The following is a 56,934-nucleotide window of genomic DNA, read 5'->3' on the forward strand; positions in this document are numbered from 1 at the left end:
TTAACTTTTTGGGTATACCTCATTTGTCGTAACCTTTTTTACATACTATTTAACGCGAGCCAAGAAATACTTCTTTTTACCGCGACGAACAATCACAAATTTACCATCAAAGTGACTTGATGGATCAACTTCGGCATCAACGTCCGTTATCTTTTCACCATTAATTCGAATAGCTCCATTTTGTATATCCTCACGTGCTTGACGACGTGAAGCTTCAATCTTGGTTGTGTCAACCAACCAAAGGACGATATTTTCCTTTTTGTTTTCAACATCAACGCTTGGCATGTTCTTAAAGCCTTGTTCGATCTCACTGGCGGTTAAATCCTTCACCTCACCTGAAAATAATGCAGCTGAAATGTGTTGTGCTTCCTCAACCGCTTCTTTACCATGAATAAATGCGGTTACTTCCTCTGCCAAGCGGCGTTGTGCTTCGCGCTTTTCAGGTGCAGTCTTCACCGTTTCTGCAAGTCGGTCGATTTCTTCGTGGCTTAGGAACGTAAAGTACTTCAAGAATTTAACTACATCGCGGTCATCTTGATTTAACCAGAATTGATAAAATTCGTAAGGAGTTGTCTTTTCAGCATCAAGCCAAATGTTACCGCCTTCGGATTTACCAAATTTTGTTCCATCGGCTTTTAGTAACAATGGAATAGTTAGACCGTAAACTTTAGCCTCTTGACCCTCCATCCGATGAATCAAATCTGTTCCGGCGGTGATATTTCCCCATTGATCACCACCACCAACTTGAAGTTGAACATCTTCATTTTTATATAGATGAAGGAAATCAATTGATTGAAGAATTTGATACGTAAATTCGGTAAACGAAATTCCGACTTCAAGACGACTTGCGACAATATCTTTTGCCAGCATCGTGTTAACGTTAAATAATTTACCATAGTCACGTAAAAAGTCTAAAAGTGATAGCTGTGAAAGCCAATCATAGTTATTTGCAATCCGGAAATTTTCCGTTCCAAAAAATTTAACCATTTGTTTGGTAAGTGCGTCTTGATTATGACGAACCTGATCCATCGTTTGTAAAACACGCTCAGATTTCTTTCCAGAAGGATCACCAATTGATCCTGTTCCACCACCAATTAAAATGACCGGTTTATGCCCTGCTTCTTGGAATCTTTTCAACACCATAAATGGAATCAAGTGTCCAATATGCATACTATCTCCCGTTGGATCAATTCCAACATAAAGACCAATCGACTTTTCTTCAGTTAACTTTTTCAAACCTTCTTCGTCGGTTTGTTGATTAATTGCCCCACGCCATGATAGTTCATCAATAATGTTCATCGTCATTCCTCCAAATTTAATATAAACCATCTGAGAAATAAAAACGCCCCTGAATCTTATTAAAAAGATCAGGGACGAATAATTTCCGCGTTACCACCTTGAATTGAGTAATTAAACTCCGCTCAACCATCGATAACGAGATGATCCGTTCATTACTGAAAGCTCCATAGTGTAATTCAAACGACCGCTAAGTCTGGTTTGCATCCCCACCAGATTTCTGATTTCTTAAACACGGCATTCTACTATGCTACTTCAAAGCTTTGATATTGATGTTATTTTACGAATAATCGAATCGACTGTCAACCTTATTTGGCTAATTCATAGATTGCGTGCGCGTAAATTACAGCTGCATTAACAATATCATCGATTTCCATGTATTCATTTGCTTGATGCATCACATTTTCGCGTCCTGGGAATTGTGCTCCAAAAGCAACGCCTCTCTCCAAAATTCGGCCATACGTTCCGCCACCGATAACCTGTTCTTGACCCTTTTCGCCGGTATGTTCTTCATAAATAGATAGAAGAGTTTTCACCAACGGATCATCAGCGGGCACATAATGTGGTCCTTGCGCGTGTCCATGCATGATAACCTTTGCTTTAAAGCCTGCCAAGGATTCAGCCGTCTTACGAATGATCGTATCTGCATCAGTTGATTGAGGATAGCGAACATTGATAATAACGTAGCTTGGCTTACCCATCTCATACTTAAATAGATCTGGCGTAACCGTTAAATCGCCCATCTTAGCATCAACTGAATTAATCGTTAGTTTGTGACCCCTTGAATCCAAATGCATTTGGTCAGCAATCATCTTCAAATAATCGCTCTCAACTCGATCCTTCAAGAAAGTTGCAAGGAATGTGGCTGCATTCAATCCAGCCTTAGGTTCGAGCGCATGTGCTGACTTACCAATCAAAAAGAATTTAAGCTCATTGGCATTGACCGAAATTTCACCAGTTAAATTATTCTCAACTAAAAAGTCGTCATATGCCTTTTTGAGTGTAACAACATCGATATTATCATTAGCAATAACAACGGCTGTTGCATCACGAGGAATCATATTCTCCTTAATGCCACTAACAAAAGATTTAAGAATCAAGCTACCATCTTCGTCAGATTTTGGTAATTCAATTTTGAACGAAGCAATGCCCTTTTCGCCGTTAATTATTGGAAACTCAGCATCTGGTGAAAAGCCAAAATCAGGCGTCCGCTCAACTTCAAGATAGCGGTTCATGCCGTACCATTCACTCTCTTCATCCGTACCAAAAATTAAACGGATTTTCTTTGAAACTGGCAATCCTAACTCTTTTACAATTTGTAAACCAAGGTATGCTGCCATAGATGGCCCTTTATCGTCACTTGAACCACGAGCGTAAATCCGGTTATTCTTGATAACTGGTTCGAATGGATCCGTCTCCCAGCCTTCACCAGCAGGGACTTCATCCATGTGACCTAAAATACCTAAAATTTCATCGCCATCACCATATTCAATATGGCCGGCAACATTTTCTATATTTTTAGTTTCAAATCCGTCTTCCTTTGCAAAAGAAAGCATTTTTTCTAATGCCTTTTGGGGGCCAGGTCCCAACGGCGCCTCTTTTGTTGCATGTTCTGTATCACGTGAGCTATCAATTTTTAAAAGTTCTATCAAACGCTCAAGCATTACGTCTTTACGGCTATCAACTTCAGCTTTCCAATCAATTGTCATATGAGATACCACCTTTATTTTTGCGAAATCGCTTTATATAAAAGATATTATACAGGAAATTGCTTGTATGCGCTTGAGCCCTGTTTTTCATGATTGTTTAAGTAAACCAAAAAAGTTGTAGCCTAATTCATCTGCTACAACTTTTATTCTAAATCAATTTATTATCTATGTTTTTAATACCAGGCCGGCTTATCACCGTCCGTGCCAGGTTTATTGACTCCAATTGAACGCTTCAGTTCCGTATTATTTTGAATAAGTTCAACGACCACATGTGCAATGCTTTTTCTTGACACTTCGGTTCCTTTAAATGGTTCTTCTTTTTGGGTCACTTCAAAATCAATCTCATCTTTATTAGTTAACCAAGCTGGTCGAACTACAGTATAGTCTAGATCACTATCCTCAATTACATCAGCGGCCGAGCGGTAACGCGTTAAATAATTTCCAAGCGTTGTATTATTCCACTCACCAAACTTACCAGGTACCTCATCATAAATTCCGAGCGTTGAAATCCATACAAGGCGCTTAACTCCGACGCTGTCCATCGCTTTTACTACTGCTGATGCTTGTTCCTTTATATTATTACCCGCTAGATTTGCATAAACGGCGTCCACACCCTGTAACGCCTTCTCCAATTGATCAACATTCGCCGCATCACCATCAATTATTTCTTCACGGGTTGCATCTTCCGTACGAATTCGACTCGAATTACGTAAATATAATTTTAAATTAAAATCTGTTTTTGCCAAAAATTCTTTTTCAGCTAAGCGTGCAATTTGTCCATGCGCTCCTAAAATTAATACCTTTTTTGTCATAATTATCAACCTCCAAGTACGATTTTAAACGCTTACAAAAAATGAGCAATCATAAACACTTTTCGATTTATAGGGGTCACGTTAAAGGCCGTGTTAAATGAATATACATAAGTAATCACTCATTTTTTCAAAATATAAAAATCACGTCGGTCATACACGCACCCAAAAAACACGTTGAACCATGTCAAAAGTAAGCTTTGACATGGTTCATTATGTTTACTTAAGCTTCAAAAAGCAAGAGCTTCCGGTTAGCTACGCCAGCCCAATATCCCCAACCCGGATATTGGGCCCGCCTAGGCTAATCCTCACCTCTTAACCGCTTTTTTGCGCATCCTGTTTTTTTTAGTGAAACGCTACAAACACTTGCCATATTGTTGTGATGGTACAAATTGCAATCACTAAAACATCCCCGATGAATGTTTCCATTTCCATTACGGCAAAACGGGTGACGTCATCACTCACTTGATCAGTTCGACGGCGGGTTTTAATTGATATCCAGCATCCATATGCGGCCAATAAACAACAAAACGGAACTAAAAATAGTATATTTTTATTTACCACGCCTGCCGAAGCACCCAATGCCGATGGAATCTGATTTTGAAGCATTGGCGATGCTAAAAAGGCAATTACTAATGGAATAAAAGCAATCCATTGAATCCATTTAAACCGGCTCAATGCAATTCCCTGCATCCACTCTGGCAAATCTTTGACCATCAATGTGGGTTTTCTAGAAGTTGCAATCGCTTCTTTTGCTTGAACCGATTTTTCTGCCGGTGTTAACTTTTTTCTTTTTCGTTTGCTCATCTTAAAACCCTCCGTCTCACAATTAATCTAATTATAATTCAAATTTTCTTTAAAAAATATTTTTTATAAAAATATGGTCGTCAAGTTTTCACTCAAGCGGCCACATTTTTAAATATTTTAGTTTTTAGCCATTTCGGCACGTTTTGCAGCTTCTTGCTTAAGAGCTTCACGGTCAGCAATCTTAAAGAATGGGTAGTAAATTAAACCACCAATTGCAAGGTTGACCAGTTGAATTACCGCTCCTGAAAGCTTACCAGTTGCAAGATATCCAGAAATCAGTGGTGGCGTTGTCCAAGGAACAGCCACTCCAAGCGGTTTAGCTACTAATCCGAACTTCATCGCATAGTACGTTGTAATAACCGAAATCAACGGTACCAGAACGAACGGAATTGCGATAACCGGGTTCAAAACAATTGGGAATCCAAAGATAATCGGTTCGTTAATATTGAACAGTCCCGGAACTCCGGCCAATTTACCAATTGCAGATAGGTTTTCTGATTTTGCTAAGAACATCATCATCAAAGCAAGTGACAATGTTTCACCAGCACCACCAAAATGAACGAAGTTATCAAAGAATTGTTGTGTAACAATATTTGGAGCTGCCTTATGAGCCTTAACTGCATCGGCATTTTCAGTCATCTTACCTAACCAAATTGGTGCCATAATCCCACCAACAATGTTAGAACCATGAATACCAAACAACCAAAGGAATACAACGAAGAATTCAGCAACAAGGGCACCAAAGATTGATCCACCAACGGCATTCAACGGTTGAGCCACGATTACCGTGATAACATTTGGAATTGTCTTAAATGATGTAAATGCCACACCCAAACGGAGTAACCACATTCCTAAAATAATTATAAAACCAGGAATCAGAGATGAGAATGCGTGTCCAACGGCAGGTGGCACAGTATCTGGCATTTTAAACTGCCAGTCTTTGTGAATCATCCAAACGAATGCATCGGTTACAAATAGTCCGATTAACAATGCTTCGAAAAGACCTAGTGAACCAAGTTGTGATAGTGGAACCCAAGTTGCACCAGCCTTATCAACATTTAATGGAATTGTTAACATAAATGCTCCCAATGAAACCATACTTGCTGACAGAGCATCAATTCCTTCGTATGATTTAGCTAATTCATATGAAATACCAATTACGGCTACCATCCCAATAATACTAAACGTTGCATTAGTAGCCCAACCAACTGTGTTTTGCCAATCCGTACCAAACAGACTAGTCATGAAATTTAAGTAAGCCGGAATTGGGAATTGGCTAATAATCATGAACACAGATCCAATAATAATCAGTGGCATAACCAAAGCGAAACCATCACGTAAGGCAACCAGATGCCGAGACGATGCAACTTTTCCCGCAATCGGCATCAGCTTGTCTGCAAATGAGTTGGTCTTATTGTTGTCACTCATAACAAAAACCTCCCTAAAATTATAAATTTGATTAACGCCTTCAACTACAATCAGAACAACGAAATAATTGATATACCATCTCAAGCATTAACCTGAAGCGTTGTAATCGCTTTCATAGGTACATGTTAACATATGTACCTACAAATTTAAACCAATTGAAACCATAAGGTATTAATTTGGAATTTGTTTTTTTATCAGGATGCGCAAAAAAGCGGTTAAGAGGTGAGGATTAGCCTAGGCTGATTGATAACTTGCGCAGCAAAAATTACGTAAGACACGGTTAGCTGCTTCTTTCGATTCATCGCTAAAGGCCAACAAAAAAAGATTCACCGGAGTCTAATCTCTGGTGAATCCCTTTCACAACTGATTCATAGTATTATTTATTATTTTTCAATCATCTTAAAATCGCTCCAAGGTTGCAAGCTGTCTAAAATCATTTCATCTTCAGGGGCAATATGTCCAACAACATTAATTCGACCGTTATTATCTAAGTCTTGTAATGCAATTTGGGTTTCGGCTTTATATTGAGCGTAATCGTTATTCATTAACAAGACATCACCCTTTTTAATTGGCACAGTGTTATTAGCGGGAACGTCTTCATCGCGATACCAAACGCGCGTCATCGTACTTCGCAAAACGTAATCTGAATGGTCACCACGATAAGTGTGCTGACTTTTAAAAATAATTTTATGTTCCAAGTCGCTCATTGTTGTCGTTGGAATAACATGGAACGTTGGCATTGTCATATTAAACGCCTCTGAGGCAATCTTTAAATCTTCTTCAGATACACCAGCGTTGGAAATTAAAATGTCATCGATCAAGCCCAACATCTTCATGTGCATAATTTGAGTGAAAAGAGATTGTCCGCGATGTTCCTCGAGTGAAACCATTCCTTCTTGTAGTGGCCAAGGTCCAACACTTCCTGAAGGAGCGTTAACAAAGGCCGCTGTATTCAAATTATGATTTCGATATTGTTGAGAAGTCTTTTTAAAGTACTCTATCCCTAACCCCGTATAACGTTGAGGATAAAAATTATGTGATCCAATCAAATTCGAACGATCTGGTGAATAGTCCATGATTTGATCGATGTAGTGTGTACCGCGACTCATATTAACTTCAACTTTCAAACCATATGGGTTATGGGTCATTCGGGCTTCTTCCATTCCAGTAAATCCTTCATCCAAACGAATTGCCCAAGCACCTATGTCATGGAAAAATTTAAGGTTATCATATGAAACTCCGAGTTGATCAAATAGACGTGGATTCATATCTACCATTGTATCCATGCCTAAAGACTTACCGTATTCAATCAAATCTTTAAACCGATTTACGACCTGCTCTTGATCTCCTTTAATTTGCAATAGCGAGGTAAAGATTCGCTTAAATCCGTACTTGCTTGCTAATTTAATATATTCTTTCGTCTCATCAATTCCCATGCGATCGGGATAAATTGAAATTCCTAGTCTACCCATCAGTAACATCCTCCTCTTATTTTAATTGGCATACACCAATATTGTATCCGTTTTCAGTATAACATCTATCTGCATAAACTAAAACGTATTTTCTAATCATTCAAAGTTAGTTTGACGCGTAAACTTGCAACGTGATACCCTTTTCCTTAATAGATAGAAGGACAGTGACCACACGATGACAAAATTAATTAATTTTTTAAATGAGTATAAAAAAGAGATTGCCAATGAACCATTGGAGCAAGATCTTGCATTGTTCAGTCGACTAGTGGAACTTCCTTTTGAAAAAATATTATTAATTGATCCTTCAAGTACCCCGCTTCTAGTGGATGCATGCCGAATGTTAAATGTCTATCTACAGCAAAAATCCTACATTATTCTCCCTGCTGATCAACAGTTATTAAATCAGATTATTGATAGCAATCGCTACGCTAAAGTCAGCATCGCTAACATTGTCTCTGATCAAGAGCAATTCACGGCAATGACATTTTTACTGTCAAAATCATCTAAAATTATCGCTTTCCGAGGTTCAAACGGAACTTTATTAAGTTGGCAGAATGACCTTCATTTCTCATCAAATTCGGTCGATCTTCTTGCGCGACAAGCTCAAGATTATTTAAGAAATGAAATTCAAGCCGATCAGCGTGATATTTTTTGTACAGGATTTTCACGGGGTGCCGCAGTGGCGGCCCTAGCTTCGACAGACATCAAACCCATCAATCGACGGGTCATTAGAACGATCTTGTTTGATAGTCCAGGGCTCCCAAATGGTCAATACGATTTTAAAATTCCAATCATTGAACTGGTAACTCCCCTATCGATATTCGCATTAATCGGAGAACACCCCTTTCCCCAACTATCGATCAAAAATTCTACTCAGGGAATTTGGCAACATAATTTATATTCATGGGTGGGTGACTTGAACGGTAACTTTGAAAGAACCATTGGCATATCTGCAAACAGGGTTACTTATCATCAATTTCAGATGCTGCTGCCTCAAAAAATTACCGATGAAAATATAAAAAAATCGATTAACGTTATTTTTAGTATTTTTAGTAAACTAGAATATCAAACAAGCTCCGATCTAATTAAACATTGGAATCAATTTAGTACTTTAATCAAAGTGGAAACTAAAAATGAAAATATCGTGGTCAAAATGCTTATTAATCGTTTACAAAATTTAATTTTCAAAAATGCAGCAATTAATTTACAATCAATTCCTTTGAATTAATTCCATCTAAATGTGGTATCCTTTAATCATTAATTAACGAGGAGTGATTTTGATGTCAAACGAATTTCCACAAGCTCTAACAATTGCTGGTTCTGATTCGGATGGGAGTGCCGGAATGGAAGCTGATTTAAACACATTTCAACGCCGAAATGTTCACGGAATGTGTGTTATGACTGCTTGCGTAGCAGGAAACTCCTATGGAATCCAAGCAAGTCACGCATTACCAACCGATTTTGTTGATCAAGAATTCCAATCTTTAGCTGAAGATTTTAAGATCCGCGCAAGTAAAACTGGAATGCTTGCCGATTCTCCAATGATTGAAACCGTTGTTAAAAACTATAAAAAATTTGATTTTGGTCCACTAGTTTTGGATCCAGTTATTATTACTAAGCATGGAGCATTGCTTTTAGAAGAAGAAGCTTTTGAAACACTTAAAGCACAACTAATTCCATTAGCGACCGTCATCACTCCTAACTTCTACGAAGCGATTAAGCTGACTGGAATTGATATTAAGAACGACGATGATACGATTCGTGCGGCCCACATCCTTCAAGAAATGGGTGCTAAAAACGTGATGCTCAAGGGCTCACACAAGCCCGGTGAACAAACTGAGGTTCGCGACTTTATTTTGTTGGAAGACGGCTCAAGTTTCTGGCTTAGCGAACCTTACATCGAAACTGATCGCGTAAATGGGACCGGAGACGTTCTTTCATCTTGCATCACTGCCGAAATTGCAAAGGGCACCGATATTCCAACTGCAATCCGAATCGCTAAAAAATTTGTAACGGCAGCCATTGCTAACCCAATCGAAGTTGGCCATAAATTTGGTCCTGTTAACCATCTTGTTGAATTTGACGGTTAACCAATGGTTGTTACAGCTAATCGTTAATCTTTGAACTACTTAAAACTAATTGTCGGTAATCGCCTTCTTGGCGCTAATTCAAACGATAAATAAAAGGAACTTGAGAAAATTTTCTCAAGTTCCTTTTATTTTTAAATCGTACTGTTCTGACTCTGTTGACAGTCCTTTTTTCGTTTAATTATTACTTATGCATAAATTTTAGAAAGTAGTATTATTCCGCGATACTTTCATCAAGGGCATTGGCGCTAGTAGTTTGCCCAGCAGCATCATTATCAGTACTCGTTGAACTATTAGAACTAGTTGTGACTGATGATGAAGAAGAAGTATTTCCAGCACCACTAGTTGTTGAACCATGACTTCCAGCATAGTAATTGCCACCTGATGGCGCCACATAATTTGGAGTAGTGCTAGCACCTGAGTTGACGGGAACACTTTCCGATCCAGAACCAGTACTATCAGAAGTTACCTGCGAACTTGAGCTTTCTGTCACACTTTCTTGCTCATCGACGGACGATTCTACAGCAGATTGGTCGTCCTCAGTTGAGCTTTCAGTCTCTGCCTCCGCATCCTGCTGTTTTTGATAAGCATCCGACGCATTTATAATCGTCACTTTTGCGGTGCTACTGCTACCATGCCCAGTGGCAACTGCAGAAATTACTAAATCAAGTGACTTAGTCTTCTGATCCAGATGCACGTTATAAACTAGACGTCCTTCTGAGTCCGCCGTCAAAGTCGTTGATTTCTTAGTTTTGGCATTAACCACCTTAACTTCCGCTTTTGGATCAGTTTTAATATCAATCAGTGCATTACCCAGCTGGTTCGTTTTCTTATCTTTAACCTGCACAGTTAATTTAGTTGCAGTTTTTTCGATTTTTTCGTGTTGCGTTGTGCTAGTCTTAGTTGAACTTTTTCCGCACGCAACAAGCAAAAAAACGCTTAAAATTGAGATCGAATATGTAATAATTTTTTTCAAGAATATCCCTCCACTATTTCGGCTACTAAGAACATTATCACAGTGTATGTAAAATCGGTCAAACACATTTTACAAAAAATACTTGCAATGGGCTAAAAATTTTAATATACTAAAGTCACTAATTAAAAGTAAGTATACATTAAAGGAGAACTTTACTCATGTCAAACTCATTCTTAGACGCCATTAAAAATCGTCGTTCAATTTATGCACTTGGAAAAAACGTTTCACTTAGCGAAGATGAAATTACGAACTTAATCGAAGAAGCCGTTCGCCAATCACCAACAGCATTTAACAGTCAATCTGTTCGTGCCGTAATTCTTTTTGGAAAGGCTCATGATGAACTTTGGGATGGTATCCTTGATATTCTTCACGGCGAAGTTCCTAATGAAGAAGCATTCCAAGCATCAAAAGCTAAGGTTGAAGGTGCTTTCAAAGCTGGTGTCGGTACCGTATTATTCTACACGGATGAGAACGTCATTTCCGATTTGAAGACAAACTTCCCACTTTACAAAGATGCCTTTGATATGTTCGGTGAACATGGTATGGGAATTGCCAACATGGATGTTTGGTCAACATTAGCTGCTGAGGGAATTGGTGCTTCATTGCAACATTACAACCCAATTGCAGACAAGTTTATTGCAGATAAGTTCGATATTCCTGCTAACTGGACTCTTAAATCTCAAATGCCATTCGGTTCGATCGAACAAGAAGCTGGCGACAAAGAATTCATGGCCGATGACGAACGTTTCCGAGTAATCAAATAATTAATTAACAACTTAAATTAACTATATGAACCACTAGCAACTAAAAACACCTCAAGATGCCGGATCAACATCTTGAGGTGTTTTTTACGTTAGTTTTGAAAAATATTTCGCCACTGTTTATATATTTGTTCTGAAGAAAACTCCCGTGCTTTTTGATAAGCAGCCTTACTGAGTTTCGACCACAGTACATTATTATCTAAAATCTGTTGGAGCCGATGCGCCATTTGATCTTGATCGCCATTAGTAACGACATAGCCGTTAACATCATTTTCAACTAGTCCATTGATCGCATAGTTAGTATCGTATGCGACCACCGGAATTCCATGTCCCATTGCTTCAATCAGGTGCATTCCTTGCGCCTCACCGACCGAGGTATTGACGATAACTTGTGCTTTGTTATAGAACTCTTCCATTTCTGAATCCGTTAAATATTCACCAAAAATAACGCGCTCTTGCATATTATTTTGGTTCACCACTTGTTTCATATCATTAAGTAACTGCTGATCATTAGTGTATCCTCGAAATTCAAATGTCGCTTTTGGAACCAATTTTGCCACTTTTAAAAACGCTTGAAGCGCCTCCATTGGTCGCTTATCGGCTTCTAGACGGCCACTAAAAATAATTCGTCCCTCGATTCGATCTCTCAACCAAACTTCTTCTTCAGCCAAATGCTTCTCGCTAATCGCGATATCGGAACCTACTTTAACATTTAACTGATTAAAATCACGTAAAATAGCATCCTTTTGTTTAGTTGTTGGCACAATAATTCCGTCAAAATCATTTGCCCGGGTTTCTAACGCAACCGTAAACGCGGCAAATGGCATTCCGTGATTATCAGCATGCAATCCGTGAAATGCGACCCATTTCGATTGAACATTTTGAACATCTGCAACAACATAATCCGTATCCCGATGATCCGAAACAATCACGTTATCCTGAGTCGTTTTCATAACTTCATTTAAAAAGAATAGAAATAACTGATCTTCTGTATCAAAGCGGTAATCACGACCTTGATAGTTAATTAGTTTCCACATTGTTGGCTGAAGTTGTCCGTCGATATTCATGTATATATTTTCCAAAACAACGTCGCCATCCTGATTCAAAAATCGTCGTGAGCCAAGCGCGCCGTTCGGATGGAAATAATCTACCGAAGATTTGAATCCTCGCCAATCAAAATTATCACGACTAGTTAACGTATCAAAGCGGTCGTAATATTCAACATCACCAACGAGTCCAACCGTTCCCGGAAGAATGTTAATTCGCGCTAACTGACGCCCTGCGTGGTCAATCGTCGAATAATTCGGACCGTGGTCAACTAGCTGATATTCATTAAACGCAATTTGCGAAAACGCCCGAATTGGATTCTGAGTGACAGCGACCTCGGTGGTTCCTTGAAAATAGTCATACATATTTAGAACTTCGTTTGAACTAAGATTTACCCGTTCCGCATCCCGCACCCATAAACGATTGTAGTCACGCGTGATATAGCGTGCTGCGTCATTATGTTCATTAAACATTATCGTGCGGTTGGCCTGTGAATGCTCCGTACCAGAATTAAATGTATAAATACTTCGACTAACAAAATACTTCATTATTTATGCACCTCTCGATTTTCAGGCATTGCGGCTAATTTAGCTGGCCAACTAGCTTTTGCATCTCGCAATAACCTTTTCCAAGCTTTCCATACGTTGGCATCCGAATACCGCTCTGCGGAATCATAAGCTCCCGTCGAATATTTTTGTGCCAACTTTGGATCCTGCAACACTTTAATCATTGCTCCAGCTAATGCTTCATAATCCCCGTATGGGACGACGTTTCCGTTAACATCATTTTCAACAATTTCATTTGGTCCATAATTCACGTCGTATGAAAACGAAATAAGTCCATGGGCAATTCCTTCCATCACGGCCAAATTAAAGCCCTCCATTCTAGAAGTTAACCCAAACATCATCGCGTTATTTTCAACAGCATCAACGTCCGTGGTATACCCCTTAAATTTCACAACGTCTTCTAGATGCTCTTCTTTGATGACCTGTTCCACTAATCGTTTAGCTTCATAATTGTTAGAACCATCTGCATAACCATATAAATCCAAAGAAACTGCCGGCACCGTCTTATGAACAATCGCAACTGCTCGCACTAAATCGTCCAAATGCTTCTCCCAAGCAATTCTTGCAAACGCCACAATTTTACCGAATTGGCGATCCTCAACTGGAATTCTGGGCGCATTCAGTAATTGATCTGGCACAATTCCAACCGGGATTGTAAACATTTTAATTTGTGGTTTCAAACGCGCCTTGACGTCTTTGGTTTGCTTTTTAGTGGCACTAATAAACGCGTCATAACGATTCATCGAATTTAATGCGTACTCATAATGTTGGTTAAGCGTTGATTTCATTGGATTTTGAGCATCCGATGCATGTGAATTATGTAAATGAATCACCCGGTAAGCCGGTTTTTCCATATTCAACAATGCCCAATCGCCGAGATGATCCCGATCTAAAATGAAAATGTTAGGTTCTTCAACTGACCAAAATTCGTCATTTAAATCGTCAAAAAAATGCTTAGTCAGTTCTTCAATAGTGTCAAACTGATAAACTTGTCCCGTAGTCGTGGTTAATTTCCATCCCGATTGCTTCATTTCTCCCCGCATATTTTGTCTGCTAAAGGCCTCAATTGCGGTTCGACCTGACGGAGTTTTCCATTCCTCGGTCCCAATCTGGTTATCGGGCGTATACCACTGGCTTAGAGAAACAAATCCACGATAGTCGTACTGATCCACGCGATACAAATTTCCAAAACCATCAAACAATTCGGTTGACAACACTCGATCATCATTTAAATCAATATTAATTCGCGCCACTAATTGGCCCTCCGCCGTCTCAGCCAAATAACGTCGGTGGTCTAAATCGCTAACCAGTTTTAAATCTGGTACTCCAAAATCAAGATCAGCTGGCTTAATAATTTGACGTTTAACATGCATTGCCTCTTGGTAGTAATCAAACATGCTGATAAAATCGTCGTCCTCAATTCCAACTAGCTTCGTCAAACGATGCGTTTCCGAATTCCAATCGCGCAGGATGATTCGCGCATCTTGCTTCATTTTTTTGAAGAGATTAATTCGTTTAATTTGTGCATGTTCAATTCCGGATTTCTTTTCCGGCATCTGTGCATTAATGAAAAAAATCATTTTTTATCCCTCATATTTCACGTATATTACTTAGTATTATAGTACATTCGCTTTTATCATATCTAAAAAGAAGGTTAAGAAACCGAATTTCTCAACCTTCTTAATTAATATTAAAAATTTCAACTTCGGCGACTCATTCTCAACGCAATCTTTTCGCCAGTTAAAGTTACAACCGAGCCAATTAGAATGATGATAATGCCAACGATTGTATTGGAATGGATTGGATCTCCCAAAACCAATAATGATAAAACGGGTGCTAACGCTGGTTTAACAAAGAAAATTAGCGAGGCAATTGGCACCCCGGCTTCTTCCATCACGACAAAGTATAAACCAAACCCAACCCCAGTAACTAAAAAGCTAATGTAAGCAATTAACAAAATGTTCGACATTGTAATTCCTTGGAAAAATGGGATATCACTAAAGCCTTGTACCCCGCTAAATGCCCGACTCACCGCAGGAATATGCGTCATTGCCATAAAAATTGCTAATTCAATTGCCCCTGCAATAAACGAAAAGCAGGTCATTGTCATTCCGCCAAAGCCCAGTTTATTTGAACTTAAACGAGTCAAAATGCCATAGATTGCAAAAGTTACGGAACAAAGCAGCCCCAAAGTAATGCCAGCCGGGTTGGTTAAATTAAACGGATTTATAATCACTAAAAGTCCCGCCAACGTTAGAACAACGGCAATTGTGTTCGTTCGTGACATCTTTTCCTTTAATAAAACTAGGCCAATTAACATTCCAAACGCCGGATTAGCGCTGAGCACAATCGCAATCGTAGCTGGTAACGAGAGCTGAATTGCCAATTGATATAACGTCATGCTGACTACAACACACGAAAATCCGGTAAGCGCAAACGCCCTGATATCTCGCGAATTTAGTCGACGACCATCCTTCTTCAATTTATTTAACGTAAACGGTAATAGTAGCAATCCTCCCAATAAAAATCGGATAAAATTTAACTGCACAGGATTAAAAGTTCCTCCTGCAATTTTCAAAGCAATCTCCATCGAACTGAACAAAAATGTAGATATAATTACATAAAGCAGGGTTCTCAATTTCACTAAAAAAACTTCTTTCTCTCTTATATATGTAGATGTAAACGTAGATACATATACCATAGTACCACTTTACGTTTAGTTATTTGGAAGAGAGATTAATAAAAGTACCGTCTAGACAACAAAAAAACAGTCGAAAATAACCTCTTCTCGACTGTTTTTTAAAATTATTTTATTTTCCTAGACGCTTCGCCTGCTTAATTGCTTTCAAACCTCTTTTGCGAGTTTTGATGTTAGGGCTCTTTAACATGCGACGTGCTGTACTTAGATCTGTCTTTTCTGCCATGAGCGATTCTCCTTTTGGTTGCGTTTCGAATTAGTTACTAACTTCAACATGTCCAATGACTAGTTGAATTCCGAAAGATTGGTTCTGCGACTAGCACAACGCCTTACCTTACAAGTCATCGCGCCAGACTAGGCTATTTCTCAAACTCAGCCCATCTTTCTCCGTATTCTGATTTAGTCGAGTTCCAGAAATCAGAAGCCTCCGGTTATCTACGCCATCACCACCATCCACCCAAACCCGTAAATATTGGCTATGACCAGGATAATCTTCAACTTCTACCCGATTTCTTTCACGTCCTTTTTTACCAAGACGCCTTTTTCACCCCAGGAATTTGACCTTCATGAGCCAATCTTCTGAAGTTTAAACGCGACATATCAAACTTACGCATGTAAGCGTGTGGGCGACCGTCCAATGCATCACGATGATGAATTCTAGTTGGTGACGCATTCCGTGGAAGTTTACTCAAGCCTTCGTAATCTTTTGCAGCTTTGAGCTCTCGCCTAATTTCAGCGTACTTTGCAACGGTCCGTTCAATTTTCTGTTCTTTTGCTATTTTCGATTTTTTTGCCATATTTCTCACCCTTTTCTTACTTTTTATTAGTGAATATATTGTACACCGCTTCTTACTAAAAGTAAACAAAAACATTTCGATTAAATCCACTGTAATCGGTTACATTATGATAAAATCAAATGTAATAAGACATAGGAGGGATTATATTTTGAAAATTAACAAAGAAGAGTTCCAAAACGTAAATTGGTACACGCTTTCAAATGATAACAATGTTTCCGTAACAATTAGTACATTGGGTGCTACGGTCGTGGCCGTTAACACGCCTGATAAGAATGGTAATGTGGAAAACATTGTTCTTGGTTTTGATAATCCCGAAGATTATCCCAAACACCACGACTATTTCGGAGCAACCGTTGCCCGAGTTGCCGGTCGAATTAAGGATGGAAAATGGCGGGATTACCAACTCAATCAAAATGAGGGTTCCAACACCTTACATGGTGGATCAAAACCCGCTCTAAGTTACGTTAATTGGAAAAAAATCAGCAAGTTTATTCGAAAAGAAGAAGTCGGACTTGTACTTAAAAGATTTAGTATTGACGGAGAAAATGGGTTCCCCGGAGATTTAACCATTGACGCTATTTTTCGGCTAAATAATCAAAATGAATTTTCAATCACCTATATTGGTCACACTTCTAAACAAACTTTGTTTAATCCAACCAGTCATATGTATTTCAACCTTAGTGGCGACGCTAAGCGCACAGTTAACAATCATCTTCTTCAAATTGAAAGCGATACAATCGCTGAAGTCGACGATCAAAAGCTCCCAACCGGTAATCTATTAAATGTTGACGAGACACCCTATGATTTCCATCAAAAAACTACATTAGATGTTGCACTTAATCAGCTCGATAATGGGTTAGACACCGCCTTTAAGATCGATCCAAGTATTGAACATCCCCAACTAGTTCTTGAAGATCCAGAGTCTGGACGCCGCGTTCGTGTTCAAACTTCTGGCAATGCACTTGTTCTATTTTCCACAAATAAACCCACAGAAGAATTTAAAATCGCCGGTGGAAATACTATGAAAGAAAACCTTGGTTTAGCGATTGAAGCCCAAATGTTACCCGACGCTATCCACCATTCTGGATTTGGTAACATTATCATTTCACCATCCAAACCGATGATGTATCGTAACACCTACTATTTAAATTAAGCTTATCAACAAGCATCACTATAAAAGCCAAGTAATCTAATTTTTTTAGGTTACTTGGCTTTATTATTTGATAAATATGCAATCCGTTAGGCGTAACTTTAACGTAGCTACATTTTCCACAAACGCATTAAATTGCGGATTAGGCAGGTAATGTTTCCAAGCGCTGTTTTCGGATTCATTGCTTGTTTTCTTGAAATTGGCCCCCGTTGAATTGAAAAGAATGGCACGTCCATTTTTTCAAAGTGATGTAGGCTTGCATCAATTTGACCGCCAATCGCGAAAACGGGAATGTCCATTTCACGTGCGACCTCTGCCACTCGATAGGGAGCTTTCCCGTGGTGTGATTGAAAATCCAGTCGACCCTCACCGGTAATCACGAGGTCAGCACTTTCCATTCGCTGACGAAGATTGATTAGTCGCGCAATTACATCAAAACCTGAAACAACTCGTCCACCAATCACCGCCAGTGCTCCGCCAATTCCTCCCGCAGCACCAGCGCCGTCCACGACTGATAAATTAAAATCCAATTCATTGTCCACAATCTCTTGGAAATACTGCATTTTTTGGTCAAACTTTTTAATTTGCTCTGGTGTACCACCCTTTTGTGGCCTAAAGACTCCCTGTGCGCCATTAATACCCGCATAGTGGTTATCAACGTCCGTTGCGATCATTATGTCGATGTGGCTGAATTGACTAACCACATCCCCAAGGCTATCAATCCGTTGAAAATCAGTATTCAACAAATTTTGGTCGCGTCCTAGGATGTGATTATTTTGATCAAAAAAGTTAACTCCCAGAGCCTGAAGCATCCCAAGGCCACCATCGCTAACACCAGTTCCACCGGTCAACACAATTACGCGCTTGGCACCTTTTTTGATCGCGTCTCTGATTTGTGTTCCAACGCCAAAACTGGTCGCCTCTTCAAACGTTGTTGACGTTGGCTTATATATCAAATTGATTCCAACCGTGTTGGCGGTCTCAATAATCGCCATCGGTGCTTTTTTATATTTGGTCATCAAATAGACAGAATCTAGTGGCCAGCCCATTAAATCGGTCGTCTTAAATTTAATTTCCTCCGCATCTAATCCGGCGTGTCTGATCACGTCCATACTACCGTCACCGCCATCAGCAATTCCCGCAATATCCACGTCTACGTCAGGGTCAAACTGCAAAATTCCTTTTTTCACCGCCTGACCGACTTCAAAACTACTCATACTTCCTTTGAATGAATCTGATGCAACAACTACCTTCATTCTTTTCACCTCTATTTCACAAATCGTTTATCCCCTTAACCAAAAACCATTATATATTAAAATTGTTTCTTCTTCCTCTTTTGAGCCTATACTTTGACATTAAATATCTAAAATAGACCTTAAACTGTGATAAAATTTACCATAATAAATAACTATGGGGGGATTGTTTTTAAATGGGGATTTTTGCTTTTATTTTAATCATTATTTTCATTTCTGGGCTACTTTTATGGCGCGACCGCCGCAACTTCATCGCGGGCATCATTTTTGCCGCCAGTGTCATCAACTTGATTTTACTATCGGTTCTGATTGGGGCGTCAATGCTGGCTAATAGTTCAAACATTGGCAAATTAAGCTTTTTAGTCTTTATACTACTCGGAATGGTAGGAATACCAGCCTTTGCGGGATTTAGTTTAATCGTCAATACCTATATTATGCAAACTCGTGAAGGTAAAAGTTTAACCGCCAAATTATCCTTAATATTTGGACTTAATTTTTTATTCATGTTGTTATCCGGATTTGCGCTACTTTTCCTACGGGCTCAATTGGGTATTTTAACCGGTGTCCTACTGACAGTTTTAGGAATTGATGTTACTTTCACTTTTATTTTTGTTTGCTACTTATTCTATTCCTTTATCTACCAAATGATTCCAGTTAAGGGAAATATCGATTATATTATTACGTTAGGTGCCGGAGTTCGATCCGAAAAAGTTTCCCCTCTTCTAAAGGCCCGCTTAGATAAGGCACTAGAGTATTACCATAAGCAAAAAGAACTTGTTAAAATGGTGGTAAGTGGTGGTCAAGGGCCTGATGAACCGGTATCTGAAGCATTCGCCATGGCAAAATACCTCGGCACGCAAAAGGTCCCCAATCAAAAAATCATCAAAGAAGATCGATCTACCACAACATTTGAAAACATGCGCTTTTCAAAGCAAAAAATCGAACAAGATTGGAAAAAAGAAACTCCTCCACGGGTGATTTTTTCAACTAATAACTATCACGTCCTACGTGGTGCCATCTACGCTCGCAAAGCTGGATTAAATGCAAATGGAGTTGGTTCTCCGACTTCCTTTTACTTTCTTCCCAGTGCATTGATAAGGGAATTCATCGCGTTGTTAGTTATTTATAAATGGTTTACTGGATTAATTTTAGTTGGTTGGATCGGATTTGGTTCATTACTAATGTTCGTAAGTTAGGAGAAAGTTTATGAAAAAGGGAATTATTATAAGCGGAATTGTGACGGTTTTACTGCTAGTCACCTTTGGTGGTGCGTACTACTGGTACAATGCCAATTACGGGACGGAAAGCTACTACACTCAGATTGTCACCAATGGTACCAAGAATGTCGATACCGATGACAACGGCAATAAATATGTTCATTACAGCTATAATCAAGCAATTTACAATAAAGATGGGCAAAAAATTGTGACGGAATTTAACAGTGTTGAAGCGCGCCCCTTAAAACGTAACGCCTATTTAAAGATTGGCTATAATGCCCATCGAAAGCGAGTAATTTCATGGGAAAAAGTTGATAAACAAAACGTTCCAAAGAAAGCACTGGATAAATTAGATAAATAAGTTAACGCTTCCATTGCTTTTTTGATAGTATTCTATACAATAACAGATGAGGTGACTAAATTATGACAAGAAAACTTGGAATTATCGGAATGGGACACGTCGGGCAAGCCGTTGCACAACAAATTATCACTAATGGTTACGCCGATGATCTAGTATTAATTGATAAAAATAAATCAAAGGTTGGAGCTGACGCGCTCGATTTCGAAGACGCGATGCCCAATTTAACTAGCCACACAAATATCGTCGTTAATGATTATGCGGAGCTGAAAGATGCTGATATCATCATTTCGGCCTTGGGAAAAATCAAATTATCGGATAATCCTAACAACGATCGGTTCGCCGAACTTCCACATAACCGCACTGAAGTTAAAAAAGTTGCTCAAAAAATTAAAGAATCTGGTTTCAACGGGATCTTGATCGCCATTACCAATCCCGTTGACGTGATCACATCACTCTATCAACAAATTACGGGACTTCCTAAGGAACACGTCATTGGTACGGGAACCTTATTGGATTCTGCTCGAATGCAACGAGCGGTTGGTAAGGGTCTCAACATTGATCCACGTTCTGTTACTGGCTACAATTTGGGTGAACACGGTAACTCCCAGTTTACAGCATGGTCGACAGTTCGTGTCTTAGATCAACCAATTCAAGAATTGGCTCAGCAACGTGGACTAGATCTTGATCAAATTAACGAGGATGCTCGCATGGGCGGTCGCTACGTAATCGTTGGTAAACACTACACTAACTATGGAGTTGCAGCAGCCGGCGTTCGCTTAGCCAGCGTAATCCTAAATGACGCTCGCGAAGTGCTTCCCGTTTCTAATTTCCGTGAAGAATATGGTACTTACCTTTCCTACCCGGCAGTTGTTGGACGGGATGGAATTGTCGAACAGCTTCAGTTGAAACTCACTGATGAAGAACTTTACAAGCTCCGACAATCCGCACATTTTATTATGGAAAAAATTGAAGAAGCAGATTAAAACATTAAATAAGGGGCAACGATAAAACTCAGATTTTATCGTTGCCCCTTATTTTTAAAATTTTTACTGTGGTAAGTGTCCTACCATCCTGTATCCAAATGATGGAATTATTTTTGATCGTCTTTTTTCTCATGATCCTTCATAATTTCTCGATTGCGACGCTCGCCATCTTTAATTTTTTGTTGATATTTACGACGCCCTAAATAGGCTTTAATGATAAACGGAATTTGAACGATCGCATAGATAATTAGTACAATTATTAAAATTCTTAACATCGAATTCCTCCTAAAATACCCAACGCTTTGCGAATAATATACTACGCTCACCCTCAAATGTCTCTTACTTAGACTTCATGATATAAAATTCCAGAAATTTCAAGTTGCTTTTTTGCTCGTTTCAGCTCTGCTTGACTGTCGGCCGATAACGTATGGCTGTGAATTCCTCCAGTCAACTCCGATAACAGGTGGCCTTTACTCTCCCGCATATGCTGAATAAACTGCCGAACATCGTGACGATTGTTGATCCGCATTTGTCCAGATAACTGTCCATATAAGGGATGATCAATCGTTACATCTTTGATGCTAACCCCTTCTGCCACAATCAAATTCATTTCCTGTTCGGCTTGATCAGGAAAATGGCGACATACGACGATCTCTTCAAAGTCACGCACCTGTTCGTACTCGTAGCCCCGCGAAGTTGAAATGATTTGTTCACCTTGCGCCCGTAATAATGCGATATCACCAACAATGGTTTGTCGGCTTACATCAAACTGCTCGGCAAAATCAGATGCCTTGATTGGATCTTTAGCACCCATTAGTTGCTCTTTAATTAACATTTTTCGATTTTTTTTCGTCATGGCAATTTACCTCTTAATCATATTCTAACAGAAATTATCTTCCAATATATGTCAAGACATTAATTTAAAATATAGGTTGTTATATTAATATTTATGTTGTAATCTTATAAATGTTTTAATAGTGTCAAGACACTAAAACAGAAGGAGAAGGGTGAATTATGTTGAATGAGGTTACAAATCATCGAAAGTTACTAGTAGCTTCCGGTTTCGCATGGTTATTTGATGCGATGGATGTTGGAATGTTATCTTTTATTATTGCGGCTTTGGCAAAGGAGTGGCATCTCACTGAATCACAGGTGGGTTGGATTGGGAGCATTAGTTCTCTCGGAATGGCGGTTGGAGCGATTGTATTTGGTGCTTTAGCCGATCGCTTTAACCGGAAAAGTATTCTAATTATTAGTTTATTAATTTTTTCAATTTTTAACGGAATCTCTGCGTTAACTACAACCTATGCGGCTTTTGCACTTATTCGTTTTATCGTTGGTTGTGGACTTGGTGGCGAACTTCCAGTCGCTTCGACCCTGATTTCAGAAAACGCTCCCGCTAAAACTCGGGGTCGGGCCGTTGTGCTACTAGAAAGTTTTTGGGCCGGTGGATGGCTAATTTCCGCATTAATTTCTTATTTTGTAATTCCAGAACTTGGCTGGCGAATTGCAGTATTTATTACTTCCTTAACGGCCGTCTACGCCTTGGTACTACGATTTAGTATTCGAGAAGAAGACCACCAAATTCGAAGTTCAAAACCCAAGATTAGTTTTTCCAAACGCCTTCAAAGCATCTGGAATCAAAACTATTCTAAGGCTACTTTGATGTTATGGATTGTCTGGTTTATGGTTGTTTTTTCATACTATGGAATGTTTTTGTGGTTGCCAAGTGTAATGGTAATGAAGGGTTACAGCATCGTTCATAGTTTTGGCTACGTTTTAATTATGACAATCGCTCAGCTTCCTGGGTATTTTACCGCGGCTTGGTTAATTGAAAAATGGGGCCGGAAATTAACGTTAATGGTCTTTTTAACCGGAACCGCAGTCAGTGCTATCGCGTTTGGTTACGCTACTGGCCTAGCAATGTTGATGACAGCCGGAATTTTGCTATCGTTCTTTAATCTTGGCGCATGGGGCGCCTTATACGCCTACTCACCCGAACAGTATCCTGAAGAAATTCGTGGAACTGGTTCTGGGATGGCCGCTGGAATTGGACGAATCGGCGGAATCGTTGGACCATTGCTTGTCGGATATCTAACTGAACATGGCATCGCGCTTTCAGTCGTTTTTATCATTTTCTTTATTTCAATTATGATTGCTGTGATAGCAATCGGCGTCCTCGGAAAAGAAACGATGGAGAATTAACTCTCATAAACAACTTAATTGGTTTTACATCCCTTAATAGATATAATGAGCATGTTAAATAGATTAAGGGGTGAACATTATGAAGATTGGAATTATCGGTGGCGCTGGACGTGCCGGAACTTATATTTATAATGAAGCAGTTGAACGCGGGCACGATGTAACCGCAATCGTTCGCAACAAAGAGCGTGCCCAACACCGTCTTGGGACTGACGCAAAACTATTAGTCAAAGATACTTATGCATTAACCCGGGAAGATTTAGCACCTTTTGACGCAGTTGTCGATGCGCTATCCGTTCCTTGGGGATCTGGGCAAGGGTTTGAGCATCTTGATATGGCTGCTCACATTGTACATCTACTAAGAGGAACTAAAACGTTGGCTTTATTTATTGTCGGCAGTTCCAGTTTAAAAGTAAACGGTCAATTGATGTATGAAACTTTTGACGAAGAAACTGCTCAACAGCCTTGGTTTGACGGCGCGCAATATCAATATTTTGAATGCGTCTTTCTTCAGATGACGCCTGACGTAAACTGGATCGCAGTTTCACCATCCATGGCCTTCCCGACCGGACCGAAAACCGGCTATGTTCGTGGAAAAGATGACCTATTGGTTGATGAGTCAGGCAATTCAGAAATCAGCACGGGAAATATGGCTGCCGCCATCATTGACGAACTTGAAGGCCCCAAAAGTCTACATGCTCGCTTTACAGTGAGAGATCAAGCCTAACCTACGTAATTGTTTTTAAAAATTGGTACACAAAAAGGATGACGAATTCGTCATCCTTTTTTGTAGCTTTAATTTATTCAAAGACAAATTGATTATGATAAAGTTCGGCATAGAAACCATTTTCAGCAACTAGTTCATGATGAGTTCCTTCTTCAATAACTTGACCATCTTTAAGGACAACAATCTTATCCGCGTTAAGAATTGTCTTTAATCGATGGGCAATTACGAAAGAAGTTCTCCCAGCAATTGCTGCTTCCATCGCCCACTGAATTTGTTGTTCAGTAACCGTGTCAACATTAGAGGTTGCTTCATCCAGAATTAAAATTTTAGGGTTTGTTAAAATCGTTCTGGCAATTGAAATTTGCTGCTTTTGACCAACTGAAAATACTGAATTAGTATCATCGACATGAGTTTCGTATTTATCAGGCAAACTTTCGATGAATTCATGAATATGCGTCGTCTTGGCAACGGTGATTACTTCCTCCATTGAAGCATCAGGCTTACCAAATCGGATGTTATCAGCAATCGTTCCATCAAAGAGAACCGATTCCTGTAATACAATTCCGACGTTCGATCGTAAATTATCCAAATCAAATTCACGAATGTCGGTTCCGTCATACTTAATAACACCCTTATCAACATCATAGAACCGATTCATCAAATTCATTACCGTCGTTTTTCCCGAACCAGTCGGTCCAACCAACGCCACCATCTGGCCTTTTTCAACGTTAATATTAACATCTTTTAAAATTGGCGTGTCTGGTAAGTAACCAAAGTCGACATGTTCGATTTGAATTCCGTCATCAATTCGATCAAATTTCTTACCGTTTTCTGGACGAACTTCATCTGGCTCATCAAACATCACGTTTAAGCGAGTCGCACCAGTAACGGCTAACTGCAATTGTCCAAATGAAGAGGAAATTTGCATAATAGGGTTGTAATATTGTTGAGCATACTGGATAAAGGTTACGACCAATCCTAACGCCGCAGCAGTTCCTAATGATTTGTCATTTAAGGCAATCCTAGTTCCCAAGAAAATTACCAATGCGGTCGTGAGAAGTGAAAAGCCGTTCATCAACGGTAAAATCATTCCAGACCACACCTGTGCACCAAAGACGGATTTTTGAACTTTTTCATTTCGTTCTACGAAGCCGTCAATTGCGTCTTGCTGTTGACCTTCAACGATGATCGCTTTTTGTCCAGAAATTTTTTCATCCATATAAGCATTTAATTCACCAATCTCAGCTTGTTGGCGATCGGTATTGCGTTTTGCTTGAATGATAATAATAACTGCGCATAATACTGCTACCGGTGTTGTAGAAACCGTTACCCAGGCCATGTTTACGTTTTGACGGAAAATCATGATTAAAACCCCAATGAACAATGCCGCATTGGTGGTTACATTTACGGCTGCTTGGTTAAGAGTATTTTGAATATTATCCAAATCAGACGTGAATCGAGCCAAGATGTCGCCGTCTTCGTGACGATCAAAGTAAGCAATCGTCATGCGTTCCAGCTTACCAAACAGTCCCTTACGCATCCGGTTCGTTGAATGTGCAACAATTCTTGTGAATAAAATTTGGTAGATCAGCTGGGCAACACCAGTCATCACGTAAAACGCTAACAGTTTCCACATTGTTGAGAAAAAGTCAGCCTTGCTGGCTGGTGAAGACACAGCAACTTGGTGAAGACTATTAATTGTTGTTCCATCAGGAAGGGATGATAAAATACCTGCCGGAACGTTGCCGTTAGTCAAATTTTGCCAATTGCTAGGCATGTCGGCCATTTTTTGTAAACTATCGATTGTTGTTCCCTTTGGTAGGTTTGATAGAACTTGATGTGGCACGTTACTATTTGTTAGCGTTGTCCAATCAACTTTATGTCCCGCTGCCTGACTCATTTGAGTGGCAATGTTTTGTAATGTATCCTGAGCTTGTCCGCCACCTTCAGCAATTTTTTTAAGTGCCTTAATTGCGTCATCAGCGTGTTGATGTGTAAAAAAGTCTGAAACATAGGTTGTCAAGTGGGTAATCGCGTCCCCCAAAACAACCGGAGCCTTAACTTGAAGGTACGTTGCAGCAAAAATTAATATCGCAATCACTAAAAATTGAAGCTTATATTTTCTTAAATAGAGGTAAAAGAATTTTATTGCACGAGCTGTATCATTCATTCTTCACTAATCCTCCTTTGCTTTTTGTGTATCATAAATCTCACGGTAAACGTCTGAACTTTCAACAAGTTCGTTATGTGTTCCCGTTGCAACCAAACGGCCTTCATCAAGCACCAAAATCTTATCGGCATGAACAACTGATGAAATCTTTTGAGCAATCACAATCGTGGTCGTTCCTTGTAATTCATTATTGAAGGCATCTTGTACCAATTTTTCGGAACGAGCATCCAAGGCCGAAGTTGAATCATCTAAAATCAAAATTTTCGGGTTCTTAATTACTCCTCGGGTAATTGATAAACGTTGTTTTTGTCCACCTGAGAAGTTGTTTCCACGCTCTTCTACTTCCGCATTATAGCGTTCAGGGAGCTGGTCAATGAATTCTGCAGCTTGCGCAATCTTAGCAGCGCGATCCATGTCTTTTGAAGTTGCATCCCGTTTTCCCTGTTTCAAATTACCGGCAATCGTTCCCGAAAAGAGAATTGCTTTTTGAAGAACAATCGAAATTGTATTTCGTAACGTTCCTTGTGAAACGTGTCGGATGTCTTTTCCACCAACTTTAACGCTTCCTTCGGTTGGATCAAAAAGTCGCGGTATCAACTGCGCTAGCGTGGACTTACCTGCTCCCGTTGCTCCGACAATTCCGACCATTTGGCCTTGATTAATTTTAAAGTTAATGTCTTTGAGCATCATATTTTCATCATTAGGATACTTAAACGACACATGATCAAATTCAATTGAACCATCTAAGTTTTCATCAGTTGTTGTGTCAAATTCCATTGATGGCTTAGCATCTAGCACTTCACGAATTCTTCCCATTGATACAAATCCACGAGAAGCAAACATTGACATCATTCCACCCATAATAATTGCAAACATAATTTGCATCATGTATTGGATAAACGACATAATTCCACCCAATTGATCTTGAGCAACTGAAGGAGATTTAGTAACAAACGTCGAAATTAGCATTATAGCGGCAAAAATTGCAAGTTGTGAAACAATTGTGAATGCTGGAATCATCGTTGAAAATGTATATCCAACCGCTAAGTTATGTTTTAATAATTCATCTGATTCTTTATCAAATTTTTCGGTTTGATTTTTTTCTTGAACGAAGGATTTCACCACACGTGCACCACGTAAATTATCGCGTGCAATGGAGTTAATTTTATCCATCAAAGCCTGGAATGCACCGAAATGTGGGCCCATCGAACGCATTGATAGACCCGTGATGATTACGATCAACACAATCATAATGACAATAATCCACCAAAGCTGCGGCAAGGTAATTATTGATAATATAAATGCACCAACAAAAAGTAACGGTACTCGAATAAGGACTTGGAAAACCATCATCAATAACATTTGAATTTGGTTCATATCGTTGGTCATTCGAACAACGAGGTTGGCCGAATTAAACTTTTCCACATCTGCATATGAAAAAGTTTGAATCTTCCGAAAAGTTCGTTCACGTAGATCAGCGGTAACTACTTGGGAAATTTTAGCAGCCGTGATTGTATTTAAAATTGATCCAATCAAACCAACTACCGCAATTACAATGAGCGCTACCCCGTAATTACTAATTTTGTCGATCCGTCCTGCCGTGGTCAGCGAAGTATCCGCCATCACGCTTAGGATGTTTTTCATATAGCTGGGTTGCCATAAAGCCGCTCCAACTTGCAGGATCATCGTCAACATCGCTGCAAAGACGAGAGCTTTATACTTGGCAATTGCCTTAAGCATCATCTAAATCTTCCTCCATTCCATTCTTAAACTTATCAAAATAAGTTATAATTAATTGAACTCCAACACTGTTGGATAAAAAGCAAAAAAAAAGCGCTTTTGAAAAGCGTTTTTCATTATAGCAAATTCAAATTTAAAAAACAACAGCGTTTCATAAAAATATCCTTAATCTTGAACGGGGCGAATTAAAATGGCAAATCAAAAAATTAACCGTGAACAAATTATTATTCAAGCTTTAGAAACATTACAAAAAAGTAAGTCTTTCACCCAATTTTCACTACGTAAAGTTGCGACAGATTTAAACGTTGATGCCTCTACCCTCTATTGGCATTTCAAAAATAAACAAGAGATTCTCCAAGCTATGGCTGCGTACGTGGTTGGCCGCGTGAAAATTCCCGACACGAATCTGAAGTGGGACGATCAGTTAAAGCAACTCTTCAGCAATATGTTTGATGTTTACGAGCGCTACCCATTCTCGGCCATTCTCATGATTGAAACAATTCCTTCCGATCTAGTTCGGCTTAAATTAATTGATCATACAATTGGTATTATGGTCGACGCCGGAATTGACGAACAAACCGCCAATGTCGCTGCGACTTCTTTTGATTTTCTGTTAACAGGACTTAACATTGATCTTACCGTTGAAAATCGCTTTCGCCAACAAATTGTCCAAAATAAGAATGCTGAAATGGCCGATCACGTAAAGATAATTCATCAAAACATTAAAAATTATGATTTAAAACATATGCAATCATCCGTAAAAATACGGAATCAATTTTCTGCCAAGGAACAATTTGAAATGGGACTGGACTTAATTATTGATGGTTTGAAAAAGCGTTTGAATTAGTATTATAATCAGCCCAATTTTTTATACATCCAACAACAACCTGAGCTGCTAATGCCATTTCTTCGACGGTTATATATTCGTATGGGCCATGATAGTTTCCACCACCGTTAAATAGGTTGGGAGTTGGTATTCCTTTTTTGGTGATGAAATTACCATCCGTCCCACCTCGAAATGGAACGATATTTGGCTTTAGACCCATCTGCTGATAAACCTTTAAGGCAAGCTGGGTGATTTCTGGATGCTTTTTAATTTCCGTTCCAATGTTATGATACTGATCAATAATTCTTAAAGTGCTTCTTGAATAGTCCAACGTTGAGTTTAATTTTTCAATGATTTTTTTCAGTTCAATCTTTCGATTTTTAAATTGTTCGTCATCAAAATCACGGATAATTAAATCAATTTTAGCGTGGTCAACCGCGCCTTCAATTGCGTCTACTAAGAAAAAGCCCTGACGTCCTTGGCTTTTTTCTGGGACGTCGTCAACAGGTAATTGACTAAGAACCCTATTAGCAATAGTGATTGCATTTACTAAAGTTTTGTAGGCATTCCCAGGATGTACTGCAGTACCACTAATTTCAATTTCGGCTTTTGCTCCGTTGAAGGTTTCAACTTCTAAATCGCCTGGTCGCCCGTTATCCAGCGTATAAGCAAAGCGCGTTCCAAAGTCTTCTGCATCAAACCGTTTTGCTCCCCTACCGATTTCTTCATCGGGTCCAAAACCAATTTTTACATCTCCATGCGGAATTTCAGGATGATCTAACAGATACTTAATTGCGCCAATAATTTCGACAATTCCCGCCTTATCATCTGTTCCCAGTAAGGTCGTTCCATCACTTGTAATCACCGTCTGCCCCTTCAGTTGCTTCATCTCTGGAAATTGACTTACTTGAATTGTCGCGCCGGGAAGCACAATGTCACCTCCGTTATAGTTTGGATGTACAATTGGTTTTACGTTTTCAGCTATAAAATTAGCCGTATCTAAATGGGCAATAAATCCGATTGGGTCAACCTTTTTTGCGGTGTTGCCAGCTAACTTGGCCGTTACGTAACCATTTTCTGGATTAATCTTAACTTCACTTAATTGTAGTTTTTCTAAATCTTTTGCAATTAATCTAGCCAGTTTTGTTTGTCCCGCTGTGGTTGGAGTCGAGGTACTCTGTGAATCCGATCTTGAATTGATTTGAACATAGTTTAAAAATAAAGACTTAATATACTCTATATCCATATATTCCTCCTATATTATTTAGCAATGTACGTTGTTTTCCAATCATAGGGCACACCCGCTGGGTTATACACAACGTTTTTAACCTTGGGATTAAGCAATTGTGACTTGGCTGACTGGTAAAGTGGAATTGTTCCCTGATCCTCAATCAATACTTTCTCCGCTTCAACTAGCTTAGCCCAACGTTTTTCAGGACTGTTTGCATATTCATTTTCAGCCTCGTCGATTAACTTATCAAAATCCTTATTTTTCCATCCCTGTGAATTATATGATGAATTAGATTCATAAACGTCCAAGAAGTTAATCGGGTCAGCAAAAACCGATTGCCACGTTTGAATTGTTAAATCATATTGCTTAGCGGCCTGTTTCGTAAAGAGTTGTACCGCTGGTACGGTTCGTAAAGTAATTTTAACTCCTGGTAGTTTCTGAAGCTCATTTTGAATATATTCTGCTGTCTGTTTACTACTATCGGTGTCTGAAACTAATAACTCAGCCGTAATTGAACTATTTCCAGTCTCTTTGAAACCTTCGCTCAATAATTTTTTTGCTTTGGATAAGTTATATGAAATTCCTGATTTAACGTAGGCTTCATCTTGAAATTCTTCACCTGTTTTTGGATTCTGTCCCATTCCGTTTGGTACAAATCCTTTTGAGGCAATCGATCCATCTTTTAAGACATCTTTAGTTAGTTGTTCCCGATCAATAGCAAGCGAAAATGCTTGTCGGATTTTTAAATTTTTAAATGCCTTAATTTTTCCTTGGTTTAAATCTAAGCGTGAAGTTCCCGTTGGAAGCCGCTTGATGAATGCTTTATTACTGTCATTATTTGCAACTTGTTCACCGGACAGTAGTGTTTCATCTACCGTTCCCGCTTGGAAAAGATTGTAACTAGTTGTTGTACTTTCCGTCACGCGTTCATTAATTTTTTGAAGCTTAACTTTTTTCTTGTCCCAGTAAGTTTTACTACGTGCTAAGGTCCAAGTCTTATTGCTTCCTGTCCAATCTGCTAATTTATATGGACCATCAGAAACCGTGTATTTTGCTGCCGTGCCGTATTTTTTGCCATATTTATCAACAGCATTCTTATTAACTGGATAAAATAGAGGCCATGCTAGTAATTTCTTAAAATAAGATACTGGCTTGGTTAACTGAATGGTTAGCTTATACTTCCCGTCTGCTTTAATTCCAAGCGTGTTAATTGGCTTCTTACCTTCATTGATGGCTTGAGCATTTTTAACCTGGTAAAAATAAAAAGCATCCTGTGAAGCAGTTTTTGGATCAACCGTTCGACGCCATGAATAAACAAAATCTTGCGCAGTTACTTCATCACCATTTGTCCATTTAACCCCTTGCCTTAAATTAATAGTGTAAGTTTTTCCATCTTTGGAAATATCAGTTTTTGTTGCGAGCGCACCGGTCGGAGTTCCTTTTGAATTCAGTCGATACAATCCTTCTTGAGTGTTCATTAATACGTTAAAACTTAACGTGTCTGTTGCTTGCGCTAAGTCCACCGTAGAAATTTGTGACGATTCGGTCCAATTCAAAACCTGCTTTGATGCGGTTGTTTTATTATTTCCATTATTCGAGCATCCCGCCAATACTAATCCAGATAATACCATTACCGTTCCGATCCATTTTTTGTGTTTCATCGCTTTCTCCTCTCAAGCCAATAAAAAAGTCCCTAACATAACCAAATCAACGGTTATATTAGGGACGCCTTGCGTGTTACCACCCATTTTTATGAGTTTTTCACAAAACTCACCTTTCTAACTTCAATCAAAGTCGCGGAAATAACGCTCCGTCACGGTTTAACCAGCTTCCACCAGCTAACGGCGATAACAAGTTCATCTTCATCTATTTTTTTAAACGCACGCTCTCACCTACTCGCGCTCTCTGTGGAATATACTAAATAAATCACTCTTCCTTTTGCCTTTTTAATGTTTTTATCATCATAATTTAATCTAAAACATATGTCAAGGAAATCTCGATATTAATTAATTACATACTTCCTGTTATCAATAATTTGCCAGCCAACCAAAAAAAGCGCTAAAATAGCTCTTGTAAATTATTACGAAAGAAGGGATTCCGTTGGAAAAAGCTGCATTAATACTTGAAGGAGGCGCACTCCGATCGTTTTTTACGAGTGCGGTGCTGGACCAATTCATCGAAAATAAAATGGAATTCGAATACATCCACGGTGTTTCTGCTGGAACCATGTGTGCCATGAACTACATCGCTAAACAAGCACGACGTTCATATGATGTTAATCTACACTTTCTCCATGATAAACGTTATATCGGATTTAATAATCTCCTTCATAACGGAGGAATCTTCAACCTAGACTTCTTATTTTCACCCGAGTGTTTTGCGTATAGTCCCTTTGACTATGAGACCTATCAAAATAGCCAACAAGTTTTTGAAATCACTGCAACGAATGTCTTAACAGGTAAACCCGAAATTTTTCGAAAATCGGCCACTGATAACCAGGAAGAAGCCATTAAGGCATCTGCTAGCATGCCCTTAGTTTCTGACATTCGTGTTGTAAATCACCAACCTTACTTGGACGGAGGGATTGCGGATTCAATTCCATTCCGACGCGCACAAGAACTAGGATACGAGAAGATGGTAATTGTTTTAACTCGTGATATTAATTACCGTAAACCTGAAAATAGTCGTGCGATTAATGAGCTAGTCAAATTAAAGTACCACGATTTTCCACAATTTGTACAAACTTTTATTGATCGTCCGCGACAATATAATCGTGCCTTAGACAAAATTGAGCAGTTGGAACGCGAGGGTAAAGTTTTCGTCATTCGCCCTCAAGAACCAGTTACTGTTTCTCGTGTTGAACGCGATGATCGTAAGCTGATGGCACTTTATGATAAAGGTACAGCCGTAATTCAAGATCAACTTGAAGATTTAAAAAAGTATTTGAATAATTAAAAAGATGTTAAGCATGCGTTATCAACCTCTTGGCTGTTAACTGGGAGATTCTCATGCTCTAACATCTTTTTTGTTAGCTAACTCTATTTTTCAACAGTTACCGATTCCATTACAACGTCTTCCTTAGGCTTATCCGCACCATCGCGCGATACCTTACTGATCGCCTTAACGATATCCATTCCGTCAGCGACCTGACCGAATACCGTGTGCCGTCCATCAAGCCAAGGCGTGCCACCCTTGCGATATGCTTCCACAATTTCTTCGGGAAACTCTGCAGCTTTTAATTGGCGAATCATTCGTTTAGGAACGTTACTATTGGTGACGATGAAGAATTGACTTCCATTAGTATTAGGACCCGCATTGGCCATTGAAAGCGCACCATCTAGGTTAAAAAGCTCATTTGAAAATTCATCTTCAAATTCTTTTCCATAGATACTTTCGCCACCCATTCCCGTTCCGGTAGGATCCCCACCCTGAATCATAAAATCTGGGATTACGCGGTGGAAAATTACGCCATTGTAGTAGCCCTTTTCTGCCAATTCGATAAAATTTTTAACCGTCTTGGGAACTAGTTCATCAAACAGTTGAATTTTAATATCGCCCTTATTAGTTTTAATAGTTACCTTGGTTCCCGTTGCATTCTCTAAATCTAATTGTGGATATGTCATTTTTTCTCCTTTTATTTGTACATTATAGTGATAGGAAACATTTTATTACAAAGCTCGGAATAAGGGAATAGAGCATTATTATATTCGCACAAAAAAACCAATGACGAATGCCATTGGCTCTCTCTTCTTCACTTACGTTAATTAAGAGCTTTTACTAATTAAATGCCATTTTATCTCGATCAATTCGACCAGTATTCGGTTCAATTGCGATTCTCAATAAAGTTGCGTGGTCTTTTTTGTATCCATCAACATAAACTTCACGATGCCTGTTTAAATCCAAACGTTCCAAGCCCCGCTCTTTGATTTCTGCATCAATTTTTTGGAAAGTTTGATCGTCATTTTGGAGAGGTTGGCTGCTAAAACTTTGGATCTCAACACCCTCTGCCAAATTTTCAAATTGAACGTTTTGCGCTAAATCTCCCAATTGGAGGATGTCGATGGCCTGTTTTGCAAACTGTTTATGCACAAACAGTGGTTGTTTTATCCACAACTTAAATTCTTTTCGCTGATCAAATTCCGTTCCACCCGTCCAGACCGCCTGCAGTGGATACGGACGATAGCTTCGATATCCCTCAATTTCAATTCCTGCCCGTGGTCCTTCGCTAATTTTTTCCGAAATATTCATCAACATGTCAGCCAATTTTAAAAATTCTGGATCATCAGTTTTTTGTGGGGCCGTTCCAGTAATTGTTAAATAACTCCGCGTTGTCAAATTGACAAAACTTACATTTTCATCATGTGAGTACTCTTCTGCTTCAACATTTCGCCAATCAAATTGAACCATTTTGGTCATCTCCTCTATTTCTATACCCGAAGTATAACGCCATGACGACTTTGGAGAAAATGATATGATTTGTATTGTGATTTTAGGGTTAGGGGCGCCGATGGGATTAGGTTGGGCTGTGGAATTTCTATGCGGTATTTATTTGATTTCGCCATTTTGTGCCTTTAATAATATTTTCCTTAACTCTTCATCCACCGCATAAATGTATAATCCGTTAACACCGCGGGTTAAAAGTACGTTTAATTCATTAGGGAGCAATTTGTCAAAAATCTTAACTTTAGTTCCATCACTAATTGTCCTATTTTGAATCGCATTTTTATTTGAACTATATTTTGGATCATAAATTATCTTTCCGTTACGAAATTTAACAGACGGACCGATTATGACCCCGCTGTAGTTCAAATCGAACCCTTGTATTGTGTAAGTCGAACCCACTTCGTTAATCGAATCCCTTCGCTCTACCCATGATAACTTTTTACTATCTTTAGAAACTTGCAAGTTCCAAGGCAACTTAAAGTCATCTGTTTCAACTTCGTACAATTCTCCAGATTTTTGTTTTGTTGATGAATACTTCCAATCATAAGTTGCAAGTATTCTGGAAAGACCATCCTCTTCTTTTTTTAAATCTTTCTGCTCAATAGCTTTATATAATTCTTTTGCACTCTTAAAAATCTTCAAGTCATATTTACCATCATTTTTGGGTAAATTGCGGACTCTTTTCCCGTAAACTAGTTCTTTGACCCACTTTACTGTATCTTGATTAGCATTCATTCTCAATTGCTCTTTTAATTCGATCAAATTTCCTCTTTTTTTAGCTTCATTCTCTAATTCTTCAAATTTTGAATCCTCAATATATTGATCTGTTTTCAAAATTTGATGTCTATCTAAAACAGCAATTGTTACTTTAGACCTATCAACAATGTCCGTAATTTGACTTTCTCCAAAGTAAGATTGGTTTTTTCTCGTTAACAATAAATGTGCTTCATCGACTAAAGTTATATCTACAGGGTTATCCTTACTAATCTTATTAATAAATCTTGTCGAACGCATAACTCGCTCTTCATTTTTTCGCTCAATGCTCAGTTTTTGTGCAATACTTTTATACACTTTCACCTGTTCTTCGTGGTTAACAACCATATATGAGGATGCATTTTTAAATCCGTCATCTTGTCCCGAAAGAGCATAGAATAGAGAACTTAACAAAACTGTTTTTCCAGATCCGGCTTCGCCTTCTACCAAAATTAATTGATGGGTCTCTCCATTTTCTTGCACCACTTCTTGGACACGCATCAAAATCTGATTTTTAGCCTGCAACTGATCGTGCGTTAATTTATGAAAAGGAGACGCTTTAAAAAGAGCATTATCTTGGATGATTTTTTCAATGGGAAATAGTTTTTCTTCACTTTTCTTTAATTCCCTCCAAGTTTTCGAAAAAATGGCCTCCATTTCAGAAGAAGGAAAGTACTTATACTGTGGATTATCCCGTCGATTTGTTATATTCTTTACCGCATCCACACCCGTCATATATAACATCATTTTATTTTCAATATCTAGCGTTAACGACTTATTAAAGTGCTCATGACCAATAACAATCATCTCAGAGTTTTTACCATACTTATATAATTCCTTAAAGTGTTCTCTTGTTCGTTGATTGATATTATTTGTTTCACCAACATAAACTTGATAACTCTCTTCATTTTTAGAATAGATAATATAGACCGTTGGATACTCTAGAATATACTCCCTCCCCTGTGACAAATTCTCAGCTAAACTTTGTAGATCTTTTTCCGTAAATTGTATTTTGGTGATAATTGGATCACTTACTTCTTTCATTGCCTTTTCTGTCATTTTTCCACGTTCGACCTTCGTTAAATTTTACTTTTCGTTGAATTAAATCATAGGGATTAACGCCTAATTTTTCGCAAACATAAAATGCATAAATTAAAACATCTGCAATTTCTTCTTCCAAATGTTCTTCTTCCTCATTAGAAAGCTCATCCTGTTCATTCTTCCATTGAAAGATTTCCAAAGACTCACTTGCCTCTAGGTTCAATGATAGTATTAGATTTTTTAGATTATGATATTTTTTCCAATCGCGTTCATCTCTAAATTTTATTAACATTTTTTCGATTTCGTCGTATTCCATTTTTACAACCTCATAATCTTTTAATCATTTTATTTATGTACAAAAGTGACATTATAAAACATAGATAACATTAAATAATTCAAGTAAACCTACTATAATAACTTATAATTATTTTCAGTGTACCATAACGTAATATAGACTAGGATTTATTTTTCTATGTAAAAATACATTAATTCCGCCGATAATACTAATTTTTTTACGTCTAATCGGTTGAATTAAAATAGGGCCTAGTTTGACATTATAGAGAAGAGATCGAATAATACTATATCGATCTACTAAAAAAGCCATCACCCTTTGGTAACAGCTTTCCATCATTCTAAACATTCATCGTTGATAAAATCTCAATAAGTTCCTTTTCATCTTTCGTTAAGACATAACCCTTCCGAATGACAACGGAAACGTTAAAACGTTCTGGCAGTGGGTCCTCAATTGCTAAACAAACAACGCCATCATCCGAATTCACCGCATCTTTAACCAAAAATCCAATTCCTAAATTTGCACGAACGATACTTTTTAACCATGAAATATCGGGCGTGCTATAAATAATATTTGGCTTAACGTCAGCATGCCGGCAAAACGCTTCAAATGCTTGCGGATGAACAAAATTACCGTTCATTCCGATAAAATTAACATCATTTAATTCGGTAAAACTAATTGATTGTCGCTTTGCTAACGGATTTTCGGGACTCACAATAATATTAAATGGTCGCTCACCCAAATGGATCGCTTCTAAATCATCGTAACTGATAGGACGCGGCGAACCAATCAATGCCACGTCAATATTTCCATCGGTTAACTCTGAAAGTAACTTAGCAGAGCCGGCTTCGGTAATTTTTAGCTGACTAAGATACCCTTTTTTTAACAATTCAGCTGCTGCCTGTGGAAAATAGAATGTGCCAATAATCGGCGGTAATCCAAAACGAATTTTTTTCTTACTCGATTGTTCAATTTCCCGATGAGCTAATGCGATGTTAGCCTGAATCATCTGCGCATTTTTATAAAGCAATTTCCCAGCCCTAGTGATCGTTGTTTGATGATGCGCCCGATCCTGTTCAATTAACCTAGCGCCAAACTCTCGCTCTAAACGCTGAATTGCTTGCGTAATTGCCGGTTGTGAAACTAAAAATTGTTTTGCCACGTAAGTATAGTTTTTATATTTAACCATTGCCAAGAAATATTCCAAGTCCTTAGTATTCATATTAGGCACCCATTGTTAATTATTGACCAAAAACAAAATTTTTACCACAAACCAATCACTTTCATCCAAACTGATCCTGCGCCAATCCAAATGACTAAGTAGACAACTCCCAGTAGTGCGTTCATTTTCCACCAGTCATTTTGCTTTACATATCCTGAGCCAAAAAGAATTGGGGCCGGACCGTTACCATAATGGGTTGTAGATCCCATTAAGTCACCAAAAAATCCAAGCATTAAAGCAGCTAGCAATGGTGGAACTCCACCAGACACGGCGACCGCTAAGAACGCCCCGTACATGGCACTTACATGGGCGGTTGCACTAGCAAATAAATAATGGCTATAGAAGTATGCCACAATCAAAATAATTAAGACAAAAATCCAGTTCATTCCGTGTAGTGAAGAACCAATCGACTTGCTCAACCACGGAATAAATCCGAGCTCATTTAATTGACCGGCCATCATTACTAAAACTGAGAACCAGGTTAAAGTGTTCCAAGCACCAGTCTCTTTTGTGACGTCAGTCCATGAAAGAACTCCGGTAATTAATAGTAGGGAAAGCGCGATAAAGGCCGTTAAAGTTGCATCAATTCCCAAAAATGACCCTAAAACCCAGAGTACCAACGCAACTAGGAAAGTCATAATCATAAACTTTTCAGCTACACTAACTTTGCCCATTTCATCAAGCTGTTTTTTCGACCATTCTTTAGCATCGGGTGTTTCTTTAATTTCTGGTGGATAAATTTTGTTAATAATTAGTGGAACTAAAATTAGTGAAATAATTCCTGGTACAACCCCAGCAATAAACCAGTTCATCCACGTAATATGTATTCCCAAAGGTTTTGCCAGTGATTGGGTTAACGGATTTCCAGCCATCGCCGTTAGAAACATCGCTGAAGTAATAATATTTCCTTGAAATTCAGAAAAAAGTAAAAATGAACCAATCTTCCTTTGTGTATTATTTTCTGGTGTTGACCCAAACGCACTCGCTAGCGAACGAATAATTGGATACATAATTCCGCCGGCTCGCGCCGTATTACTGGGTGTCGCTGGCGCTAGAATTAAATCTACGCCAATCAGCGAGTAGGCGAGTCCCAGCGTTTTTTTACCAAACATGCTAACAAAATGGAATGCCATTCGTCGTCCTAGTCCGGTTTTGATGAAGCCACGGGAAATGAAAAACGCCATCACAATCAACCAAATACTGTCATTTCCAAAGCCCGCAATTGCCTTGTTCATCGGCACTTCACCCGTCAAGACGGTTATGCTGAATCCAATGATTGCCACCCCACCAATCGGAAGGGGTTGCGTAATACAACCAATAATCGTCGCAACAAAAATTGCAAACATATGCCATGCAGCAACCGAAACGCCCACAGGCTTTATCGGTGAAAGAAACCACAAAATTAAACCAACAACAATCGGGGCGATAAACTTTTTATAATTTACGTTTTCAAGAGTCATTATTTTGCTCCTTCGTAATTAATCCGTTTGTTTCAAATATTTAAAAGCCTGCTGTCCCGCTTGACGTCCAAAGACAACAATTTCAGCGATTGAATTACCGCCAATTCGGTTATTACCATGTAAGCCACCAACCACTTCGCCGGCCGCGAACAGTCCTTTAATAGTTGTTCCATCATCCTTCAAAACCTGTGTTTCCTTATTGACTCCGACGCCACCCATTGTGTAATGAACGGCAGGTGCAATATGAATTGAGAAAAAAGGTCCCTTCACGATATTGCGATCCATCCCCGTTGCTCGTCCAAACTCTGAATCATTATGCTTTTCAACAAATCCATTCCATTTTTCAACCGTTTGCTTTAAGTTATCGGCATTCAGTCCTGTTGATTCTGCCAACGCTGCTACACTTGCACCCGTTTTAACCAAGCCAATATGGTCATAAAACTCAACAGCTTTAACTCGGTCTCGAATTCCTTGATCAAAAATCAGCCATGCTCCAGTTCCATCTAAATCGTCGATTGCTCCTGAAACTTTTTTGCGAGTATCGAGTTCATTAACAAACCGTTTTCCATCCCGATTGACTAAAATTGCGCCTTCACCACGAACGGCCTCTCCGATTAGATATGCATGATCTGTATCTTGTTGAACGGTTGGATGAATCTGAACTTGGTCCATATCGACAAGCTTCGCGCCAATTTTTTCAGCCAACGCAATCCCGTCACCAGTCGCTCCCGGCTGATTAGTCGTTTTATACTTTGCCAAATCTGGGCGGTATTTCTTCAATAACTCGGCGCTCGCTCCAAAGCCACCACTTGCCAAGATTACCGCCGAGGTTTTGATATTAATTTCATGTTGATTGGCAACCGCTTGAATTCCAGTAATTTGATCGTCGTCCGCTTCCAACTTTATCACTTTAACGCCCGTAAACACTGGAATATTTAGTCGATCCGCCTGCTTTAAAAGTTCTGAAACCAAAAAACCACCAATTGGTGCCAAGGAACTCGGCCGATGAGTTCGCATCACTTTCATCCCGCCGGTAATAGTCAAATCATCCAGTTTTATACCATGCTGCGCCAACCAATCAATCGCTAAGGCACCATGTTCTGTAAAGTATTTTAATAATTCAACGTTATTAAGTTTTCCACCGCCATTATAGGTTTCTTGATAGAAATCTTGAAAACTATCCACAATTTGATGATCCAATTGGACTGTCGTTTCGGCTGCGTTCATTCCGGATGAAGCCCTAGTAGTATTCCCACCAATTTTATCCATTTTTTCTAAAATCACCGGATGTAATCCCAATTCACGTGCTTGAATTGCGCTGGTCAATCCCGCTCCGCCTGATCCAATAACAACCAAATCATAATTATCCTTTAAAGTAGCAAGATCACTTGGTTTAAAAATAAACTTTTCTGGCATTTGTTAGTTTCCTCCTATTGTATGTTGCGTTGTTTTGAAGTTTGTTCGACAACCGCAAAAATCCAAACCCGGGATTTTCCCGTTTGTCATGTTAATTCTCAAAACCAACCCGGTTTCATCCGCACTCAGTTTAATCGGCTCCTGAAACCTGTTTTCTCCGGTTAACCCAACAACCGCAAAAATCCAAACTCGGATTTTCCCGTTTGTCACGTTAATCCTCGAAGTCAACCCGGTTTCATCCGCACTCTATTTTTTATAATTCGTCATTTCAATTGGTACGACCCATTGATCAAACTCTTCTTCAGTTAATTTTCCCGATTTAAGTGCAGCCTCTTTTAACGTTGTCCCCTCTTTTTCAGCCTGCTGAGCAATTTTGGCGCTATCATGATATCCGATATGAGGAGAAAGCGCCGTAACGGTCATCAAAGAGTTGTTAACTAATTCTTCCATGCGCTTTGAATTAACTTTCATGCCAGCAATCATTCGGTCGGCAAAACCATAAATTGTACCGGTCAAAAGTTCAGCGGACTCTAAGAACGAGCTAATCAAAACTGGTTTATAAACGTTCATTTCAAAGTTTCCTTGACTGGCTGCTAAATCAACCGCTACATCGTTGGCCATAACCCGTACTGCCGCCATCGTGATCGATTCCGCCTGTGTTGGATTAACCTTTCCCGGCATAATTGAAGAACCCGGTTCATTAGCAGGTAAAGTCAGTTCGCCATATCCGGCGCGCGGACCGCTACCCAGGAAGCGGACATCATTAGCAATTTTCATTAAATCACTTGCCAACGTTTTGATGGCTCCGTGAACAACATTTAATCCAGAATGATGCGCCAATCCATAAAATTTATTTGAATCGGCGGTAAATTCGAATCCATACACATCACTCATTTCTTTAGCAATGATTGCTGAAAAATGAGGTGCCGCGTTCAATCCAGTTCCAACTGCCGTTCCACCCATTGCAAGCTCACTTAGGGTTGGGTTTAAGTCCTGTAAATATTTTAAATCATGCTCAAGGGCGCTCTTCCATCCGCTAATTTCTTGTCCGAAAGTCAGTGGGGTTGCATCTTGGAGATGAGTTCTTCCGATCTTAACAACATCCCAATATTGCTTTTGTTTTTCATCTAAGTTATCGATTAAATGCTGAACCGCTTTTTCAAGTTTTACAACCGCAACTGCCGCCGTAATGTTCATTGCCGTTGGAAAAATATCATTTGAGCTTTGCCCGTGATTCACATCATCATTAGGCAAAATTTCAATGTCCATGTTAATCTTTTGAGCCATGTGGGCCACAACCTCGTTAACATTCATGTTGGTCTGAGTTCCAGAACCCGTTTGATAAATTACCAAGGGAAAGTCTTTTCGGAGCTCATCATCACTGAGCGCCAATAGCCGATCGATTGCTTCCACGATCAAATCAGCTTTTGCCGAATCAATTGCTTCTTCTTTTTTATTCGCAATCGCAGCAGCCTTTTTAATTTGTAATAATGCTTTAATTATTTCGAGCGGCATTTTTGCTCCCGTTGGGAAATTATTGCGGCTTCTTTCAGTTTGTGCTCCCCACAATGCATCAGCTGGAATCTGAACTGGACCTAACGTATCTTCTTCTGTACGGTAATCTGACATTTTCATAACCTCCGTATAATTTTACATGTGAAATTTCAATCAATGAATCTACAAAGCTTTTAACATCTTGATGATATTCCGTCAAACAACTTATAGTCAAAGCTTTACCAGGTCATAAATAATACTTATAACGATTTTGTAAGCGCTGTCTGCATAACGGTTTTGACTACATTTATGTATTATTGATTTACAATTCACAAATAATTTAAATAATAAAAGCAACATCCTTTAGTATACGGAATGTTGCTTAGAGTTAACAATATTAATTTCATTAATTCGTTTTTAGTCTTCTCATCGCCCGTGTTCGACTATCTGATGACAATTCCAAATCCCAAAAAGTTGATTGATTTAACGCGATTTCTCGATAATTATCAAGGATTTGTTTTCCGACTGGAGAGATATGGCATCCATGTCCATCTTGTTGAACCCAACCTAGGAGTAAAATTTGCGTAATCCATCGGCAATGCGACCGCGGGAAGAAAGTCACTGTATTATTTTTAAAGTTAGCGATTTTAACACTCTGTTTTTTTGAACTAAAGTGAACTTGATAATGTGGCCGATGATTTTCACCCAGTTGAATAATCTTCAACCAAACAAACATTAACCAACGTAGTTTTATTTTATCAAGACTTGTTATATCAATACTAGCGGCCTCTTGACCAGCGATTTTTCCTGAATTGGCTGCAATCACCTCATTATTTTGGGCATAGGCATATTTAACTGTTGTTCGTTCTTTTTGCCGGCTCCCAAAGCGGATTGTATAGATATAAGCGTCACCTACAATTTGTAAATAAACGACCCGCCTTCTAGATAGCAACAATTGCGAAACAATTTTATGCTTGTAAGGCAAGTGGCTTGCAACTTCATCTAACACTAATTGACGCCATTTTTTAGGTGTATCCTTTTGCGGTTCCGTATCTTCTTTTGGCGGACTGTTTCGTTCAGTCAAATTGAACAACGCACTTAATTTCTGCAATGCCGGTTGTTCACTTAGGGAGACAATATTATTCGATGTACTACGCTTTTCCGCGCTAGTATTACTAATGTACTCTTCTTTATAATTCAGCACCGCGTTATTTTTTAACATTTGAACAATTGTTTCCCAACTATAGCTGGAGAGATACTTTGGCCAAGCATTACTTCTTAGTTCACCGTACTTTCTCAAAAAATCCAGCCCATTATGAGTTATTGACAGATGCCCATTTTTATAAACATTTAATAATCGTGATTTGCTGAGAGACATTAGACTAGAATACAATGGCTTACCTTCCAAAAAAACAGCTCCAACATACTCTCCCTCGATCAAAAGTGAGTGATCGTTTTGCATAAATACACTGATTCGATTATTTTTTCCATATGTAGAACTTACCAGACGTAATATCAAAAATTCAGTCAGTCCAAACGGTCGTGCTCGAATAAGTCCCTTTGCAAACACGCGACGAATTCGTTCAATCACCTCATTTGCAGTAGTATCCTTATCCCAGTAAATTTGCGTATAGCGTGCTACCCCTCTTTCGGCCTGTGTATGATCAGCTAGTCTAAGTTGAAAAATATGTTCTTTTCGATAAAGATAAATATAAACGCTTGATGATTGTTTACTAACACTGATTGAAACGGTATGCCATTTTTTAAATGGTACTGCATACCACAGCATCTTCTTAATACTAGAATTCCATGCTAATTTTTTTGAAAAGTCGTCCATCTCGACTGTATCCCCCTTACAATCTACAATTCTAACTAGAATCCCCTACGATTCTGGATCAATTGATCGATCCGATGCTATTTTATATGCTGCTCTTGCGTCTTCCGCCACACGATCAATTTTAAAGTTTGATTGATCTATATTTTCTCGTCTTCTCAACTCACGAATGGCGGTACTGCGGAGCCACGTGGCTAAATTCATTCCATAATAATAATCAACAAGCTTTTCCAATTCTATTTTTTCTTCTTTTGAAAACGAAACCTGAACTTTTGAGCTACGGTTTGGTATGTTTTGCATTTTTAACTTCCTCCACTTTTAAAACGATATTTACACTACTAATATACGACAATCATGCTATATCATCAACATAATCAATTAAAACCATTAAGATAATAAAAAACCGACCTAATCTTTAAATAGATTAGATCAGTCAAATGTAAAGCAGCTTTTATATTAAGTTTAGGAGGTAAGCTTGACGCCCATCATATTCATACTCTTCATTCCGAAATTTTTCCGATTATTTACTGTTTATCATGATAGATTTTGAACATGAAACGCCCCAAAATATCAAATGAGTAATTGTTAACAATGATTGAAAAATCTTTCTGCGTTAATAATGTACATATTAGGTGTAAAAATGTTACAATAAAACCGCCAAAAGGAGATGAGCAGTAATTATGGATACAAAACCCAAAGTAAGAATTAATGTAAATGTCGATAAAGAAGATAAGGAAAAGGCCTCAGAGTTATTTAAGAGCATGGGACTTAATCTGAATACAGCGGTAAATATGTTCATCAAACAGAGTATTAAAGAGCAGGGGCTGCCATTTCAACCGAAACGAAGTAGTTCAGACAGTGTAGAGGCACGCAGGGAAGTCGAACACGATCATCTCAAGAGCTTTGATACCGTACATGATTTGATGGCGGACTTACAAGATGAAGATTAAACGAACGTCAATATTCAAACGAGACTTCAAAAAATTAGTGAAGAAACATTACGATGTCACTAAATTTGAAAAGGTTGCCCAAGACCTTTTTGATTATGATATAGACGCGTTAAGCAGAAAATATCGAGACCATGCACTAAAGGGAGAGTGGCACGGGTATCGCAAATTACACATTCAAGCCGATTGGTTACTAATATATCAATTAAATAATGATGAACTAACTTTAACGTTAACTAGAACGGGATCTCATGATGATTTATTTTGAAAACACTCCAAATAATATTCGCGATGTTTTCTTAGTATCTCCGTGAAATATCAAATAATTCCCATCTTCGGTATGAATATATAACTTTCCTTAAGTATCAGAATACTTCTAAACTAACAATATGAAGACTATCGTTAAATTTTTTCACTTTCAAAAAATACTGTAGCTTGCAAGATGTTGATGTCTAATTAACTTCCAAAAAGCAAACTCATAAAATAAATCCAGACAAAAGGTACCAATCAAAAGAATTTTTAAATCTTTTCGATTGGTACCTTTTGATTTACAGAACCAATGTTTAAACATCCGGTCATTTCAGTCTTATGACTACTCTTGTCACCGCACGTTTAATATTCATGGCGGACATACAAAACCATATCTATATTAAAAACTCTAAACTCCATCCACCAAAGTCCAATCAACCAGGCCTTTATAATTACCAGATCGTACACGGTTATTCGCCAGCATTACCAGTCCAGAATCTTTCCCATAATCGGCGGTATAGACTCCTCCATCAGATTTCATTTCACTACCAGTTAAAATCGTTTGCGCATTTTGACTTAATCGAACTGCTGTTGAAGTATCTTCGGATGCACTATGTTTAAACCACATTGAAAATAATTGACGTTGCCTTTCTTGCTTGGAAACATAAGCTGCCGTAATTTTAAAACTCGGATTCACACTTCTAGTATCAAAAACTTGAAAACGAAGCGGAGCGTCAGTAGTACGACTCAAAAATTGATTGGCATCCGGCAATTGGTCTAATCCATAATTCCAATAATATTTTCCCTCCCCCATTGCTACCGATAATAGGGTTGGGAAAACCAATAGCCCGGAATCAGTAGACTGGTCCATTTTACTTGAGCTAATCGTTTGTCCACCAACAAAGGGATTCACATCGTTAGCGTCTAAGCGGTCATAGTCATCAACTCCAGTTGGAATTGAAGTGATTTTATTGTGGCTATAACCTTGTATCACGCTTCCACCAATGAAGGTAACTGGAATATCATGGTCTGGAGTATCAGTAAGTCCACCTTTTGCCGAATCACCAGAATATGTTAAAAGCTTAGCGGACGACGCGATGGATATATTACTCGGATTACTCCACGGACCATTATTGCTAAATGGTGATTTATCCTTTGAAATAATGCTGGTTTTAGATCCGGCCGTTAGCTTTAACTTCATCCACGCATTTGAATTCATTTTAGTTGCATCAAAAGTAGCACCCAGTGCTGATAAATTAGTAATCGATCCCGAATTAGTCGTCAGGTTTCCTCCACCCACTAGTGGTCCAAATATTGGTGCAGATTCAATGTTCGAATTGATTTTTAACATCCCACTGTTACTAATATCTACTGAATTGGATTCACCTGTAAAGGAAATAACGCCATCCGCCTTGTTATTATTATCAATTTCTAACGATGCACCTTTCGCCACATCAATTAAAAATCTTTTATTATTGCGTTCATTCCAGTATGGAACCAGCATTCCACCAGATGTTGAAGAATCTCCCTTACTTCCCGAAATTAAAGTTGTCGCTCCAGAACTAACTTTGATGTTGGACACTTCCCCCCAACGCTCTACCGCTAACTCCGTTTTCGATATGATTATTTCCGATAAAGTTGATTGGAATATAGTAGCTGCTTAAAGGTTGATTAACTCTGTAATCTCTAGGAACAATATATGTCACATTATTATAAGTAATTTGTGCATTACTACTAATTACTGATTTTGTTTCAGAAGAATCTGATGAAAAAAGCAATCCCATACGGGTGGCTACATAGGCTCCAAAGTTCCCACGATTTGAAGACGGAGGCGCACTAAAATACCAGTTAGTACCATAAGTGTATATAGTATTCAAATTAGATATCATAACTTGTACCGTACTAGTTGGTGGAATTATGATAGCTGACCCATTTTGATTATCAACAAAGAATTCGTGTCCTTGAAAATTAACATTCACATTTTTTATTTTCGGATATATATTTGGCTGTGTACGGGGCAAGGTAATATCTTTAGTGACATTAATGGTAATGTTTTCAGGAGTATTTCCTTGTCGATTCCAATACCCATTAGAATTTGAAAGTAAATCAAATAAATCTGATCCCGTGTCCACCGCATAGTTACCCAAACCAATACGATTAATCGCTGCTTTCGCCCGGTATTGCGAAAAATATGCCATCACTGTGAGCCCAAATATAAAGACCAGAAAACGAATAACTTCCCTACCCAAATCAAATTCCTCCCGATAATATTTTAACTAAAGTTTAGGAACACTGAGTTTAAACCCATCCTATACCAATTATATTAAGCTTAACATGGTTAATAATTTATAAAATTCCCCAAAAATCGTATTTTTTTCATATTTAAGAACTCATTAATAGTTTTTACCCAAATCTAAACTTTATTCCACAAGAAAAAGGACGCAAAAATCAAAAATGATTTTTGCGTCCTTTATTTTTTCACAATTTACTTCAACACATCCGCCTTAATCTCATCAAATACCTTGCTAACACCAATCCCCGTCAACAAAGGTACTCCGTTGATCACTTTATCTTTAATATCACTCGGAACCATGGTCGTTGACACAACAATATCGTAATCACCATTTTGGATAGCACTAACTTCATCCGCAATTTTAGATTGAAGGAACGTCACATTACCATCGAGCCCTTCCTGCTTCAAATAATCTTTGATTTTACCAGTTGCAACGGTTGATGTTGCAATCCCTGTACCACAAACTACCATTAATCTTTTAGCCATAATAATTTCTCCTTTTTAATCTAAACTTTTTGCCTTTTTATCATGAAACTTGTTAAGCCATGTCATCAATCCTAGAGCTATTAGTCCCAAGCCAATGATCCCCGGCCAAGTCATAATCTTACCCAAACCAACAATCATTAGAGTCGTCCAAGTACCACCATCAGAGAGAATTGAAATTGATGAAGCACCATTCATTGCGAAATGCGCCGATTTGGCAGTAATCGTGAGTAGCGGTGCGGCCCAGGATGCAATTAGCAGTGAGATCGAAATATCAATAATTCCACCAATTACAATCCGAAAGACGTTCCCACCAAAAACAGCTGCCATGACGGCCATCATAAATGGAATTGTCGCTAAATCACCAAAAGGTAACACGGTATTTCCTGGTAAAATGACCGCGATCAACAATGAGACTGGCACTAGAATCAGTGAAGCAGATAGCACCGCCTCTTGCCCAACGGCTAAGGCTGAATCCATTCCAATGTACAAATTACGACCAGGAAATTTCTTTTGAACCAGTGCGTTAGCCGCTTCGGAAATTGGTTGTAAACCTTCCATTAAGAGTGCGACCATCCGAGGCATTAAGATTAAAACCGCCGCGGTCGAAATTCCTAGGTTCAATGTTTTGGTGAAATCATAACGCGCTAACAACCCAATTACAAGTCCAATGATTAACCCCATAACTGATGAATCTCCGAAAATTCCGAGCTTCTTTTGAATCGTTTCTGGTGTCCAATGAATATTTTTCACACCAGGGATTCGATCTAGTAACCAATTGATTGGTAAAGCCAAAACGAATCCGGGCGCTGAAGCTCCTTGGGGAAATGAAATTCCTTCTAATCCATAATGTTTTTGAATCGTTGGTGCCGCCAAGTCTGCCAAGAAATAGATCCACATTGCGTGAACAACCATCGTAACCATTCCTAAGGCAAAGTTATTTGTCGCGGCGTAGACCAAAGAACCGGTAAAAGCAATGTGCCAATAGTTCCATAAATCGACATCTAGTGTTTTGGTTAGTCCAATTATTAACAAAACAACGTTCAATAATACACCGATCGGAATTGCTAAACTTCCAAGCGTTGTTCCATAAGAAATTGCTGAAGCAGCTGGCCACCCAACATCAATCGTTGTCAAACTAAGATGAAAGTTTTTTACCATCGCTTGTGCTGCCGGTCCTAGGTTATCCGTCAACAAATTAATTACCAAATTCAATCCAATAAAACCAATTCCGACCGTTAAAGCCGTCTTGAAGGCTCTTCCCGGTTTAATTCTTAAAACAAGTGCAAATACAAACAATAACATTGGTAAAAATACAGTTGGTCCTGCATTCAGTAGCCATTTAATGATTGCCATAATATTTCTCCTCCAAGTTTAAAGACCATAATCAATTAATTTTTGAGTAATTTGATGCGGATCATCCAAATTTAGTAAGCTCTTAACAGCCTCTTCGTCTTGAATCAACGCAACCAACTTTTGGAGCACCTCTAGTTGTGCATGGGCCTCCTTTAAAGCCAGCATGAAGATCAACTTTGCTGATACATCTTCTCCATCACCCATTTGCAAAAAGTGGACGGGATCCTTCAACCTCGCAACCGCAATTTGTGATTTATTAACATGTTCAGCATCTGTATGGGGAATCGCTACCCCGATAATTGGCGTTTGAAGTCCCGTCGGATAATCTTTTTCACGATTGACAACTGCATTTTTGTAAGAATCCTTAACGATCCCTTTTTCATACAGAGCATCAGCAATTTTTTCCAAAGCATCCGTTTGATTCTCAGCCTTAAGGTCTAGTAGTACAATTTCTTCATCCAACATTTTTAATCCCCCTCTTGGATCAACCTTCGAAATTCTTCATTACTGTTGCAATGCTTCATTTTATTTATATTCTTTGAATTCAGTAGGATTCCCATTATCTCTTCTAATTTTTTATCCGGATTACGACTATTTACCACCATTACTAAAGCCGTCTGCTTCGTGTTATTCAAATCGTAATAGTGTATCAAAAGAATCCCCTGCTCCTGTGCGTTAGTTTCAACATGTGGCAAATAAAAGTCTTTTTCGATCTTGGTCGTTCCGGATAAATTGCGTTTTTCAATCGAAGCCAGTGCCTCTTTAGCGTTAATACCAAAGAATATTTCGACCTGACGACTAATCTCTTCATTGACGACGTCAGATTTAATTTGTTGCTTAAGCTCAACATATTCAACTTTAATCATCTAAAAATGCCTTGACCCTTCTTAAATCCAGTTCATTTAATAGTGGACTAACCAATACGATGGGGATGGGGCTTTCATTTGGAATAGCCACGGTACTAACGATTAAATCCGCGTTTTCGTTATACTTCTTCATATTTTTTAAATAACTGTAAGAAGAAATTACGTCCGTGACGTTCAAATTTGGAATTGCATTTAACAACTTTGTTTTGATCAATTGTGCCGTCCCAATGCCACTTGAGCACATCACCAGCACTCGGCTACTTTGATAGCTTTCCTCAATCGCCTTAACGATATAAAGCGTGATAAATGCAATCTCATCTTCAGAAATTCTCAGTTGATATTTATCCAGGGTGTATTTATCAATAATTGCCTTTAAATTTTCAAACTCTGTCTTATAGGTATTCTTAATATCCTTCACAAGGGGATTAACAACTGCTAGATTAGACTCGATTCGATTTAACATTGGTTGAAGATGTCCACAGAGATCCATCAATAACCGTTTTTTATTAACTTTTTTATCGAATTGGTAGTTTTCAACAATGTTTTCGGCAAAATCTAACACCGTCTTATTGAACTTCATCCCGACGTTATTAATATCATCTAAATCGTCTAAATCATTATTAATATATCGCAGAGATTTAAGATATTGCGTCAGATATAAGATTTCATCCGAGTCAATCGGCTGTCCAATGTGCATGGAAATATTTTCAATAATTATTCTCGATGTTTCGTAGAAGTCTTCGTTTTCGACCGCACTCACATCAAAAATTGGCTTTTCTTCGGACTTCGGCATTGAACTAATTCGCTCCATCATGATGTATAAATGAGAAAAGACATTCAATGTATACGGATCAACCAGAGTTACATTTAGTTCTTCTTGAATTAGAGTAATCTGCGAAATCAGAAATTCTTTATCTTGTTTTGCAATTGATGGAAATATTTCTGCAACAGAGTCAAATCCTTTGGAAACATCCCCTTTTCGAATCAACAAAAAGTTCAACGCTTGCCGAATCTTTAGTTCCGTTCCCTCAACATTGATAAACCCATTTTTTCGGAAAACTTGTAAATCAAATTTAGTCAGAATTCCTTCCATTTTTCTTAACTCATTCGTCATTGCCGATTCTGAGATATAAAATTTATCCGCAATATCTAAAAATCGTAATTTTTTAGGCTGAGAGAAAAGTACGTGAATGGCAATTGAATAGGTTCGAGCAGTCAATCGATTAACATTTTCGGCCGTCCCCTCATCAAAGTTTTGATCATCAATCAGATATCCCAACCCCCGTTGAGATTTAATAATTTCCTTATCCTGATTAATTTTCTTGATCGTCCGATAAATTGTTTTTGAGGATACTCCTAACTTTTCTGCTAAAGTGTGTGCTTCAATATACTCATCTTTTTGAGATAAAAAAGTAACGATTCGTGTCGCTAAATCAGTCATAATATCCCCCCTTCAATTTCAAAGTATATCATCAAATAATCAATATCCATTTTTTAAATTGTCCCTTACTACGGACACTAATTGTGGAACGAACCACCTGGTAAATTAGGTGATTTTTGCAGAACTTTGGTTGGAAAATTGTGACCAATGGATGTTCTTCGAGTACCTTGTTGGCAAACTAAAAAGTAAATTATTCTTCATATTTTATTGAAATCGCTTTCTTTAAATGCTATTATTTTTCTTTTAATAGGCATAATAAAATACTTTTTGGAGGTAAAACTGAATGCTTAATAAAATAACGAGAATATTCTATATAATTGGCATTACGATAATTACATATGGTTTAGTCAATGCTCATATTGCTAAAGCACAAAGTATTAATGATTATAAGAACGTTCTTAACATAAACGGCAATCCCACAGCTAATTTTTATTCCAAGAACAAGAAAGTTTCAACGAACAAATATTCATCATTTTCTGATATGCGTACAAAAGCAGCTTTATACCACGAACTAATTGCTTCCACCATGAAAACTCCAAATCTTGAAGAAGCAAAAAAATTAATGGAAATGCATATAACATCTATGATAAATCCAATAAAAAATTTAAATTAATCATTATAAACTCATGTGGCTACTCGTAGCAAAAAATTTAGTACTTTGGGCAAATGATTTTATCTTAGCATTTATATTAATCGTTTTTTCTTTCTAATCATACAAGGAACTATTTTTAATTATATTAATACAGTTATTTTTAGTTATCCATCGTAACGCAAACAGGCAAGATTATCGAGGTACTCTCAACTATATTTTAGCGCTAAAAAGTGAGCTTCACACCCTGAAGGAGCGAAGCTCATTTTAATTGGCCAAAATTTGGTCTAACCTCGGACACTATTAACTTTTTCAACAAAAATACTAAAAACATAATCATTTAATAATCTCATGAATTAAACTGACTGGCTCTGCCTTTTCACTAATTTTGATATTTTCATAAAGTAGTTCTTTAATATTTTCAACATCTTCCTTATTACTAAAAATTGCTAACGAGCTTGCGCCGGCCACTATCAAGTAACATCTCTATAGCTCCGATTTCATCAGCGGTAATTTCCGACATTTATCCTTGGACATAAGGTCAAAATTTTCAATAACTTGAGAATTTCTTCTTTATGCAATTACCATTTTTTTAGAAAAATTCTATCGCTGATCCTTATGAAATAATATCTTCGAACAACTCCAATGTAGCAGCCCGCTTGACTAAAATCACTATTTGACTTCCTAATTATAAAAACTTATCACTAGAACTTTTACGCTTCAAACTGTCTATTATTAGGTGCCCACTTATCCTTATCACCTAAATAGCCCATTCTTTTTTAATTGAATCAAAAAAGCCCGCTCCGTCAAACGGAACGAGCCTCAAAAACTATAAATTATCAAAAAGTGAAACTAAACTATTTTAATGCAGTCCATTTCCAGTCGGTAAATTCTTCAATATCGCGACCTTGGTTACGGGTAACATCGAAATGCTTAGCTAAAATATCATCCATTTTCTTATCAAATGCTTGTGCATCTGTATCCGAAATAACACCTTTAGCGCGTAACGTATCAACAGCGTCTTTAGCTTGATGGAAACGATCCAACTCAGAATAAACACGCATGTCGTAAGCGGTTGTAATGTCACCATCTTCGCGATAACCATGAACGTGTAGTCCATCATGTCCACGTTGATAGAACATCGATTCAACTAAGTCTTCATAACCATGGAATCCGAATAATACAGGTGTTCCTGATTGGCCAAAGAATTTGCTAAAGTCAGCGTCACTCAACGAACGTTCTGCGTTTAACTTGCCATTCTTCTTTTGAAGACGGTTGATTTCAACAACGTTAACATAACGCATCTTAACTGATGGGAATGCGTCATTAACCAAGTGAAGAGCAGCTAGTGACTCAATTGTAGGTTCCACACCTGATGAAGCAAAGATAATGTCGGCATCTTCACCTTCAGCAACTGTTGAAGCCCAGTCAATCGTTTTCAAACCTTCATTAGCAAGTTCTTCTGCTTCATCGACTGAGAACCATTGTTGACGTGGTTGTTTTGAAGCAACAATATGATTCAACTTATGACGTTCAGTAAATGCACGATCAAATACAGCAAGTAATGTGTTTGCGTCTGCTGGTAGATATTGACGAACATAATCTGATTTCTTTTCAGCCAAGTGTGTCAAAATACCTGGATCTTGGTGAGTATATCCATTGTGATCTTGTTGGAATACAGTCGAAGTTGAAATCAAATTCAATGATGGATAGTCATTCCGCCATGGTTGTTCAGCGGCTTGACGAATCCACTTAAAGTGTTGAGTAATCATTGAATCAACTACGCGAAGGAATGATTCATATGATGCAAAAACACCAGTACGTCCAGTTAAAGTATAACCTTCGAGCCATCCTTCGGCTTGATGTTCAGATAATTGAGCGTCCAAAATACGACCCTCTGGAGCTTCATATTGATCATTTGGTTCCTTAATTTCTTCCATCCATTGACGGTTTGAAACTTTGAACATGTCCCAGAGACGGTTTGACATCGTTTCATCAGGACCAAAGATCCGGAATGTGTGTGGATTATTTGTAGCAACTTTAGCAAAGAATCCTGAAAGAACATTCATATCCATGTTGCGGTTACCATCTGGCAACTCAGTTCCACGATTTGATGCGTTAATATCATTCGTGAAGTCTTTCCAACTTGGTAAATTAAGTACTTCTGCCTTATCTCCGAAACGACGTCCACCATTGGCAACTGGGTTCATTGCCATTCGCTTATCACCCTTTGGTGCAAACTCTGCAACTTCTGCCTTCAAAGAACCATCTGCATTGAACAATTCTTCTGGCTTATATGAATTCATCCATTTTTCAAATTCAGGAAGTTCTTTTAAGTTCTTTTGAGACAAACCAAGTGGTACTTGGTGAGCACGGAATGAACTTTCAATTGGTTCGCCGGCTGGATTATGTGTTGGGCCACCCCAACCCTTTGGTAGTCGAGCAATTACAACAGGCCAGGCAGCAACTTCGCCATCTTGATAACGACCATTTTCACGAGCGTCTCGTTGAATATCTTTAATATCAGTGATAGCTTGGTCAAACAACTTCGCTGCCTTTTCATGATATGTCATATAATCATGAATATCATCATTTTCAAGGAAACGTGGTGAGTAGCCCAAACCTTCAAAGAACTTAGTAATTTCTTCATCGCTCATGCGAGAGAAAATCGTTGGATTTGAAATTTTGAACCCGTTTAAATCCAAAATTGGCAAGACTGCACCATCGTTCTTAGGATTAATAAATTTAATTGAGTGCCAAGCAGTCATTGCAGGTCCAGTCTCAACTTCACCATCTCCGATAACAGTAAATGCAACTTGCTCTGGATTATCTAAGATAGCTCCGGCCGCATGAGATAGTGAGTATCCTAATTCTCCACCTTCATGCAATGAACCTGGAGTTTGAGCGGTCATATGTGAACCAATTCCTCCTGGGAAAGAGAAACGTTTGTATAAACGTGACATACCTTCAACGTCTTGGGTAATTTCGGGATAGTCTTCGGTGTATGAACCATCTAAATAAGCATTTGTAACCATAACTTGACCACCGTGACCTGGGCCACCGATGTAGAACATGTTCAAATCAAACTTGTTAATCAAACGGTTAGCATGCGCATATAAAAAGTTCTGTCCTGCAACTGTACCCCAGTGTCCGATTGGCTTAACCTTAATATCATCTGCTTGGATAGGTGTATTAGTGACTGAAAATAATGGGTTGCTCTTTAAGAACATCATCCCCCCTGAAAGATAGGTGCTAGCACGCCACCAGGCATCAACTTTTGATAAATATTCTTTGGAATTGTAATCCACCGTCATAAAATTAACTCTCCTTCGATAAATTAATAATTACTTACCACACTAGCTCGTTCATAAACGAGATTTAGATTACTTAACTAATCTCTTTACGGTACTATCATACCCAATTTTCAAAAAAAGTCAACCTTTTTAAAAAATGATACGGTCCAATTTATTTTTTTGCTAAAATATATTAATATCAGTTGATGAATGCCTTTACATAAAACCATGCCTTATTGCGCAACATTAGGTGATAACATCGTATGATTATTCACATAAATACGGAAACTAAATATTGTCACAAGGAGTTAAATCATGACGAATTTGGCACACAAAAATATCTCGCATAATTTAAAATTACGGATCTTAGACGGCGATTTTACTAATAATAAATTACCTAACGAACAAAAATTAGCCCAAAGCTATAAAGTTAGTCGTAGTACAATAAAAAACATTCTAAATGTGCTTGCTCAACAGGGAATCATATTCAAGAAACGTGGCGCAGGTTCGTTCGTCAATCCTTTATATATTAGAAATCAATCTTTATTTCAGTCTAAGGAAAACAATCTTGACATAACGGATAATCTAAATATCTCTGGACAAAAAATGTCTTCAAGATTGATTACGTATAATATCATTGTCGCAACGGCTGAGTTACAACAAAATTTATTTTTAGCAAAAAACGAACATGTGTATGAAATTAAGCGTGTTCGTTTGCTGGACGAAAAAGCCATTGCCATCGAAACTGTATATATCCCGGTGAAGACTATCCCTGAACTAAGTCCAGCCATTGCGAAAGGCTCAATTTTTAAGTTTCTTGAAGATACCCTGGATACGAGCGTTAGTAAAGCGTTTTTATCAATTATGGCCGATTCCTCAACTTTCGAAGACCAAAAATTACTAGGACTGAGTAATGTTGAACCTGTTGGAATTATGGAAGGAATCTCTTTTCTAGATGATGGAACTCCGTTTGAATTTTTTAATACGCGTACCAGCTACAAATATCTAAGGTATAGCACATCCATCAGTATAGATAATACTTAGAATCTTCGTATATTAATTTTTTTGCACTATAAATGTAGCAAAGGTGGTTTTTTAATGAGAACGATTGATGCAAATATTGGTGTAAGCACCCAATAACAGACCGTA

At 38.4% G+C, this 56,934-nt stretch carries 53 protein-coding genes and 1 other annotated feature; of the genes, 15 read left to right on the forward strand and 38 right to left on the reverse strand.

Going from position 1 to position 56,934, the window contains the following annotated elements; translation table 11 throughout:
- Positions 1 to 45: 45 nt before the first annotated feature.
- The 6 genes from tyrS to IV81_RS06815 form a co-directional block, all read right to left on the reverse strand.
- Positions 46 to 1,299: a tyrosine--tRNA ligase gene (gene tyrS, locus IV81_RS06790; protein WP_057803592.1), complete on the reverse strand. Its 1,254-nt coding sequence runs from the start codon at positions 1,297 to 1,299 to the stop codon at positions 46 to 48.
- Positions 1,300 to 1,366: 67 nt separating this feature from the next.
- Positions 1,367 to 1,564, reverse strand: a binding site (T-box leader).
- Positions 1,565 to 1,604: 40 nt separating this feature from the next.
- The gene (gene pepV, locus IV81_RS06795; RefSeq protein ID WP_057803593.1) at positions 1,605 to 3,005 is read right to left on the reverse strand and encodes a dipeptidase PepV; all 1,401 of its coding nucleotides are present in this window, start codon (positions 3,003 to 3,005) and stop codon (positions 1,605 to 1,607) included.
- A 173-nt stretch (positions 3,006 to 3,178) separates the two neighbouring features.
- Positions 3,179 to 3,817, reverse strand: a complete 639-nt coding sequence (locus IV81_RS06800; protein WP_057803595.1) for an SDR family oxidoreductase — start codon at positions 3,815 to 3,817, stop codon at positions 3,179 to 3,181.
- A gap of 342 nt (positions 3,818 to 4,159) precedes the next feature.
- Complete coding sequence (locus IV81_RS06805; protein ID WP_057803597.1) at positions 4,160 to 4,621, reverse strand: hypothetical protein; 462 nt, start codon at positions 4,619 to 4,621, stop codon at positions 4,160 to 4,162.
- A gap of 117 nt (positions 4,622 to 4,738) precedes the next feature.
- Positions 4,739 to 6,049, reverse strand: coding sequence for a PTS cellobiose transporter subunit IIC (gene celB / locus IV81_RS06810; RefSeq protein WP_057803599.1), 1,311 nt, complete (start codon positions 6,047 to 6,049; stop codon positions 4,739 to 4,741).
- Positions 6,050 to 6,432: 383 nt separating this feature from the next.
- Positions 6,433 to 7,521, reverse strand: coding sequence for a DUF871 domain-containing protein (locus IV81_RS06815; RefSeq protein WP_057803601.1), 1,089 nt, complete (start codon positions 7,519 to 7,521; stop codon positions 6,433 to 6,435).
- Positions 7,522 to 7,696: 175 nt separating this feature from the next.
- Between IV81_RS06815 and IV81_RS06820 the strand changes: the two genes are divergently transcribed.
- Complete coding sequence (locus IV81_RS06820) at positions 7,697 to 8,749, forward strand: Mbeg1-like protein (RefSeq protein WP_057803603.1); 1,053 nt, start codon at positions 7,697 to 7,699, stop codon at positions 8,747 to 8,749.
- A 52-nt stretch (positions 8,750 to 8,801) separates the two neighbouring features.
- A complete protein-coding gene (gene thiD / locus IV81_RS06825; protein WP_057803605.1) occupies positions 8,802 to 9,611 on the forward strand; it encodes a bifunctional hydroxymethylpyrimidine kinase/phosphomethylpyrimidine kinase in 810 nt (269 codons plus the stop codon).
- Between the two features lie 211 nt (positions 9,612 to 9,822).
- Here the strand turns inward: thiD and IV81_RS06830 are convergent, their stop codons facing one another.
- A complete protein-coding gene (locus tag IV81_RS06830; RefSeq protein WP_057803606.1) occupies positions 9,823 to 10,584 on the reverse strand; it encodes a hypothetical protein in 762 nt (253 codons plus the stop codon).
- A 158-nt stretch (positions 10,585 to 10,742) separates the two neighbouring features.
- On the opposite strand from IV81_RS06830, the gene IV81_RS06835 reads away from it, so the two are divergent.
- Complete coding sequence (locus tag IV81_RS06835) at positions 10,743 to 11,348, forward strand: nitroreductase family protein (protein ID WP_057803608.1); 606 nt, start codon at positions 10,743 to 10,745, stop codon at positions 11,346 to 11,348.
- Between the two features lie 89 nt (positions 11,349 to 11,437).
- Here the strand turns inward: IV81_RS06835 and IV81_RS06840 are convergent, their stop codons facing one another.
- From IV81_RS06840 to rpsN, 5 genes are all read right to left on the reverse strand, one after another.
- Positions 11,438 to 12,940, reverse strand: coding sequence for a glycosyltransferase (locus IV81_RS06840; protein WP_057803610.1), 1,503 nt, complete (start codon positions 12,938 to 12,940; stop codon positions 11,438 to 11,440).
- Positions 12,940 to 14,538 (reverse strand): glycosyltransferase family 4 protein, encoded by a 1,599-nt coding sequence (locus IV81_RS06845; RefSeq protein WP_057803612.1) that lies wholly within the window; start codon positions 14,536 to 14,538, stop codon positions 12,940 to 12,942. The genes IV81_RS06840 and IV81_RS06845 overlap by 1 nt, the downstream gene beginning before the upstream one ends.
- 119 nt (positions 14,539 to 14,657) lie before the next feature.
- Positions 14,658 to 15,659 carry a DMT family transporter gene (locus IV81_RS06850; protein WP_057803614.1) on the reverse strand — a complete coding sequence of 334 codons (1,002 nt, stop codon included), beginning with the start codon at positions 15,657 to 15,659 and terminating at the stop codon, positions 14,658 to 14,660.
- A 109-nt stretch (positions 15,660 to 15,768) separates the two neighbouring features.
- Complete coding sequence (locus IV81_RS09300; RefSeq protein ID WP_138474701.1) at positions 15,769 to 15,882, reverse strand: putative metal homeostasis protein; 114 nt, start codon at positions 15,880 to 15,882, stop codon at positions 15,769 to 15,771.
- A 301-nt stretch (positions 15,883 to 16,183) separates the two neighbouring features.
- A complete protein-coding gene (gene rpsN, locus IV81_RS06855) occupies positions 16,184 to 16,453 on the reverse strand; it encodes a 30S ribosomal protein S14 (RefSeq protein ID WP_057803616.1) in 270 nt (89 codons plus the stop codon).
- Between the two features lie 148 nt (positions 16,454 to 16,601).
- Here rpsN and IV81_RS06860 point away from each other — a divergent pair, with 148 nt between their 5' ends.
- Positions 16,602 to 17,606, forward strand: coding sequence for an aldose epimerase family protein (locus IV81_RS06860; protein ID WP_057803618.1), 1,005 nt, complete (start codon positions 16,602 to 16,604; stop codon positions 17,604 to 17,606).
- A 107-nt stretch (positions 17,607 to 17,713) separates the two neighbouring features.
- Here the strand turns inward: IV81_RS06860 and IV81_RS06865 are convergent, their stop codons facing one another.
- Positions 17,714 to 18,859, reverse strand: coding sequence for a glycerate kinase family protein (locus tag IV81_RS06865; protein ID WP_057803620.1), 1,146 nt, complete (start codon positions 18,857 to 18,859; stop codon positions 17,714 to 17,716).
- Positions 18,860 to 19,032: 173 nt separating this feature from the next.
- Here IV81_RS06865 and IV81_RS06870 point away from each other — a divergent pair, with 173 nt between their 5' ends.
- From IV81_RS06870 to IV81_RS06880, 3 genes are all read left to right on the forward strand, one after another.
- The gene (locus tag IV81_RS06870) at positions 19,033 to 20,052 is read left to right on the forward strand and encodes a YdcF family protein (RefSeq protein ID WP_057803622.1); all 1,020 of its coding nucleotides are present in this window, start codon (positions 19,033 to 19,035) and stop codon (positions 20,050 to 20,052) included.
- 10 nt (positions 20,053 to 20,062) lie between these two features.
- On the forward strand, positions 20,063 to 20,434 hold the full coding sequence (locus IV81_RS06875) for a YxeA family protein (protein ID WP_057803624.1): 372 nt from the start codon (positions 20,063 to 20,065) through the stop codon (positions 20,432 to 20,434).
- Positions 20,435 to 20,496: 62 nt separating this feature from the next.
- The gene (locus tag IV81_RS06880; RefSeq protein WP_057803626.1) at positions 20,497 to 21,417 is read left to right on the forward strand and encodes an L-lactate dehydrogenase; all 921 of its coding nucleotides are present in this window, start codon (positions 20,497 to 20,499) and stop codon (positions 21,415 to 21,417) included.
- A gap of 107 nt (positions 21,418 to 21,524) precedes the next feature.
- Here the strand turns inward: IV81_RS06880 and IV81_RS09395 are convergent, their stop codons facing one another.
- Together IV81_RS09395 and IV81_RS06885 are read right to left on the reverse strand one after the other, a co-directional pair.
- Entirely contained in the window at positions 21,525 to 21,692 is a 168-nt protein-coding gene (locus IV81_RS09395; protein WP_164488203.1) for a hypothetical protein, read from the reverse strand.
- A 68-nt stretch (positions 21,693 to 21,760) separates the two neighbouring features.
- Positions 21,761 to 22,273, reverse strand: coding sequence for a transcription repressor NadR (locus IV81_RS06885; protein ID WP_057803628.1), 513 nt, complete (start codon positions 22,271 to 22,273; stop codon positions 21,761 to 21,763).
- A 158-nt stretch (positions 22,274 to 22,431) separates the two neighbouring features.
- Between IV81_RS06885 and IV81_RS06890 the strand changes: the two genes are divergently transcribed.
- Both IV81_RS06890 and IV81_RS06895 read left to right on the forward strand, forming a co-directional pair.
- The gene (locus IV81_RS06890) at positions 22,432 to 23,622 is read left to right on the forward strand and encodes an MFS transporter (RefSeq protein ID WP_057803630.1); all 1,191 of its coding nucleotides are present in this window, start codon (positions 22,432 to 22,434) and stop codon (positions 23,620 to 23,622) included.
- A 79-nt stretch (positions 23,623 to 23,701) separates the two neighbouring features.
- The gene (locus tag IV81_RS06895; RefSeq protein ID WP_057803632.1) at positions 23,702 to 24,346 is read left to right on the forward strand and encodes an NAD(P)H-binding protein; all 645 of its coding nucleotides are present in this window, start codon (positions 23,702 to 23,704) and stop codon (positions 24,344 to 24,346) included.
- A gap of 73 nt (positions 24,347 to 24,419) precedes the next feature.
- Here the strand turns inward: IV81_RS06895 and IV81_RS06900 are convergent, their stop codons facing one another.
- Both IV81_RS06900 and IV81_RS06905 read right to left on the reverse strand, forming a co-directional pair.
- On the reverse strand, positions 24,420 to 26,516 hold the full coding sequence (locus IV81_RS06900) for an ABC transporter ATP-binding protein (protein ID WP_057803635.1): 2,097 nt from the start codon (positions 26,514 to 26,516) through the stop codon (positions 24,420 to 24,422).
- A 6-nt stretch (positions 26,517 to 26,522) separates the two neighbouring features.
- Positions 26,523 to 28,259: an ABC transporter ATP-binding protein gene (locus tag IV81_RS06905; RefSeq protein ID WP_057803636.1), complete on the reverse strand. Its 1,737-nt coding sequence runs from the start codon at positions 28,257 to 28,259 to the stop codon at positions 26,523 to 26,525.
- A gap of 187 nt (positions 28,260 to 28,446) precedes the next feature.
- Here IV81_RS06905 and IV81_RS06910 point away from each other — a divergent pair, with 187 nt between their 5' ends.
- A complete protein-coding gene (locus IV81_RS06910; RefSeq protein ID WP_057803638.1) occupies positions 28,447 to 29,103 on the forward strand; it encodes a TetR/AcrR family transcriptional regulator in 657 nt (218 codons plus the stop codon).
- Here IV81_RS06910 and pepT read toward each other — a convergent pair.
- Positions 29,072 to 30,328, reverse strand: coding sequence for a peptidase T (gene pepT / locus IV81_RS06915; RefSeq protein WP_057803640.1), 1,257 nt, complete (start codon positions 30,326 to 30,328; stop codon positions 29,072 to 29,074). The genes IV81_RS06910 and pepT overlap by 32 nt on opposite strands.
- Before the next feature lie 14 nt (positions 30,329 to 30,342).
- Positions 30,343 to 31,974 (reverse strand): peptide ABC transporter substrate-binding protein, encoded by a 1,632-nt coding sequence (locus IV81_RS06920; RefSeq protein WP_057803642.1) that lies wholly within the window; start codon positions 31,972 to 31,974, stop codon positions 30,343 to 30,345.
- A 439-nt stretch (positions 31,975 to 32,413) separates the two neighbouring features.
- Between IV81_RS06920 and IV81_RS06925 the strand changes: the two genes are divergently transcribed.
- A complete protein-coding gene (locus IV81_RS06925) occupies positions 32,414 to 33,268 on the forward strand; it encodes a patatin family protein (RefSeq protein WP_057803645.1) in 855 nt (284 codons plus the stop codon).
- An 83-nt stretch (positions 33,269 to 33,351) separates the two neighbouring features.
- On the opposite strand, the gene IV81_RS06930 is transcribed toward IV81_RS06925, so the two are convergent.
- From IV81_RS06930 to IV81_RS06980, 10 genes are all read right to left on the reverse strand, one after another.
- Positions 33,352 to 33,936: a peptidylprolyl isomerase gene (locus tag IV81_RS06930; RefSeq protein WP_057803647.1), complete on the reverse strand. Its 585-nt coding sequence runs from the start codon at positions 33,934 to 33,936 to the stop codon at positions 33,352 to 33,354.
- Between the two features lie 154 nt (positions 33,937 to 34,090).
- Positions 34,091 to 34,720: a hypothetical protein gene (locus IV81_RS06935; protein WP_057803648.1), complete on the reverse strand. Its 630-nt coding sequence runs from the start codon at positions 34,718 to 34,720 to the stop codon at positions 34,091 to 34,093.
- A gap of 138 nt (positions 34,721 to 34,858) precedes the next feature.
- Entirely contained in the window at positions 34,859 to 36,553 is a 1,695-nt protein-coding gene (locus IV81_RS06940) for a DUF2075 domain-containing protein (RefSeq protein WP_057803689.1), read from the reverse strand.
- Positions 36,537 to 36,866: a nucleotide pyrophosphohydrolase gene (locus IV81_RS06945; protein ID WP_057803650.1), complete on the reverse strand. Its 330-nt coding sequence runs from the start codon at positions 36,864 to 36,866 to the stop codon at positions 36,537 to 36,539. Before IV81_RS06945 ends, IV81_RS06940 begins: the two co-directional genes overlap by 17 nt.
- Before the next feature lie 316 nt (positions 36,867 to 37,182).
- Positions 37,183 to 38,064, reverse strand: a complete 882-nt coding sequence (locus tag IV81_RS06950) for a LysR family transcriptional regulator (protein WP_057803651.1) — start codon at positions 38,062 to 38,064, stop codon at positions 37,183 to 37,185.
- 41 nt (positions 38,065 to 38,105) lie between these two features.
- The gene (locus IV81_RS06955) at positions 38,106 to 39,527 is read right to left on the reverse strand and encodes an anion permease (RefSeq protein WP_162257321.1); all 1,422 of its coding nucleotides are present in this window, start codon (positions 39,525 to 39,527) and stop codon (positions 38,106 to 38,108) included.
- 15 nt (positions 39,528 to 39,542) lie between these two features.
- A complete protein-coding gene (locus IV81_RS06960; protein ID WP_057803656.1) occupies positions 39,543 to 40,940 on the reverse strand; it encodes a flavocytochrome c in 1,398 nt (465 codons plus the stop codon).
- A gap of 246 nt (positions 40,941 to 41,186) precedes the next feature.
- Positions 41,187 to 42,569, reverse strand: a complete 1,383-nt coding sequence (locus tag IV81_RS06970) for a class II fumarate hydratase (protein ID WP_057803659.1) — start codon at positions 42,567 to 42,569, stop codon at positions 41,187 to 41,189.
- A 271-nt stretch (positions 42,570 to 42,840) separates the two neighbouring features.
- The gene (locus IV81_RS06975; RefSeq protein WP_057803661.1) at positions 42,841 to 44,271 is read right to left on the reverse strand and encodes a hypothetical protein; all 1,431 of its coding nucleotides are present in this window, start codon (positions 44,269 to 44,271) and stop codon (positions 42,841 to 42,843) included.
- A 45-nt stretch (positions 44,272 to 44,316) separates the two neighbouring features.
- Positions 44,317 to 44,568, reverse strand: coding sequence for a hypothetical protein (locus IV81_RS06980; protein ID WP_057803663.1), 252 nt, complete (start codon positions 44,566 to 44,568; stop codon positions 44,317 to 44,319).
- Positions 44,569 to 44,948: 380 nt separating this feature from the next.
- Here IV81_RS06980 and IV81_RS06985 point away from each other — a divergent pair, with 380 nt between their 5' ends.
- Together IV81_RS06985 and IV81_RS06990 are read left to right on the forward strand one after the other, a co-directional pair.
- Positions 44,949 to 45,218, forward strand: coding sequence for a type II toxin-antitoxin system RelB/DinJ family antitoxin (locus IV81_RS06985; RefSeq protein ID WP_057803665.1), 270 nt, complete (start codon positions 44,949 to 44,951; stop codon positions 45,216 to 45,218).
- The gene (locus IV81_RS06990; protein WP_057803667.1) at positions 45,208 to 45,483 is read left to right on the forward strand and encodes a type II toxin-antitoxin system RelE/ParE family toxin; all 276 of its coding nucleotides are present in this window, start codon (positions 45,208 to 45,210) and stop codon (positions 45,481 to 45,483) included. The genes IV81_RS06985 and IV81_RS06990 overlap by 11 nt, the downstream gene beginning before the upstream one ends.
- A gap of 390 nt (positions 45,484 to 45,873) precedes the next feature.
- Here the strand turns inward: IV81_RS06990 and IV81_RS06995 are convergent, their stop codons facing one another.
- The 7 genes from IV81_RS06995 to IV81_RS07025 all read right to left on the reverse strand — a co-directional run bounded on the left by IV81_RS06995 (position 45,874) and on the right by IV81_RS07025 (position 51,903).
- Positions 45,874 to 47,046: a hypothetical protein gene (locus IV81_RS06995; protein ID WP_057803668.1), complete on the reverse strand. Its 1,173-nt coding sequence runs from the start codon at positions 47,044 to 47,046 to the stop codon at positions 45,874 to 45,876.
- A complete protein-coding gene (locus IV81_RS07000) occupies positions 47,027 to 47,713 on the reverse strand; it encodes a hypothetical protein (protein ID WP_057803671.1) in 687 nt (228 codons plus the stop codon). The genes IV81_RS06995 and IV81_RS07000 overlap by 20 nt, the downstream gene beginning before the upstream one ends.
- Before the next feature lie 236 nt (positions 47,714 to 47,949).
- Positions 47,950 to 48,243, reverse strand: coding sequence for a PTS sugar transporter subunit IIB (locus IV81_RS07005; protein ID WP_057803673.1), 294 nt, complete (start codon positions 48,241 to 48,243; stop codon positions 47,950 to 47,952).
- 15 nt (positions 48,244 to 48,258) lie between these two features.
- Positions 48,259 to 49,596: a PTS galactitol transporter subunit IIC gene (locus tag IV81_RS07010; RefSeq protein WP_057803675.1), complete on the reverse strand. Its 1,338-nt coding sequence runs from the start codon at positions 49,594 to 49,596 to the stop codon at positions 48,259 to 48,261.
- Positions 49,597 to 49,614: 18 nt separating this feature from the next.
- Positions 49,615 to 50,061: a PTS sugar transporter subunit IIA gene (locus IV81_RS07015; protein ID WP_057803677.1), complete on the reverse strand. Its 447-nt coding sequence runs from the start codon at positions 50,059 to 50,061 to the stop codon at positions 49,615 to 49,617.
- A 2-nt stretch (positions 50,062 to 50,063) separates the two neighbouring features.
- Positions 50,064 to 50,462, reverse strand: coding sequence for a PTS sugar transporter subunit IIA (locus tag IV81_RS07020; RefSeq protein ID WP_057803679.1), 399 nt, complete (start codon positions 50,460 to 50,462; stop codon positions 50,064 to 50,066).
- Positions 50,455 to 51,903: a BglG family transcription antiterminator gene (locus IV81_RS07025; RefSeq protein ID WP_057803681.1), complete on the reverse strand. Its 1,449-nt coding sequence runs from the start codon at positions 51,901 to 51,903 to the stop codon at positions 50,455 to 50,457. Before IV81_RS07025 ends, IV81_RS07020 begins: the two co-directional genes overlap by 8 nt.
- A gap of 283 nt (positions 51,904 to 52,186) precedes the next feature.
- Here IV81_RS07025 and IV81_RS07030 point away from each other — a divergent pair, with 283 nt between their 5' ends.
- Positions 52,187 to 52,516 carry a hypothetical protein gene (locus IV81_RS07030; protein WP_057803684.1) on the forward strand — a complete coding sequence of 110 codons (330 nt, stop codon included), beginning with the start codon at positions 52,187 to 52,189 and terminating at the stop codon, positions 52,514 to 52,516.
- 312 nt (positions 52,517 to 52,828) lie between these two features.
- Here the strand turns inward: IV81_RS07030 and IV81_RS09350 are convergent, their stop codons facing one another.
- A complete protein-coding gene (locus IV81_RS09350) occupies positions 52,829 to 52,969 on the reverse strand; it encodes a hypothetical protein (RefSeq protein WP_162257320.1) in 141 nt (46 codons plus the stop codon).
- 380 nt (positions 52,970 to 53,349) lie between these two features.
- Positions 53,350 to 55,806 carry a phosphoketolase family protein gene (locus IV81_RS07035; RefSeq protein ID WP_057803686.1) on the reverse strand — a complete coding sequence of 819 codons (2,457 nt, stop codon included), beginning with the start codon at positions 55,804 to 55,806 and terminating at the stop codon, positions 53,350 to 53,352.
- A gap of 294 nt (positions 55,807 to 56,100) precedes the next feature.
- Between IV81_RS07035 and IV81_RS07040 the strand changes: the two genes are divergently transcribed.
- Positions 56,101 to 56,829: a GntR family transcriptional regulator gene (locus IV81_RS07040; RefSeq protein ID WP_057803688.1), complete on the forward strand. Its 729-nt coding sequence runs from the start codon at positions 56,101 to 56,103 to the stop codon at positions 56,827 to 56,829.
- The last annotated feature ends 105 nt before the right edge of the window (positions 56,830 to 56,934 follow it).

The sequence above is a fragment of the Pediococcus stilesii genome (assembly GCF_001437075.1).
In the GTDB taxonomy this organism is placed as follows: Bacteria; Bacillota; Bacilli; order Lactobacillales; family Lactobacillaceae; genus Pediococcus; species Pediococcus stilesii.

Coding starts and splice junctions, on each gene's coding strand:
- IV81_RS06870 (WP_057803622.1), top strand. CDS start 19,033: ATGGGGATTTTTGCTTTTATTTTAATCATTATTTTCATTTCTGGGCTA.
- tyrS (WP_057803592.1), bottom strand. CDS start 1,299: ATGAACATTATTGATGAACTATCATGGCGTGGGGCAATTAATCAACAA.
- IV81_RS06920 (WP_057803642.1), bottom strand. CDS start 31,974: ATGAAACACAAAAAATGGATCGGAACGGTAATGGTATTATCTGGATTA.
- IV81_RS09395 (WP_164488203.1), bottom strand. CDS start 21,692: ATGTTAAGAATTTTAATAATTGTACTAATTATCTATGCGATCGTTCAA.
- IV81_RS07030 (WP_057803684.1), top strand. CDS start 52,187: ATGCTTAATAAAATAACGAGAATATTCTATATAATTGGCATTACGATA.
- IV81_RS07040 (WP_057803688.1), top strand. CDS start 56,101: ATGACGAATTTGGCACACAAAAATATCTCGCATAATTTAAAATTACGG.
- IV81_RS06800 (WP_057803595.1), bottom strand. CDS start 3,817: ATGACAAAAAAGGTATTAATTTTAGGAGCGCATGGACAAATTGCACGC.
- IV81_RS06980 (WP_057803663.1), bottom strand. CDS start 44,568: ATGCAAAACATACCAAACCGTAGCTCAAAAGTTCAGGTTTCGTTTTCA.
- rpsN (WP_057803616.1), bottom strand. CDS start 16,453: ATGGCAAAAAAATCGAAAATAGCAAAAGAACAGAAAATTGAACGGACC.
- thiD (WP_057803605.1), top strand. CDS start 8,802: ATGTCAAACGAATTTCCACAAGCTCTAACAATTGCTGGTTCTGATTCG.
- IV81_RS06865 (WP_057803620.1), bottom strand. CDS start 18,859: ATGAAGGTAGTTGTTGCATCAGATTCATTCAAAGGAAGTATGAGTAGT.
- IV81_RS06945 (WP_057803650.1), bottom strand. CDS start 36,866: ATGGAATACGACGAAATCGAAAAAATGTTAATAAAATTTAGAGATGAA.
- IV81_RS06805 (WP_057803597.1), bottom strand. CDS start 4,621: ATGAGCAAACGAAAAAGAAAAAAGTTAACACCGGCAGAAAAATCGGTT.
- IV81_RS06850 (WP_057803614.1), bottom strand. CDS start 15,659: ATGGTATATGTATCTACGTTTACATCTACATATATAAGAGAGAAAGAA.
- IV81_RS06895 (WP_057803632.1), top strand. CDS start 23,702: ATGAAGATTGGAATTATCGGTGGCGCTGGACGTGCCGGAACTTATATT.
- IV81_RS06845 (WP_057803612.1), bottom strand. CDS start 14,538: ATGATTTTTTTCATTAATGCACAGATGCCGGAAAAGAAATCCGGAATT.
- IV81_RS06960 (WP_057803656.1), bottom strand. CDS start 40,940: ATGCCAGAAAAGTTTATTTTTAAACCAAGTGATCTTGCTACTTTAAAG.
- IV81_RS06910 (WP_057803638.1), top strand. CDS start 28,447: ATGGCAAATCAAAAAATTAACCGTGAACAAATTATTATTCAAGCTTTA.
- IV81_RS06985 (WP_057803665.1), top strand. CDS start 44,949: ATGGATACAAAACCCAAAGTAAGAATTAATGTAAATGTCGATAAAGAA.
- IV81_RS06990 (WP_057803667.1), top strand. CDS start 45,208: ATGAAGATTAAACGAACGTCAATATTCAAACGAGACTTCAAAAAATTA.
- IV81_RS06840 (WP_057803610.1), bottom strand. CDS start 12,940: ATGAAGTATTTTGTTAGTCGAAGTATTTATACATTTAATTCTGGTACG.
- IV81_RS06975 (WP_057803661.1), bottom strand. CDS start 44,271: ATGGACGACTTTTCAAAAAAATTAGCATGGAATTCTAGTATTAAGAAG.
- IV81_RS06815 (WP_057803601.1), bottom strand. CDS start 7,521: ATGGGTAGACTAGGAATTTCAATTTATCCCGATCGCATGGGAATTGAT.
- pepV (WP_057803593.1), bottom strand. CDS start 3,005: ATGACAATTGATTGGAAAGCTGAAGTTGATAGCCGTAAAGACGTAATG.
- celB (WP_057803599.1), bottom strand. CDS start 6,049: ATGAGTGACAACAATAAGACCAACTCATTTGCAGACAAGCTGATGCCG.
- IV81_RS07025 (WP_057803681.1), bottom strand. CDS start 51,903: ATGACTGATTTAGCGACACGAATCGTTACTTTTTTATCTCAAAAAGAT.
- IV81_RS07015 (WP_057803677.1), bottom strand. CDS start 50,061: ATGTTGGATGAAGAAATTGTACTACTAGACCTTAAGGCTGAGAATCAA.
- IV81_RS06880 (WP_057803626.1), top strand. CDS start 20,497: ATGACAAGAAAACTTGGAATTATCGGAATGGGACACGTCGGGCAAGCC.
- IV81_RS06950 (WP_057803651.1), bottom strand. CDS start 38,064: ATGAATACTAAGGACTTGGAATATTTCTTGGCAATGGTTAAATATAAA.
- pepT (WP_057803640.1), bottom strand. CDS start 30,328: ATGGATATAGAGTATATTAAGTCTTTATTTTTAAACTATGTTCAAATC.
- IV81_RS06930 (WP_057803647.1), bottom strand. CDS start 33,936: ATGACATATCCACAATTAGATTTAGAGAATGCAACGGGAACCAAGGTA.
- IV81_RS06875 (WP_057803624.1), top strand. CDS start 20,063: ATGAAAAAGGGAATTATTATAAGCGGAATTGTGACGGTTTTACTGCTA.
- IV81_RS06905 (WP_057803636.1), bottom strand. CDS start 28,259: ATGATGCTTAAGGCAATTGCCAAGTATAAAGCTCTCGTCTTTGCAGCG.
- IV81_RS06890 (WP_057803630.1), top strand. CDS start 22,432: ATGTTGAATGAGGTTACAAATCATCGAAAGTTACTAGTAGCTTCCGGT.
- IV81_RS09300 (WP_138474701.1), bottom strand. CDS start 15,882: ATGGCAGAAAAGACAGATCTAAGTACAGCACGTCGCATGTTAAAGAGC.
- IV81_RS07020 (WP_057803679.1), bottom strand. CDS start 50,462: ATGATTAAAGTTGAATATGTTGAGCTTAAGCAACAAATTAAATCTGAC.
- IV81_RS06885 (WP_057803628.1), bottom strand. CDS start 22,273: ATGACGAAAAAAAATCGAAAAATGTTAATTAAAGAGCAACTAATGGGT.
- IV81_RS07005 (WP_057803673.1), bottom strand. CDS start 48,243: ATGGCTAAAAGATTAATGGTAGTTTGTGGTACAGGGATTGCAACATCA.
- IV81_RS06900 (WP_057803635.1), bottom strand. CDS start 26,516: ATGAATGATACAGCTCGTGCAATAAAATTCTTTTACCTCTATTTAAGA.
- IV81_RS06835 (WP_057803608.1), top strand. CDS start 10,743: ATGTCAAACTCATTCTTAGACGCCATTAAAAATCGTCGTTCAATTTAT.
- IV81_RS06935 (WP_057803648.1), bottom strand. CDS start 34,720: ATGGTTCAATTTGATTGGCGAAATGTTGAAGCAGAAGAGTACTCACAT.
- IV81_RS07010 (WP_057803675.1), bottom strand. CDS start 49,596: ATGGCAATCATTAAATGGCTACTGAATGCAGGACCAACTGTATTTTTA.
- IV81_RS06940 (WP_057803689.1), bottom strand. CDS start 36,553: ATGAAAGAAGTAAGTGATCCAATTATCACCAAAATACAATTTACGGAA.
- IV81_RS06970 (WP_057803659.1), bottom strand. CDS start 42,569: ATGTCAGATTACCGTACAGAAGAAGATACGTTAGGTCCAGTTCAGATT.
- IV81_RS06820 (WP_057803603.1), top strand. CDS start 7,697: ATGACAAAATTAATTAATTTTTTAAATGAGTATAAAAAAGAGATTGCC.
- IV81_RS07035 (WP_057803686.1), bottom strand. CDS start 55,806: ATGACGGTGGATTACAATTCCAAAGAATATTTATCAAAAGTTGATGCC.